The organism is Arthrobacter rhizophilus, from assembly GCF_026241105.1.
Lineage (GTDB): Bacteria > Actinomycetota > Actinomycetes > Actinomycetales > Micrococcaceae > Arthrobacter.
This window is the reverse complement of the sequence record NZ_JAPFFT010000014.1, coordinates 1-57,671: the sequence shown is the minus strand read 5'-3', so window position 1 is coordinate 57,671 and position 57,671 is coordinate 1. Positions and strand designations below refer to the sequence as shown.

Below are 57,671 nucleotides of genomic sequence, written 5' to 3'. Positions count from 1 at the left end.
CGCCAGCCTCGAGCAGGTCAAGAATGTTCTGATGTTCCTCTACCAGGACGTCAATTCGAGGGTAGGAGACTTCCAGGTTGAGAATACACATCCTGGATTCGGCGGCGAGGGTCTGGTAAATCCGGATGAGGCGTGTGTTGCCTGCGCCGGCGACGAATGTCGTATGGAAATCCATGTCCAATCTTGCAATCGCCTGCCAGTCGGATAGAGCAACCTGCTTCGCCATGTCCCGGACGATTTTCTTCAAGACCTGACAGGTATCCTTGACCCGCTTAGACCCGGCATCCAGCAATGCGTCGGCGGCAGTTGATTCCACGGCCTCGCGGACGGCGTAGATCTCCCTAATATCCTGGATCGCAAGTTCGAGGACGAACACTCCCCGGTTGCGATGGCTGACCAGGATCCCTTCCTGGCAGAGTCGCTGAAGGGCTTCGCGGAGCGGGCCCCTTGACGCCGGTCTCGAGGAGTGATCGGGCGATGTAGTTGGCTAGGTTGCGGAAGCCGAGGGCGGAGCCGCGGAGGTGTTCGAGTCTGCCATTGAGTGCTTCCGTGGGCCCATTGCTGGTGCCGGCCGGTCGAAGTACGCGAGATGCGCTTCGCGAAAGGGGCGTCGCCGGCTGTGGCAATATCCTGGGGTGCCCGAGCGAGACGACGCTCTGCTCCACAACCGCCGCAGGCCATCTCGAGCGCGAGCCGTGCGGAGAGAACGGCGTCGCGGTATCGGCCCCCTTCGAAATGCGTCATGGCCGTGCGTGAGTGGACCGCGGACGGAGACTCCTCTTCCAGAACGCGGAACGCATCCCGGTACGCGGTATCCGGTGTCGGCCCGAGCAGGTATGTGAGTTGGGCGCCGTCTTCGAAGAGGAGCACGTCATACGAGTCCACGGCAGTGCCGCCAGAGACAAGTACGTAATCGTGGTAGCCGTTCTTCTCATATAGGTTCGGGGTCCGCGGCCGCCCGCGTCCGCAGCGGTGGTCGAACTCGCAAACCAACGGTTCGAATCAGACCCGAGCCAGTTCCCTTTTGTGCATCCAGATAAGAATGTCGGCGAGCCGGGCTGGCCGACAGAATACTTGTGCGTCCAACCATGGTCAAACAACATAGGTATGACGTATGCTCTAACGGTCATCGCCCTAATGACCCGTCCCTCTTTCAGCCGGGATCAAAGTTACTCACGACGGCACGGACGGCCCAACCACGCAAAGGGACCACCAATGAAGCTGGCAAGACCCCTAGTCGCAATCGCGATGCTCTCCGCTACCGTCGCGGGCTTAACGCTGACGCCCGCCCCCGCAGCAGTAGCGGTACCATCTCTCACTACCATCTACGTGTCGCCAACAGGATCCGGGACGACGTGCTCCAGCGCATCTCCCTGCACCATCCCGCAGGCTCAGACCGTCGTGCGGAATTTTGAGACAGCTCCTACCGGAGACATCACGGTTCTTCTTGCAAGCGGAACCTACCGCTTGACCAGTCCGCTGACGTTCGGAGCCGCCGACGGCGGACAAGCCTCGAGTACGGTCACCTGGGCTGCTGCGCCGGGAGCGCAACCCCTTCTCACCGGATCGACGGCGGTCACCGGATGGTCGGTCTACAACTCCGCGTCCAACATCTATGTCGCCGACACCCTGGTTGGTGTCGACACGCGCCAGCTCTACGTCAACGGCTCGCCCGCGAGCCGAGCATCCATACCCATTGCCTCTACCGATGTCACGATTACGGCCACCGGATTGACGATCAACAACTCGGCGCTCAACTACCTGAGCGGACTGCCTCAGCAGAACCGCATCGAACTACAGGGCCTCGGAACGTGGACCGACCGGTATTCGCCGGTGTCCAGCATCAGCGGCACCACCGTCACGATGACGCAGCCAGCCTGGAACAACAACACCTGGGGGTGGGACACCCTTCAGGACTCCTTCGCGCCGGAGGTTCTGACGCTCGAGAACTCACTGAGCTTCCTGCAGACGGAGGGGCAGTGGTTCATCGACCCGACCGCCGGAAAGCTCTATTACAAGCCCGCCAGCGGTGTGAACCCCAGCTCGCTTAACGTGGAACTGCCGCGTCTCCAGTCGCTGGTCAACATCGGCGGGACGTATGCGGCACCCGTCAATCACCTCGTCTTCCAGGGAATTCGGTTCGAAGGCACCTCATGGCTAGCGCCGTCGTCAGCGAACGGGTACGCAGACCAGCAAAACGGAACATTCAGCACCGGCGAGTTCAGCTACCGTCCGGCCGATGCATTCACCTCCTGCAGCCGCGGTTGCGCGACATTTGAACGGGGGCGCACCACGTGGAGCCAGATACCCGCCGCCATCCAGGTGTCCGCAGCCAACAACGTGACCTTTACGGGAAACACCTTCAATGACCTCGGGCAGACGGCTCTCGGTATCGGTATGGATGCGAACGCACACGCAACGGGTGTCGGCCTGGGGGCAAGTGACATCAATGTCTTGGGCAACACCTATACAAACATCTCGGGCAGCGCTGTCGTCGCCGGTGGTATCGCGGCGGATGCACATCATCCAAGCGACCAAAGGATGCTCGATCAGAACATCCTCATCCAAAACAACTCCATCTCCACTGTCGGCACCGACTACAAAGACGCGTCCGGCATCCTTACTACCTACGTGACCAACGCACGGATCCTCCACAACGAGGTCACCAACGTTCCCTACGACGCAATCGACACCGGCTGGGGCTGGGGAATCAACGACGCTGGCGGATCCCCGGACTATGACGGTCGTGGTTACTACCAGTACAACCCCAAGTATTGGACACAGACCACCCTTGCGAACAACGTGGTCGGCTACAACATGGTCCATCACACCAAGACGAAGCTCCACGACGGCGGGTCCATCTACAACCTGTCAGCCAGCCCGGGAACGGTGTATAGGAACAACTACATCTACGACCTTGGAGGCACGAGAGGACTGTATCTCGACGAAGGCTCACGATTCATGTTCTTGACTAATAACGTGGTTCAGGACGCAGGAGATTGGATATTCGCGAACACGGGGTTCAACAACACCAAGGACAACGTCCTCGATAACACGTACCACAATTCGGGCAACGTCGCCGGCGACTGGAGCGGGAGTGCCACCTTCCATAACACGATCACCAATGACCACACCGTCACCGGAACCGCGTGGCCCGCGGCTGCCCAGACGATCATCTGCGAAGCAGGTGTGGCCCCGGCCTTGCGAACCACGCTCAACGCGAACTACTCCTCGTCCGGAACGTATGCATCGTGCGGCTCGACGAGCGGGAGCGTCTCGGCGCCATTCTCCACGACAGCCACCTCCGCGAACAGTAGCTACTTCAACCAAGTCGACGGCGGCTTCGCCCTCTCGGCCGCGGCAGCGGATGTCTGGAAGGGAGGGTCGCAGAACAACGACGCCTACGGCGCCATTTACCAAGCGGCGGCCGTAAGCTCCGGCACCTCCGTGACGGCGCGGGTGAACTCGCAGAACGATACCAACCCTTGGGCCAAGACCGGCGTGATGATCCGCAACAACATCGCCCAGCCAGGACAGTCGGCCGGATACGCGATCATGGCGGTGACGCCGAAGAACGGCCTTGTCTTCGAGTGGGACTCCAACGGTGACGGCTATGTTGACAGTGAGTCGAAGGTTGTCCTAGATACGTCGCGGCCGGTCTGGCTTCGTCTGACCCGCTCGGGAAGCCAGATCTCGGCGTACTACTCCTTCGACGGAACCACCTATGCCCAGCTCGGGACTGCGGTGACTCTTCCCGGGATCGCAGCGACCCAGGGTGGCGGCATCTTCACCACCTCGCACGACACGACTCAGGCGCAGACGAACTTCGTCGACCACCTCCAGATCACCACCAATGTGGCTGCCGGTCTCTCGACCTTCGCCACACGTTCCGCCAGTGTGTCTCAGAACGGCAGCACGATCTCGATCGGCGGAAACGGCACGGATATCTGGCAGGGAGGGAACCAGCACGACGACGCGTATGCCGCGCTCTACCAGCCGGGCTCCATGTCATCGGGCAAATCAGTCACAGTCAAGGTCTCCGCTCAGACCGATTCGAACGCGTGGGCGAAGGCCGGCGTCATGATCCGGAACAGCATCTCTCAACCCGGCTCTTCCACCGGATACGCCATTCTTGCGGTCACGCCGGGCAACGGCGTCGTCCTGGAGTGGGATTCCGACGGTAACGGTTATGTCGACTCCCAGCAGCAGATCAACGTTGCCACGAACGCTCCGATCTGGGTCCGCCTCACTCGGTCCGGGAGCCAGGTCACCGGCTACTACTCGACGGACGGCATCACTTTCACCGCGGTCGGTGCGGCCCTGACCCTGCCAGGAGGTTCCACCAACCAGGATGCTGGCGCGTTCGCCACGTCGCACGATCCGTCCACATTCGCCGTGAACACCCTCTCGGGCCTCACGATCGGTTAGGGGGCAAAAAGATGCTGCTCCACGTCACCACGATCAGGCGGTGCCGTGGAGCAGCGCCCGCCCGGTCGGGGTCCGGTTCCCAATCGCCGAAATGGCGGCATGCTGCAGCGCCGCGCGTAGCTGTTGTCCGCCTCGAACGTGAAGGTCAACGGCGGCGACGTCGCGGAGACCGAGTTCGTAAAGGAAGTAGTCGTGACGGGGTGGCCAAGCCTCGTCTTCGAGGGAGAGCCGCACGACGGACCCACTGTGGTTGCCGATTGGGTCAGCAAGGTAACATCATGCGACTCAGCGGATCGCTGCCAAGCAACGTCTTCGGCGGAACCGAGGACTCGAACCTCCCGGATTCCTCGGGTTAGGAGCCCGGCGCCGCTTCCAAACGATCGGATTCGGGCAATGCCGTCCTGCGGATGTGCAAGCAATGTCGCGTAAACGTAGTCACTGCTGACGTGGGTCCCGGGTACCCACGGCCTAGTTCCAGTTCCGACGCCGCATCCTCTGCTACTTCCCCGCGCCGCGTGTCCTTGGATCCGTGACTGTTCGGTCGTGGTTAGGGTTCAAGCATGGAAAGGGACGCATCCGGGGAGCTGGAAGGGCAAAGCTCAATCAACGAACTGCTCGACGAGGCTGTCGGCAGCACCCATGCCCAGCTGGTCTTACCCATCCGTCCAAGTGAAGCCCGGTCACTTCCGGCGCGTGTCCTGACCCGCACCTTGCTGCCGGCCTAACCAGATAACGGGACGACAAATACGACGGCGCCGCGACGAGGGTCCCGTGTATGTGGCCCCGGCGCGGCTCATGACGGGCTTTTATTGTTGATCCGTACCGGGCATGGACGCTTAGTCCGCCGGGACCGGGAGGCTTGCGCCCAGGGTTGCTGCTCACGGCTGCCTGGAACGCAGCTCGTGCAGCCGCTCCCCCGTTGCAGTGCACACTGCTCGCCCCGGCCCTGTCCGCGATTGGGGCAATTCGGGTTATCCACGGGCTTGATCTCCGGGAGCCATCGGGAAAACTCCCTTCGGCAGTCGTAGCGGTGGCTAACCCGGACAGAATTGTCCCCGGTTGTGGGCAGCGTCGCCTCTCCCCGGCTCCGCCCGGAATCCTGGGACTCCTACCGGCGCGCATGGGCCCCGGTGGGCCTGTCAAAGGCTGGCACCATTCGCGGAGCCGAAGAGAGCGCATACACCTTTCCCTGACTTTTCCCCCGTGGGGTAACACCGGGATTGCAAGGGGCAGTAGCCCTGGGAAGTGGGCCTGGCAGCCTCCGGGATGGTATGACGAGCTGGGCCTACGTTGTCTGACAGGAGCATTCCACGACTTCCTGAAGATGGCACCACGGTACTGCGTCGCTGACCCACAGAAGAGGCTCCTCGTGGTGTTTACAGTGCATGTAATGCACACCCTCGTCATCGTGAGATTTGAGGTGGTGCGCGGAGGTCCGCCGGTTTGCCTGCTCCACAGATTCGTCGCTTTCGCTTTTTTGAAGTGCACCGGGGCTTGCCCTGCCCGATGCAGGACGTCGATCGCACAACTAGCACTCGCGACTTCACCGGGCGCAACCACCGAGGGCGCCACAAAATAGGCCTTCGACTTCGATTCGACGACGAAGACGTGCCTACTGGTCCTGGAACGACGCGCTCCTGTTCCAGCTTGGTTTTGTCAATCGACGCGCGCAGGGTCGGGAGCGAGTCCGCTCTCGTGAAGTTCCTCCCAGAGCGAGTCGGGGATTTGCGCCCGGTAACGATCCACGGTGCTCCGCACATGCGCCGCCACCCGCATCCCGGTCACCACGGACACGACTGAGGGGTGACGCAGCGGGTATTGGACGGCGGCTTCTGGCAAGCTCACGCCGTGCCGGGTACAGACTTCGCCGATTCTGCGGGCCCGGTCAAGAACGCCGCCGGATGCCTGGCCATAATCGTAGTGTGCAGAGCTGTCGACGGTAGGGCTGCTGAGAAGCCCGGAGTTGTAGATGGCCGCCGCGACCACTCCTACTCCGCGTTCTCGCGCGATCGGTAGCAGATCCGCGAGGGCTGTCTGGTCCAGCAGCGTGAACCGGCCGGCGACCATGACGACGTCGACGTCGGTATTCCTGACAAAGTCAGTGAGCATCGGGGATTGGTTCATGCCGGCTCCGATGGCCCGGACAACGCCCTGCTCCCGAAGTTCGATCAGTGCCGCCATGCCGGTGGATGAGGCAGACTTCCAATGGTCGTCTGGGTCGTGCAGGTAAGCGATGTCCAGGTAATCCGTTCCGAGGCGGCCGAGACTCTCCTCCACGGAGCGGAGAATACCGTCCCGGCTGAAGTCCCAAACCCGTCGGCGCTCTGCAGGGACGATGAAACCCTCATCGTCCAACCGGTCGGCGCTAGCAGGGCTGTCAACAAGGAGCCGGCCGACCTTCGAGGAGAGGACGATGCTGCTGCGGTCAGTCTCTTTGAGCGCCATACCCAGCCGTTGTTCAGACAGGCCCAAGCCGTAGTGGGGGGCAGTGTCAAAGTAGCTGATGCCTTCGTCCACTGCGGCCGCTACCGCGTGCCCCGACTCGTCGTCGGTCGTTTCCTTGAAGAGGTTGCCGAATTGGGCGGCTCCGAGGCCCAGTTCGGTGATCGGCTGGCCGGTCCGAAGGGACCGGGTGGGAATAGCGGGTTGTCGTGCCATTGCTGGGTGATCCTTCGTTAGAGAGTATGCGGCGGAAAGAAGGTCTGCGCATACTCTACTCGCTTTCAGCATACGTATTATGTTTCTCTTGAATTTGGTTTAGGCTGTTCGTGACCGGAGCCGTTTCGCCTCCGGCACCGAGGCGAGGAAGGGCGGGTCCACGATGTTGGCGGCTAATTATTTGGGCGAGCGAATGATGAGTGTGGAGGAGCGCGACCCGGCAGAGCTGCGCTCCGGGGAGGTCCGGGTCGCCGTCGCGTACGTCGGCATCTGCGGTACGGACCTGCATATATTCCACGGAGACATGGATTCCCGTGTCACGAAACCGGCCACCATCGGCCATGAGGTGTCAGGCACGGTCGTAGAACTCGGCGCGGGTGTTGAGGGCTGGTCGGTCGGTGACGCGGTGACCGTGATGCCGCTGGCCTGGGACGGGACCTGTCCTGCGTGCGTGGCCGGGAACGGGCACATTTGTCAGAACCTAGACTTTATCGGCATCGACAGCCCCGGGGCGCTTCAGCAGTTCTGGAACGTTCCGGCCGGGACGCTGGTGCGTCTGCCTTCCGGGATCTCCCTGCGTGATGCCGCCCTGGTGGAGCCGGTCGCGGTCGCGGTTCACGACGTGCGCCGCTCGGGACTCGGTCGAGGCGACAAGGCGGTCGTGATCGGCGCGGGCCCTATCGGGGTCCTGATCGCGACGGTGGCATCGGCATTCGGCGCGGAGGTCGTCCTCGCCGAAATCGACCCGAGCCGACGGGCTGCAGCCGAGGAGATGGGACTGGCGACACTGGATCCCTCCTCCGTCGATCAGCTCGCCTGGGTGGATGATTGGACCGGCGGTGCGGGCGCCGACGTGGTCTTCGAAGTCTCCGGCTCAGCTGCCGCCGTCCTTGGCGCTACCAGCCTGGCAAGGGTGCGTGGAACTCTCGTCGTAGTGGCGATCCATTCACAACCGCGCCCGGTGGACCTGCACCGCGTGTTCTGGCGGGAACTCACGCTCCTTGGCGCGAGGGTGTACGAACGACGCGACTTCGAGCGTGCCATCGAGCTCGTGGCCGACGGGACCATACCCGCGCAGAAGCTGATCACGGGGGTCGTGCCGCTGCAGGAGGTGGCCTCCGCCTTCCACGCCCTTGAGGCAGGGCAGGCGATGAAGCTCCTTGTCCAGGTGGGTGACCGATGAACCCCTTCGATCTGACCGGCCGCCTGGCCGTGGTGACGGGCGCCAAACGCGGCATCGGCTTCGCGATGGCCCAGGCACTGGCTGCGGCGGGCGCTGACATCATCGGGGTGTCCGCCAGTCTCGACCCGGAATCCTCGGCCATCGCAGACCGGGTGCGCGAGTCTGGACGCGACTTCTCCGGGCATCGGGTCGACTTCGCCGACAGGGCACAGGTAACGGCATTCGCCGACCGGCTCGCGGCGAACGACCGGCCCGTGGACATTCTCGTCAACAACGCCGGGACCATCCGGAGGTCTCCGGCCTCCGAGCATCCGCTCGGCTGGTTCGATCAGGTTTTGGAGGTCAACCTGACGAGCGGTTTCCTCCTCAGCCAGATCCTCGGCCGCCGCATGCTCGAGGCCGGGCGCGGCCGGATCCTCTTCACCGCATCGTTGCTCTCGTTTCAAGGCGGGATCAACGTTCCCGGATACGCGGCTGCGAAATCCGGGGTAGCAGGCCTCGTGCGCGCCCTGTCGAATGAGTGGGCCGGCCGGGGGGTGACCGTCAACGGCATCGCCCCGGGATACATCGCCACCGACAACACCCACGCCCTCCAGCATGATCCGGATCGCTCGCGGGCCATTTTGGAGCGGATCCCGGCCGGACGGTGGGGACTCGCGGACGACATCGGCGGCGCTGCTGTGTTCCTCGCCTCGGATGCTGCCTCCTACGTAACAGGGGCGATCCTGCCCGTCGATGGCGGGTGGCTCGGGCGATGACCAACTTCGATCCCATCCTTCCCGTCGTCGTCCTCGATTCGGCCGCAAGCGCCGAGATGCTCGGAGCCGCGCTCGTGGCTGCCGGCATCCGGCAGGCCGAGGTCACACTGCGCACACCGGCCGCTTTGGACGCCCTGAGGATCCTGGCAAGGACACCGGGACTTCGCGTAGGGGCCGGAACCGTGCTCGAGGAGGCCCAGGTCGACGACGCCGTGGACGCCGGCGCCGTATTCGTGGTCAGTCCAGGCCTGGACGGCAGTGTTCTCGCAGCGGCTCGTCGACGAGGGGTTTCCGCCGTGCCTGGAATCGCGACGGCGACAGAACTGATGCGCGCCAGGACTCTCGGGGTGAGAACGGTCAAGTTCTTCCCCGCAGAACCCCTGGGCGGACCCGGTGCGGTCAAGGCCCTTGCCTCGGTGTTCCCGGACGTTTCTTTCATCGCGACAGGTGGCATAGGGCCTCAACGCGCACGGGAGTACCTTGTTCTGCCATCCGTGATAGCCATCGGAGGCAGTTGGATGGTGCCGCAGGAAACCATTGCGGCCGGTGATTTCGCCGCGGTCGAACGCCTCTGCCGCGAGGCGCTGGTACCCGGATGAGCGGTCATGTCCTGACTTTCGGCGAGACGATGGGACTGTTCCGGGCCGTCGACGTCGGGGACCTCGCCGAAGTCGGCGACGCCCGCATCGGAACGGGAGGCGCCGACAGCAATGTCGCGATCGGCCTGACGCGCCTGGGCGTGGGAGCGGTTTGGGTGGGTCGTGTCGGCCCGGACGGGCTCGGCCGGCGCGTGGTGTGCGACATCCGTGGGCAGGGAGTGGACGTGCGGGCCATCATCGACGCCGAGGCGCCTACCGGACTCATGGTCAAGGAGAAGCGCACTCCGCACACGACAAGAGTGTCGTTCTACCGCTCCGGAAGCGCCGGCAGCCGGCTGGCCCCAGGCGACATAGACCCCGAACTGGTTGTGAACGCCGCACTGGTCCACATCACCGGGATCACAGCTTCGATCTCGGGTTCAGCGCGGGAGACTGTTCACGACGTCATCGACCTTGCCCGGGAATCACAGGTTCCCGTGTCGTTCGACGTGAACCATCGTTCCTCGCTGTGGCGAACCGGAGACCCTGCCGCTACCTACCGCGAAATCGCGGCCAAGGCAGACATCATCTTCGCGGGAGAGGACGAAGCCGCGCTCCTCACCGGTCTTCCACAGGACGATCCCGAAGCGCTTGCCATCGCACTCGCCAGCGGCGCCGGCGGTCCGCTCGCGGTGGTCAAGCAAGGAGCTGCCGGCAGTCTCGCCCTGCGTGACGGCATCCTGATCAAACGCAATGCCATCAGGGTTCCCGTTATCGACTCCGTCGGCGCAGGGGACGCGTTCGTCGCGGGATTCCTCGCCCGATACATCCAGGGAAATGACGTGTCATCCTGCCTCGAACTGGCAACAATTGCAGGCGCTTTCGCATGCATGGGCCCCGGTGATTGGGAGAGCATGCCTCGCAATGAAGACCTGGAGCTCCTGAAAAACACAGAACCGGTCACACGGTGAATAGACCCCTTGGCAAACATAATACGTATGCTCTATATTGGAAGTACGCCTCCTCGGAGTCGTCAATGAAGTCGACAAGGCAAGGAAAATCTCATGGTTGGAATTCACACTGTGGCGCGAATGAGGCGTCGATCGACGCTTACTGTCGCCGCGCTTGGCGCCGCGACGGCGCTTCTGGCCCTCACCGCTTGCGGTAGCGCCGGGACGTCAACGAACGGGTCCAACGGCTTCCCGGAAGCCAAACAAGACACGTCCTCGACGATCACCGTTTGGGTGGACGCGGATCGCCAAGCGGCGGTGAAGGCGTTCCAGAAGGCAAACCCGGACATGAAGATCAATGTCGTGACCTACGACGGTTCGGCGAACGGTTCTAACTCGTTCCGGACGAAGATCCAGCTCTTCGACCGTGCCGGAAGCGGCTGGCCGGACGTGGTCTTCTCCACCCAGAACAACGACGCGGCCTGGGCAAGCCAGGAGAGCGGGGGAAAGCAGGCCTTCGCCGCAGTGCTCGATAAGGGCCTCGTTCCTAATGACACCATCAAGAATTTCGCGCCAGGGGCGCTCAATCCCTGCACGGTTGATGGAAAGGTTTACTGTCTGCGAAACGACCTCGCCCAGACCGTGCTCTGGTACAACAAGTCACTCCTGGACCAGTTCGGCTACTCCGTCCCGACCACGTGGGAGGAGTACCAGGCGCTCGGAGAAAAGGTCGCGAAAGAGCATCCGGGCTACGTCATTGGCACCGCCGGAGATGCCTGGACCCCGGAAGTGTTCATGTGGGCGGGCAAGTGCCAGGCCAACAACGTCACCGGCCCGAAGACGGTCACGGTCAAAACTGACTCAACCGAATGCAAGAGGACCGCGTCGATGCTGGACACGCTCCGCGAGAACGGCACAGTCCCGGCCGTCAGTGTCTTCACGCCCGAGTTCGTCAAGAACTACACCGGCAAGGTCCTGATGATGCCCGGCCCCAACTGGTACGCCGGAGCAATCTTCAACAATCCACAATCCCTGAATGTCCCCGCGGGCCAGCTCGGCGTGGCCGCTCCCCTGAAGTGGAAGGGCGACGACAAGGCCGTCACCGGCAACGTCGGCGGAGGGACCTGGTTCATCTCCAGCCACTCCGAGAACCTTAAAGCCGCCGAGAAGTTCGTCGAATTCGCCACCACCTCAGACGACTACCAGGTCGAGGCGGCTCCCGGATACCCCGCCTACGCGCCTGCGGCCGCGAAGTGGATGACGAAGCAGGAATCCAGCAAGTACTTCGCAACCCCGCTGCAGCCAATCGCGGCCGCCGCGACCCAGGTATGGGACGGATGGGGATACGGAATCTTCAGCCAGGAAGCGGTCTGGGCGAAGACGATGACCCCGGCGATCACCGGAGGGAAGTCGATCGAGGACCTGCTGCCGGTCTGGCAGCAAGCCATCGAAAACCAGGCCAAGGTCGACGGATACAAGGTGAACTGACATGACCCTCGCTCCTCTGAGCGACCAGCTGGCCGCCGACGCCCCCGGGCGCCGGCGGCCGGCCCGGGGCAGCGGCCGCGCACCGGGACGGGTGCCTATCGGCTACGTCTTCGTGTCGCTGTACGCCCTGCTCGCTCTCGCATTCGGTATCGTTCCGTCCCTTTATGCCGTACTCCTCGCCTTCACTAACCCAACCGGCGGTTTCGCCGGCGTCGACAACTTCGTCAAGGTCGTCGGGGACTTCCGATTCTGGCCCGCCGTCCTTCATGTGACGATCTACCTCATCATCTGGCTGACCGGTCTCGTCATCTTCGTGGTCGCCCTTGCCCTGATCGTCCACGCCGTGCGTGTGCGGTGGGCGAGCACCACACTGCGCTTCGTCTACTACCTGCCCGGCGCCCTGGCGGGCGCGTCGAGCGTATTGCTGTGGTTGTTCGTCCTCGATCCGACAGCCAGTCCGGTAACCGGCCTGCTCCGGCTGATGGGCTTCAACAGCTTCGTCCAGGTCATCCAGCCAGGCAACCTGCCGACAATCTTCGCCATCATCGCCTTCTGGACCGGGGCCGGCGGTTGGATCGTCATCATGTACGGCGCACTGAACAACATCAGCACGGATGTGATCGAGGCAGCCCGCATCGACGGGGCCAACACCGTCCAGATCGCGTTCAGTATCCAGCTGCCCATGCTTCGCAAATGGATTGCCTATATGGGCGTCATGTCGCTTGCGGCCGGAACACAGCTCTTCGTTGAACCGCAACTCCTCAGCCAGGCAAGCAACGCCGTCGTCCCGAACGACTACTCGCTGAACCAGCTCGCCTACCAATATGCCTTCCAGCAAAACGACTTCAATGGCGCGGCCGCGATCTCGCTCATCCTTCTGGTCGTAGCGCTGCTGCTGTCCTGGGTGTTCGTCACCCGCGGCGGTCTGTTCGAAAGGGAATGACCATGACAGCACTCCTCAGCGAACGACGCCGCAGGCCGGCCCTGCGGGCATGGGGCGGGCGGTCCGTGGCCGGAATAGTCCTTCTGGTCTTCGTACTGTTCTTCCTCATTCCGATGGTTTGGCTTCTGTTCGCCGTCACCAAATCATCCCGCGCCCTGATCGTGACCGACCCGTTCTCGCCCGGTTCGTGGTCGGACTTCGCCGCCAACTGGAATCAGTTGTTCGGCTTTCAGGACGGCGCGGTCACAGCATGGATGGGAAACTCGGCATTGTACGCAGGCGGCGCGCTGCTGATCACTCTGCTCGTGAGCATCCCCGCCGGGTACGCTCTCGCCTTGACCGAGTTCAGGCTCCGAAACCCCTTGCTTGTCATGACCCTGGTAGTGATGCTGATCCCCGGCACGGCCCTCGTACTGCCCGTGTTCCTCGAACTGAACAGTGTCGGTTTGATCGGCACCCCGCTCTCGGTGATCCTCCCGATGTCATTCTTCCCGTTCGGGGTATACCTGACCTACATCTACTTCTCCACGAGCATCCCCCGGGACCTGCTGGCCGCCGCCCGGATCGACGGGTGCACCGAACTCCAGGTCTTCACCCGCATTGCCCTGCCACTGGCTACGCCCGTTGTCGCCCTGGTCGCGTTCTTCAGCTTCGTACAGAACTGGAACAACTTCTTCCTGCCGTTCATCATGCTGCCCTCCAGCGACGGATACCCGATCCAGGTCGGCCTCACATCACTGTTGGCGGCCACGCCCGCATTCAACCCCAGCTCGGCCGGATCCGATTCCATCCAGCTGCCCACCCTGGCCCTGGGAACGATCGTGTCGATCCTCCCGGTGCTCATCGTCTTCCTTTTCTCCCAGCGATTCCTGGTCGCGGGCATGACCGCCGGAGGAACCAAGGAATGACCGCGCCCGCACTCAAGGAGAACAACGAATGAAAATCACCGGATACCGCAGCCTGAGCACCATCCACGACTGGGGTCGAATCACCGGCGACGTCAACGGTGTCCAGGCCGGCAACACGACACCTGTCCCCGTGCTGATCATCGAGACCGACAGCGGCATCGAGGGCGTGGGCCTCGGCGCGCACACCGACATCGCGCGGGTATTCCCCGCCATCGACGGTGAGGACCCCAGATCGGTCGTGGCCCTCTACGACCGGATGCTCGACTGGGTGTTCAAGGCCGGCCACTCCGGCGCCACATTCGGCACCATCGGAGCCGTCGACATGGCCCTCTGGGACATCAAAGCAAAAGCGTCCGACGAACCGCTCTGGCGCCTGCTAGGCGCCCGCGAGAGGTTCGTGCCCGGATACGCCTCCGGCCTTGAATACGGCCTCAACGGCACCGAGCTCGCCGACCTCTACGACCAGTTCGCGGACCGAGGGTTCAAGGCAGCGAAACTCAAAGGAGGCCGCGACCTCGACCGTGATCTGCCGCGATTGGAAATGGCGCGGGACATCTTCAGCCGCAACGCGCGCAGACCCGCAATCATGCTGGACGCGAACGAATCCTGGAATCACGCGCAGGCCGCACGCTACATTGCTGCCATCGAGGAGCGCATGGACCTGACCTGGGTAGAAGAACCCTTGCGCCGCTGGGATGCGGCCGGCATGGCCGCACTGCGCGGCAAGGTACGCACGGCGATCGCCACCGGCGAGAACCTGACCGGGCTGGAACAATACCGGCCGCTCCTGGACGCAAACGCCGTAGACATCGTGCAGGTCGGAAACGTCTGGGGCATCACCCACTTCCTGCGCGTGGCAACACTCGCCCACAGCCGGGACCTGCCGGTGAGTCCCGTCGCGTACAACGCGAATCCGGTCGCCCACGCGGCCGCGGCAGTGCCGAACCTCCTCACCTTCGAAGTGCAGGATCTCCACTTCCCCGTCGGCCTGGACGTCGATCAGTCCTTCGAGGACGGAGGCATCATCCTCGGCGACCGCCCAGGCCTTGGCATCATCGTGGACGAGTCACAAATGTCCCCCGCTGAGTCGACTCCGGTGAGCCCTGCGATCACGGGACCGCACATCCGACCCGAACGCGCTGCCCTCAGGCTCGTCGCCGAGCCCGACGTCATCGACGTCCCGGCCGTTCCTGTAAGGTCCGTCTCGTGACGCAGGTGCCCGAACGTCATGCCTTCGTCGTCGGTGTCCGGCCCCAGAAACGAGACGAGTACCTGGTGCTGCACAGCTCAGTGTGGCCCGGGGTCGAGCAGAAACTGCTCCAATGCAATGTGCGCAACTACAGCATCTTCATCTTCGGCGATGTCCTGTTCGCGTACTACGAATACATCGGCGAGGACCACGAAGCCGACATGCAACGGATCGCGGCAGACCCCGTGTCCCAGGAGTGGTGGACGCACACCGACCCGTGCCAGGTACGAATCGCGGAGGAACGGAACCCCGGGTCACTCTGGCAGCCCATCGACGAAGTATGGCATCTGAAATGAGCGCTCGTATCGACTCGCACGTGCACCTGTGGAACCGGGCCCTTGACCCGCAGGACTGGATCGACCCGGAGACCATGGCGGCGATCGACCAGGATTTCGGCACCGGCGAGCTCGGGACGATGCTCACCGAGACCGGAATGGATCAGGCGATCGTTGTCCAGCCGAGCAACAGTCTCAACGAAAGCATCCGGCTCGCACAGTCGGATCCGAGCGTCGTTGCCGGGCTGGTCGCCTGGGTGGACCTCACCAAGGACGTCGGCCCCCAGCTCGAGAGCATCCTGGCCACAGCATCCGTTCCGCTCGTCGGTGTCCGACACCTCGCCCACATCGACCCCGACCCGGCATGGCTGCTTCGAGATGATGTGGGGCGTGGCCTGGACGCGTTGGAACGGGCGGGCCTGTGCTTCGACCTCGTACTTCGCCACTGGCAGCTTCCCCAGGCGGCCGGTGTCGCTGCCCGTCACGAAAAGCTGACGTTCGTGCTCGACCATCTCGGCGGCCCGCCCGCGCCAGGGGTAGAGGCGGGCGTCTGGGAGTCGGGCTTCCGCGAGCTCGCGCGGCTTCCGAACGTCGTGGCCAAAGTCTCGGGGCTCACGTCAGGCCTCGTTCCCGGGAGTTGGGCGGCAAGGGATCTGCGCTATGCCATCGAGCCTGCTCTGGAGGCATTCGGTCCCCACCGCCTGATGTACGGTACCGACTGGCCCTTGGCCGAACTCGGCGGAGGCGCTGGCCCCTGGAAAAACGCTCTTGAGACCTTGCTCGAAGGAGCACGCCAAGACGACCGCGATCGGTTGTTCGGGACAACCGCCGCCGAGGTCTATTTGAAGCAAATCCCGGTGCGCTGACCGCTGTCGGCTGGATACCCGCTGCCAACACCACCTCTTGCCCGAGAAATTCACCAATATCATCAGGAGACCATCCATGTATCTCATGCGGATCGGGGCGCCCGGCTCTGAAAAGCCGATCGCCCGCGTCGATGACGAAACCTACGTTGACCTCTCGGACGTTGTGTCTGATTTCAACGAACACTTCTTTGCCGGCGGCGGACTAGCTCAAATCAAAGAGATCGTCGCGGCAAGGATTACTGCCGGGGATGTGAAGGAATTCAGGGCAGAGAGGATCGGGGCACCGATAGCACGCCCGCACCAAATTCTGTGCATCGGACTGAACTACAGCGATCACGCGGCCGAGACCGGGCAAACCGTACCTGACGAACCCATCCTGTTCATGAAGTCGCCCAACACCCTGATCGGCCCTTACGACGACGTTCGGATCCCGCGTGGATCGACGAAGACGGATTGGGAGGTCGAGTTGGGTATCGTCATCGGGAAGAGGACTAGCTACCTCGACAGTATCGACGAAGCCCTCGATTCGATCGCCGGATTTGTTGTTGTCAACGATGTCAGCGAACGCGAGTTCCAGATCGAGCGCGGCGGGCAGTGGTCCAAGGGAAAATCTGCGGAGACCTTCAACCCGGCCGGGCCTTGGTTCGTGACTCCGGATGAAATACTCAATGTCCTCAACCTGGACATGTGGCTGGACGTCAATGGCATCCGCCGCCAAAAAGGATCCACGTCCACCATGGTCTTCGACCCCTACTTCATCGTTCACTACCTCAGCCAATTCCTCGTTCTTGAGCCAGGAGACCTGATCAACACCGGGACGCCTCCCGGAGTCGGGCTGGGCTTCACCCCTCCCATCTGGCTCCAAGCCGGTGACGTCATGGAACTGGGCATTGCTGGCCTTGGCAGCCAACGCCAGAACGTAGTCGGGCCAAAGTAGACTCCCCGGGCAGCGACGCCAAAGGGGAAAAATCGGATCGTGGCTGTTGCCGGAGCCGGATCGGAGCCACCTCGTTATTCTGCGATGAGAACCTAAGAAACGCAGATCGCGCCGGGGCCCAGTTACTTCTTAAACACCAAGGAGGCATCATGAACGAGTTCAAGGGTTTTGTCGCCATCGTCACTGGAGGAGCAAGCGGCATCGGGGCCGCGACAGCAGCTCTTCTGGTCGCGCGCGGAGCCAGTGTCGTTATCCTGGACCGCGACGTCGAATCTGTTCCAAACAGTCAGCTCGGCGTTAAGTGCGATGTCACCGATGACGGGCAGGTCAGCGCCGCTGTTGCCGCTGTGGCCCGGCAATTTGGCGGCATCGATATTCTCATCAACAATGCCGGCATTGGTGCCGTTGGTGACGTCAGCGCCAACGGCGACGAAGAATGGCACCGGGTTCTGGACGTCAATGTGGTGGGAATCGCCCGCCTCACCCGGGCGGCCCTTCCCCACCTCCGGGCATCCTCGCACGCGTCAGTCGTCAACACATGCTCGGTCGTTGCGTCAGTCGGTGTCCCTAACCGTGTGTTGTACGCAGCCAGCAAGGGTGCCGTGGCAGCCATGACACTCTCTATGGCTGCAGACCATGCGCCGGAGGCAATTCGAGTCAACGCAGTCACCCCCGGTACGGCAGACACTCCGTGGGTCGGGGGCCTGGTTGAGAACGCCGACAACCCCGACGCTGCTGCCGCGGCATTGCGCGACAGACAACCCATGGGCCGGCTTGTCACCGCAGGAGAAGTCGCGCACGCCATCGTCTACTTGGCATCCCCCCTTTCCGGTTCGACCACGGGAACACTACTTGCCGTCGACGGAGGTATGGCGGGACTTCGCCTGCGATAAGACTTAACGACACGAAGGCTGTATCGAAAGTGACGGGGCCTAAACCGCTACAGGGATCTTGCTCTGAGGGGCAGGCTGAGCGACTACGATCAGTTGTTCGGGACGACCGCGGCCGAGGTCTCTTTGTCCTTTTTAGCCGCAACAACGCCGCCCCGGGCCCGGGGCGCATGATCGGGAAGCCGGCGGCGCTCCCATGCGATGTGTATGTGGTCGTTCATCGCCTTCTCAGCGCCCACGACATCCTTGCGCGCGATGGCTTCGATGATCGCGGCGTGCTCGTCCAATGTCCGCGCGACCGCGTCCGGCGGGTTGATCCCCTGATATCGACTCGATTCGACGGCTCGCTTATATAGGTGCTTCGCGATGTTTTCAGCAAGCCGGTTTCGGGAGATCTCCATGACTGCGAAGTGGAAGATCAGATCCGCCTGCCGGAACGAGTCAGTCTCCGATTCGCTCTCCCGCATCGCCGTTAATGCATTCTCCAATCGCCGTAGCTCTTCGGCTGTGCGACCCTCGGCCACAGCCCCCGCCATCGCCGATTCGAGACTCGCCCGCACCACCGTCAGCTCGTCAAGCACGCCCACGGTCTCATCGTTGTCGATCAACGCCGAGAGTACGACCGGGTCGAGCATGTTCCAATACCCGGGTGCCCGTACTTGTGTGCCACGGCCCTGCGAGACGATGACCAGCCCTTTCTCTTCGAGTCGTTTGACCGACTCGCGCAATACTGTGCGGCTAACGCCGAAGTGTTCGCTGAGAGGCCCCTCAGGCGGGAGCAGGTCATCCTCCTTGAGCTGCCCGGTCACGATCAAATCGACTAATTCGGCCACCACCGCGACTCCTAAACGTCCGGCCGGAAGCCGCTGGGGGATGAGACGAGTCACTGCCAACGGATCATTCATCATAGGTATGACCTTACACTTGCGTCGGGCGATATTTGAATACTAGAACGGATCGACGGTCGATCCAGGATCATCCGCCGACGGTTCCGCATTCTGCTGAAACCCCATCGACACTTGCGGTTGTGTTCCAGCGATCAGCATTTGAAGACACAGCCTCGGGGCCACACGATCGCGAGGCCACCAGGCGGCTCCTGGAAGAGCGACACTATTCGTACGTCTGTTCCCGCTTACTTGATTCGGGTGAACTGCATGCCCGAGCTGGTGGTACTACGCGCCCGTGGCTTAATGGTGAGGGCAGATACGTCCGTGTAGCCGGGGCGAAGAAGGATGGACTCAGTCACAAGGGGTGAGGCGGTTCAGTCCTGACAAGGGCGTGCTGGATGGTGCCGTGTCGGCCATCGAAACAATCACTTGCCGCCGCCTTGTTGAGTTGACCCATGAGTTGGCGGTTCGCCTCCCGGGCGGCACCCAGTTCTTCCTCCTTGTCTCGCAGCTTGGCTTGTTGTTCTTGGACCTCGTTCTGCAGTGTCTGGTTCTGCTCCGCGAGGGCGGGTCGCTGATGATGCGGTCGATGATGCCCGCGCCGGTGAGCGGAAGGTCGCGTTCGGCGACGATCTTCGGGGTGTCGTCTTGCGAGACGTGGTCGGTGACCACGACCACCACGCGCGGAGTGCCGGCGGCCAAGTCCATCGCGCCACCCATGTCTTTCACGAGCTGACCTGGGATGGTCCAGCTGGCGAGATCGCCGTTGCCTGCGACCTGCAACGCCCCGAGGATCGCATTCGCCACATGCCCGCCACGGATCATCCCGAAACTGGTCACCGAGTCGAACTAGCCACCGGAAATCCTCCAAGAATTCTTGGACGCGGTGGAATCCGGTCAAGTTACCGTACCCATCGGCAGGACTTACGTCTTCGATGAGATAGTCCAGGCACGCCAAGACATGGAGGACGGATCCGTCTCCGGAAACTGGTGGTGACAGTGGGAGGAAGTGACAGCCAAGGCACCATCATCGAAACAGGAACCGACCACTACCGCCTCGCGCACCCTCTGGCCCAACAAGCCGCCAGCTAAGGTGGGCCCCACTCAAACTGCGATTAAACAGAAAAGTGGTACCGAAACAGATTGCTATTCTCACCCGGCGAGTATCCGGGTAACGGTGCAGGAGCGGCGCCGGTCTGCCGCGCTAAGAGTCTCCGTTATCGTCCAGACTTTCCGAGGCAGTTCGCCGAGGCGGGCATTACTGGGGGACCGCCATTGCAACCGACTCACCTTTAACTCACCCTAATCAGCGGCAAGCAATGACAATTCATCACCCATCGTTGCCTGCAAAAACCCTTAGAATCCGGGCGAAAATCCACAGATTCCAAGGGCATCGGGGCGCCCATGGCTAAAGCGGGGGTCGTCGGTTCGAATCCGACAGGGGGCTCCGATTGTGGCTTTGACCTGCGGATTTAGCATTGTGGGTGGTCTGGCTCTTAGTTTTTGACCCGGAGGGGTCGTCGGCTCGATTCCAGTAACCTTCACGCCGAGTGATCTCTACTTCAATTCGTGATTTCTTATCGTCCGGGTGTTCGGCATGGATGTCCCATTCGGCAAGGAAATGCAGAAGGACGATCCCTCGACCAAAGTGACCGCTTCCGCCCCAGCAGCGTGCCTGCGGGGTCGAGTTCGGACACGAGTCACGGCCGCAGGATCCAGGCGCAACGGACCGTCATCCTGCTCAAGAACGTTCTCACCCGCCAGGACAGGTCAGGGGGCGGTCAGGCGGCAATCACAGCGTCAGCGGATGACCGGACACCGATGTTGACATCTGACTGCTGGGGATCGATTAGGGCCGGAAGGCGGCGGGATTGCGAGCAACGGCGCAGTGCTTCCATGGCGGCGGCGTCGACGTTGGCCCCGGTAACGTCGATTTCAAGGGCCAGACCATGCATGAGGGCGTTGGCCCGCCTCACGACGACATAAAGGGCGTGGATGCTCCGGGAGGTTAGATGCCCATGGGCTGTGATGCGGACTTGGGCACCGTCGATGTTCATTCTCACGAGAAGCCGGATCTTTTCGGTCATGAGTCCTCTTCCGATCTGGAGCCGCGACGCTGCGGCCCGGAACAAAGACTAAACGCAGGATGTGATGCAGGCAACAGTTTCCTCTGCCGACTGCATAACTGATTGCGAACCCTCTCTTCTGACTCGCCCATGGCCCTTGAGGGAATCCTGACATAAGTTTTGAGCCACTACCCGCTGGCTGCCCCGTTGGGTTCAGACGAACGATGTGGGCGTTCAGGCGTGAACTTGAACGCGGGATCTGGCCGACGCCGATTCCCGACTGATGAAGACGTGAGGGAGAAACATGACGCTTGCTCGTGCTGGACATCGATTGGTCACTCATCGTCCCTGTGTTCCCGTAGCGCTGCCCAGGGTACCGGCTTGTGGGCGGTGCGGCCCAGGGTTTCCTTTGACCTTCCATGAGTATGTTCCAGCGGTCTATGCGGTCGATGGCAGCGGATTGCGGCCGCCGTCGGCAAGCTACAGCTGTGCCAGATGCGGTACCCGGGACAACCATCAGGTTCCGTCGGGCTGGGCGCCCCCTGAGTGGCAGTGGTATTCCTGAGCCGAAAGCCGGCCGGTGCCCGGGCCTGAAGGCCCGGGCACCGCGTCTGGGGTTTGCGACGGACTAGTTGAGTGGCGTGGGAACCGTCGGGGAATAGGCGGACGAATCCCCCTGGATCGACTGGCTCGGCTTGCCTTCCACGCCCACCGGGATGTCGCCGGCAATGGTCACGCGGTTGAGCTTGCGGGGCTGGCCGTCGTAGTTGTCGGGCGCGTAGTGCTGGGTGATGCGGTTGTCGAAGAGCACCAGCTGGTTCGGCTCCCAATTGACGCGCACCACGTTCTCCGGACGGGTGACGTAGGCCTGCAGCAACCGGATGATGTCCTTCGACTCCGTGTTGGAAAGCCCCACGATCCGCAGACGCTGCGCGAAGCCCCCAATGAACAATCCGCGCTCGCCGGTCAGGGGGTGGACACGCACCACGGGGTGGGCGGTTTCGAACTTGATGCGGGTGAATTCCTTGCGGCGTTCATCGGCGTTCTCATGTTCCAGGTTCTTCGGCACGGAGTAGTCGTAGTCGTTGGTGTGGATCGCCCAGAGGGTGTTCGCGAAGTTCCGGAGCTCGTCCGGCAGGTCCGCGTACGCTCCCGCCGATGACGCAATCAGGGTTTCGCCCCCATACGACGGAAGATCGATGCTGCGCAGGGTGGAAGCCTGCGGCGGGTTGACCACGAACGTGACGTCGGTGTGCCAATTGTTGGCTGAACCGTTCTCGCTGTCCACGGGGAGCACGTTCGCTTCGCCCTCCACGGAGGCCACGGTCGGATGCGCAGTGGTGAGCGGGCCGAAATGGCTGGCGAATTTCACCTGGGCCTCATCGCTGAGAATGTTGGCTTCCCGGAAGACGAGGGCCTTGTGTTCGTTGAGCGCGGCCCGGATCTGCCCCACGGTTTCCGGGGAGAGATCGCCGCTGAGGTCGAAGCCGCGGATTTCGGCGCCGATGCGGGAGCCGAGTTTGGCGAATTCCAGCTTGGTTTCGGTAACGACGGACATTTTTTGTTCCTTTTCTGGTTGTTATTGGATGGATTGGTGGTCAGGAACCGGCCCCGACGGCGGTGCGCCAACGGGAGAAGTGCCGTTCCAGGGCTACGAGGAGGAAATTCACGGCCAAACCCAGCAGGGACACCGTGAGGATCCCGGCGTACATGTCCGGGATGAGAAAACTGCTCTGGGCATTCACGATCAAGTAGCCGAGTCCGGCCTTTGCACCCACCATTTCGGCGGCGATCAACACCAAAATGGATGCCGTGCCGGCCATCCGGATACCCGTAAAAATGGTGGGCACCGCAGAGGGCAGGATCACCTTCCGGAACAGCGCGAGGCTCGAGAGGCCGAGCGACTTCGCGGCCCGGATGAGCAGCGGATCCACGGTCTTCACGCCGGCGATCGTGTTCAGCAGGACTGGAAAGAACGCCGCGTACGCCACGATGCTGATCTTGGACTCCTCGCCGATTCCCAGCAGCAGTGTAAAGACGGGCAGCAGGGCAAGCGCGGCAGTGTTGCGGAACAGTTCCAGGAGCGGGTTCAGCACGGAATTGAGCCGTCCGTACCAGGCGATCAGCAGACCGAGGGATACGCCAGCCACGAGGGCCGCGCCGAATCCCGTTACAGAACGGGTGAGGCTCGCGGCCAAATGCCCTTGGATGGTGCCGGATTCGAACAGCTTGCCCCACGCTGCCAGGACCTCGTGCAAGGGCGGCAGGAATACCCGGGTTGAGGGGCTGGCCAGATATGTCGGCCCGAGTTCCCAGAGAGCCAGGAACGCAAGGATTCCTGCGGCCTTCCACAGGCCGGAACCGGCGCGGGCGGCGGCCGCCCGCAAAAAGGCGAGTGTCGCCGTCGTGCTCCGACGCTCCTTCTCCGCGGGGATGGAGTGCCCGACGACGGGAGCTTGATTAGGTGCGGCGCTCGCCGCGGGCTGTTGCGCGAGTGTTGTGGTCATCAGGCTGCGCTCCTTTCGAGTGTTGATTCGTGTGTGCCGGCGGCTGCCGGCGCTTCATCCGGGGCTGTGCCGTCCGGCAGGATCTTGCGGTGGCCGGCGTCCTGGGCCAGACGGACTTCATCGTGCAACAAGGTCCAGACCTTGTGCCGTTGCTCGACGAAGGCGGGATGCGAGCGGATGTCGTCCTCGCCGTCGCGGTCCGGAATGTCCACGTCCACGATTTCCTTGAGCCGTCCGGGACGGGCGCTGAGGACGGCGACGCGCTGCCCCAAATACACGGCCTCGTCGATGCCGTGGGTGATGAAGACGATCGTCTTGCCCGTGGCCCGCCAGATCCGCAGGAGCTCGTCCTGGAGTTGCTCGCGGGTCTGGGCGTCCAATGCGGCGAAGGGTTCGTCCATGAGGAGCACATCGGGCTCGTAGGCGAGGCTCCGGGCAATGGCCACGCGCTGTTTCATGCCGCCAGATAGCTCATGCGGGAAGCGGTCTTCGAAGCCGGCCAGGCCGACCAGTTTGAGGTATTCGCTTGCCTTGGCGGCACGTTCGCGGCGATTGAGCTTGCGTCCGTCCGGGCCTTTGCCTTCGAGCCCGATCGACACGTTGGCCGACGCCGTTCGCCAGGGAAACAATGCGTATTGCTGGAAAACCACGGCACGGTCCTTCCCGGGTCCCGTCACCGGCCGGCCGTCCACCAATACCTCGCCGGAGGTGGGTGTGGACAGGCCAGCCAGGAGGTCCAGCAAGGTGGTCTTGCCGGAACCACTTGGCCCCACCAGGGTGAGGAACTCGCCGTCACGCACGTCCAGGCTCAGGGAATGAAGGGCGGTCAGAGTCGTGGGTTCTTTTGCGCTGGCCTTGGAGCCCCTGGCCGGGCGGACAACGAACTGCCTGGTGACGCTGCGGAGGCTGATCTTGGCGGTCATCACTATCCCTTCTTCGCTGTTGTTGCGAGTTCGTTTAACTTGTTGCTGTAGTACTTCGACGGCGTGAGATCGGTCTTGACAATCCCCGAACCCTTCAGCCACGAAGACCAGCGGGTGAAGTCCTCGTCCTTGATCACGCCGTTGTCGGGTACGCCTGGGCTCTTCCAGTACTGCAGGTTCGCGGTGCTTTCATTGCGTCCGCGGGCGTCGATGATCTTCTTGAAGCGCGCGATCACTTCGTCGCGAGGCGTCTCGGTCTCCCACTTGATGGCCTTGGCCACGCCTGTGGTGAAGGTCCGCGCGGTGTTCGGGTTCTTTTCGATGAAGTCGTTGCGGAGCACGATCTGTCCGCCGGCGAAGGTGCCGAAGAGTTCGTAGTCGTTGAAGAGCGAGCGCAGGCCACCGGCGGCGACGGCATGGTCCTGCAGGACGCCTCCCAAAGTTCCGACATCAACCTGACCCCTGCGGACGGCTTCCTCGGTGTCGTTGGGCGCCAGCGGGACAAGCTGTACTTGCTTTATGTCGTCCTGGCTAAGGCCGTTCTTGCTGAGGTACGTGTTGATGACCGCTTCGTAGTGGGCACCCAGGGTATTGACGGCGATTTTCTTGCCGATCAGGTCCTTGGCGGATTTGATGGGGCTGTCCGTTTTGACGTAGAAGCCGTTGAAGGTCTTCGCGTCTTCGCCGTAATAGTTGACGACGGCGGTCACAGGAGCGCCTGCCTCGATCAGCTTCACCACGGCTCCGGCGAACGCGCCGCCGAAGTCGGTCTGGTTGGTGGCCGCCGACTGGATGTCCTGCGGGCCGCTGGTGGTGTTGCCAACCCAGTTGAGTTTCATGTCACCCAGATAGCCGAGGTCCGCCGCCAGTTCGGGAAGGCCGACGCTGTTGGCAGAACCTTGGTAACGGAGTTCCTTGACCTCCGATTGGCCGGCTGTTTGGCCTCCTGCTTGGGCATTGCCGCCGCAGCCGGTCACCGTCAGCGCAAGTACGACGGCGGCCGCGACGCTTAGCAGGGGCTGGTGCAGTTTCATGGGAGCTACTTTCTGGGGGAGTGGATTCGTTGGTCCGGACTTGGTCTGGGGTAGATCACGGTTATCGGGTAGACCGAACTGCCGGTCGGAACGATGTAAGCGCATCTCTACGGGGCAGGGGAAGCCCGGCAGTAACGCCTGGAAACGCCGGGAAACCGGGGGAAATCCGGCGAAATGCCCCGCAATTCCAGGCAATGCGGAGACACAATCCGCTGGCGTTCCAAGGCGTCATAAGTAGCCCGGTTTCGTCCCGTTTAGCTTCCATTGCGGGTGCTGGCCAACGCGGTGGGGACCGTGCTTAGGTAGGGCCCTCCCCCAAACCCAACTTGACATCCAAGGAGCACCTCCATGAGTTCGCCGAATTTCAGTTCCCCGGTTTCCAGTTCTGCCCAGCGCACTCTCCACCTCAACGCCTTTTTGATGAGCACCGGCCACCACGAGGCCTCGTGGCGGCTGCCGGAAAGCGATCCGCGCTCCAACACCAACGTGGAGCACTACAAGCAGCTGGCCCGCACGGCCGAACGCGGCAAACTGGACTCAATCTTCTTCGCCGATTCGCCGGTCCTGTTCGGCGAGGTGGGCCGCCGTCCGGCCGGGAAGCTTGAGCCCACCGTGCTCCTGACCGCAATCGCCGGCGCAACAGAGCACATCGGGCTGATCGCCACCGCCTCCACCACCTACAACGAGCCGTTCAACTTGGCCCGGCGCTTCGCGTCCGTGGATTGGGTCAGCGGCGGTCGCGCGGGGTGGAACGTGGTCACCACTGCCGGGCCCGACGCCGCCCGCAACTTCGGCGTGGACGACCAGCCCGCCCACGCGGTCCGGTACGAGCGTGCCGCCGAGTTCATCGAGGTAGCACAGAAGCTCTGGGACAGCTGGGAGGACGACGCCGTCCTCGCGGACAAAGCCGACGGCGTCTGGGCCGACTCGGAGCGGATCCGCACCGTCGACCACGAAGGGAAGCACTTCAAGGTCCGCGGCCCGCTCAACGTGCCTCGCCCACCGCAGGGGCACCCGCTCATTGTCCAGGCAGGCTCGTCGGAGAACGGCAAGGACCTCGCCGCCCGGTACGCCGACGCCGTGTTCACCGCCCACCAGACCCTCACGGACGCGCAGGACTTCTATCGGGACCTCAAAGCCCGCACCGCCGCTGCGGGACGTGATCCGGAAACCATCAAGATCCTTCCCGGCATCGTTCCGGTCATCGGGTCAACCGAGGAGGAGGCCCGGGCGCTGGAACGGGAACTGGACCGGCTGATCAAGCCCGAATACGCGCGGATCCAACTGGCCAAGACCCTGCGCGTCGCCCCTGAGGACCTGCCCCTTGACCGCCCGCTGCCGGACAACCTGCCCAGCGAAGACGAGATAGAGGGCGCCAAGAGCCGCTACTCTCTGATCGTCCAGCTCGCCCGCCGCGAGAAGCTCACTGTCCGTGAACTAATCGGGCGCCTGGGCGGTGGCCGCGGTCACCGGACCTTCACCGGCACCCCGGTCCAGGTGGCGGACGCCATCCAGGACTGGTTCGACGGGGGCGCCGCGGACGGCTTCAACATCATGCCGCCCGTATTGCCCTCGGGGCTCGAGACATTCGTGGACCAGGTGGTCCCCATCCTGCAGGACCGCGGCCTGTTCCGCACCGAATACAGCGGCCGGACGCTGAGAGAGCACTACGGCCTGGAGCGCCCCGCGAATACCTACGCGGGCACCGTCGCGCCCGCGCTGACGTCTATCGGGTCGGCGCTGTAGTGGTCCGGTAGCTCAAGCTCAACCTGTTCATCTACTGCGCTCTCCTTGCTTTCATCCGCCCGGAGTCTCGCCCAGGGAGTGGTTGAGCTTTTCAGTCTTTCGGGCTGTGAGGTAAAGGCGGTGGGCAGTGATGACCACCACCAGCCAGGCGGCGCCGAGGGTCCAGGCCGCCAGGACATCGGTGAGCCAGTGGTGGCCCAGGAACACCCGGCTTAGGCCGATGGTCAGGGCGAAGAGGGCCGCTGCGGTCACTGTCCAGGCGCGGGCCCGGGGGGAGTGGAAACGCAGGATGATCACGTAGGCGATGATTCCGGCGATCACGAACGAGTTCAGCGAATGCCCGCTGGGAAACGAGGGGGAATACTCGTAGGGAGGCACGGCGTCGCTGAGCGGGGGCCGGGCGCGGCCGATGAGTTGCTTGCCAGCGATGGTCATGGACAGGGAGCCGGCCGCGGCGGTCACAATAAGGATCGCCGGGGTCCAGGAGCGGCGCCGGAGGACCAGCACGGCGGTGGCGATCACGGCCAGGATCGGCATCCCGATTCCTCCGCCCAGATCGGTGTAGGCAGTGGCTGCGGCGTCCAGTGCGGGGCTGCGCATGGTCATCGCTGCCTCCAGGACCGGGTGGTCCAGGGCGGCCACGCCATCTGCTTCTGTCACTGCCTCGTACACCCAGCCAGTCGTGAAGGCCAGCAGTGATGCGACTATGGCTCCGGCAGCCAGGATCAGGATCAGCACACCGTACGGGCCGAGACGGGTGCTGAGGCGTTGTGCGCGGGCGGCAAGCCACCTGCCGGCGGGGGTCTTCCACCGGGCCAGATCAGTGTTCCCGACGAACCGGTCGTCGGCGAGTTCGGCTTTGCCTCCGGCCGACTCGTGGTCTGACGTGCCTTGCGGGTGAACACCCATCGTCTTCCGCCTTTCCATCGCGCACATGTTTGATCAGTAAGCTTACCTTTCCGCGCTACCGGGGCGTCTCCGCGGCGGATGATCCTGCAGTGCCGCGAGCCTACGACCTGGGCGGTGGCATTAGCCAGAACAGTCGTAGGCTATTTGGAGACCGGACACTAGCGCCCTGGCCTGGGCCCCTGAAAGGAGCACTGAGTGGACAGTGATGCTGGTACGTGGTTCCTGAGTCGCGCTGAGCGCGGGAATCTTGCCACAGACATTCACGCGGGCATTGCCGGATCGCCATCCTGGTCGCACGGCAACCTTGTGCGGCCCCTGATTCATGGCGCGACATACTTCGCCCGCCTGCATGAGGAGCTCAGTTCCCTGCAGGCGGGAGACAGGGTGTGGTTCACAGACTGGCGGGGCGACGCCGACGAGCGGCTGTTGGCGGACGGACCGTCGATAGGGAACTTGCTCGCGGGGTTGGCCCGCGCGGGGGTGGAAGTGCGGGGCCTTGTCTGGAGATCCCACGGAGAGCGCGTATCGGCCCCGATGAGCGGCCGATCCAACGAGCTCATGAGTCGTAAGATCAACGACGCCGGCGGAGAGGTGCTGTTGGATCAGCGTGTACGCCTGTTCGGCTCCCATCACCAGAAAATGTTCGTCATCCGCCGTCGTGACGATCCGTCACGGGACGTCGCGTTCGTTGGCGGGCTCGATCTTTCCCACGGCCGTCGGGACGACGCCGACCACGCGGGAGACCCGCAAGCGGTGACCATGGATTCCCGGTACGGGAAGCGACCCCCGTGGCACGACGCCGCCCTCGAACTGCGTGGCCCCGTGGTCGCAGACGTGCTGGCAGTGTTCGCTGAACGGTGGAACGACCCCCATCCCTTGGACCGACGCACTCCGTACCGGATACTGCTGCAACGTCTGGCCCGAATGCCCCGGCACCCCGAACCGCTACCGGCCACTGCACCGCCACCACCACCGGCGGGCCCTCATGCGGTCCAACTGCTGCGCACCTACGGGGTGAAACGTCCTCCGTTCCCGTTCGCACCCGAGGGGGAACGCAGCGTTGCCCGCGGCTACGCGAAAGCCTTCGCCCGTGCCCGCTCGCTGATCTATATCGAGGACCAGTACCTGTGGTCGACAGAAGTCGCGGCCGGAATCGCAGCGGCCCTCGAACGGAACCCCGACTTGAACCTGATCGCCGTCGTACCCCGCTACCCCGACTCAGACGGTCCTCTAGCGGGACCGCCTAGCCGGATCGGGCAACTCCGCGCCCTCAGAATGCTGCGCCGGGTAGCACCCGGCAGGGTCGGCGTATTCGACCTGGAGAACAGCTCCGGAACTCCGATCTACGTCCACGCCAAGATCTGCATCATCGACGACACCTGGTTCACCTGCGGCTCGGACAACTTCAACCGCCGGTCCTGGACCACCGACAGCGAGCTCACCTGCGCCGTGATCGACACAACTGCCGACAACGGGGAACCGCCCGGCACGGAGACCGGCCACGACGCTTCCCGGCCGTTGGCCCACAGGCTCCGGCTCCAACTCTGGGCCGAACACCTGGGCCTGGACCAGAACGATCCCCAACTCCACGAGCCTGCCCCTGGGCTCAAACTTTGGAACAGCACCGCCGACGCTCTCGACCACTGGCACGAAACCGGGCGCCGCTCGCCTCGCCCCACCGGACACGTGCGACACCACACCCCAGAACCGGTGTCGTCCCTCCAACGTCTCTGGGCGGATCCCATCAGCCGCCTGGTCGTGGACCCCGACGGCCGTCCCCGCCGGCTCCGCGGCACCACCCAGTTCTAGGCAAGCAACTGTGCTGCAGCGGGAAACGGGTCGGGTCTCACGGCCCGTGTGTGTGTCGGTTAGCGTCGGTATTGGCCAGCGAGGGGGCAGGTGAACGGGTCCGCTGCTTTGAGTCCGACCCTGTTGAGGTAACGGATCACTATCGCGTACGAGTGCAGCAGCCCCGTTTCGGTGTAGGCGATCCCCGCCGCATCACAGTGGGCCTTGACCAGTTGGCGGACCTCGCGCAGGTGCGGGCGGGGCATATCCGGGAACAAATGGTGTTCGATCTGGTGGTTGAGGCCGCCCATGAGCAAGGTCACGAATCGTCCGCCGGCGATGTTGCGGGACGTGACAACCTGCCGTGTAAGGAAGTCCACCCGGCTGTTTTCGGGCAGGATCGGCATCCCTTTGTGATTTGGCGCGAAACTTCCTCCCATGTACAGCCCGAACACAGCGAGCTGCACGGCGATGAATGCAACGGCGACGCCGGGGGAGAGGACGAGGAAAATCAGTCCGATATAGGTACCGAAGCGCAGACCTAGGAGGGCCAGCTCAAGCCATCGGTACTTCACCGGCCTGCGCCGGAGCAAGTACTTCAACGAGTCAATGTGCAGCGTCCATCCGAGGAAAAAGAGCAGAGGGAAGAGTAGATATCCTTGGTGTTTGCCAAGGGCCCGGCCGAGTCTTCCACGGCCGCTGGGGATCTCGTTGTGGAAGATGACCGCACCCTGGGCGATGTCCGGGTCCTGATTGACCATGTTCGGGCGGGCGTGGTGCCGTGAGTGCTTGTCGGTCCAGTACGAGTAACTCATGCCCACTACCAGTGTGGCGATGAGGCGTGCAGTCCACTCGTTCGCGGGCCGGGACGCGAACACTTGCTGATGCGCCGCTTCATGGCCGAGGAAGGCGAACTGTGTGAAGACGACACCGTAGGCGCCTGCCACAGCCAGCTGAAGCCAGGTATCGCCCAAGAGGAAGAACACCACCGAGATTCCCGTCCCCACCACGGCCAGGATCGTCAGCAGAAGGAGATAGTAGCGTTGGCACCGCCAGAGCAACCCTGCATCCCGGACGGTCCTCAGGAGGCTCGCGTAGCTGCTTGTGATGCTGTTGATCCGGGTCCCGGGCGGGGCAGGTCGGGACGGGATCGCGAACGCGGGCACCGACGGTGAAGGCTGGTTGGTTAAGGACAAGGCGTTGCCTCCTCGGATGCGCTGATGATGCGCTGCCGGGGTCCGGGGCAACACAACAAGCCTAGGCGCGACTGGCCCCACCCGTCCAGAGGAATGGCGTCCTGGCCGGGAACATCTCATCTGGTCTTGTGGCTGATCCTTTGGGCGCCGGCTGCTGAGGTCAGTTGTGTGCCGGGACTCGATTTCTTGTGAGCAACGCGTCGATGATCGCCAACTCTTCTGCTTGGAAATCAAGGATTGTTACAGAGGCAACGTTGTCTTCGAGCTGCTTCACGCTCGAGGCACCTACAAGGGCAGACGCGACCGTCGCGCCCTTGTCCTGCTCGCGCAATACCCAGGCAATGGCCATCTGTGCCAGAGTCTGCCCGCGCCGGGCGGCGATGGCCGCGAGGTCATGGACGACGGTCATTTTCTGGTCAGTGAATGCGGATTCGGAGAAGAATCCCGTCGCCGCGCGGGAATCCTTGGGGATGCCGTGCGCGTAGCGCTCAGTGAGCAGGCCTCCTGCAAGGGGTGCGAACGCGATCGTCCCCGCGCCTTCGTCTTCTAGAACTTCCAAAAGGCTTGGTTCACCCTTTTCGATCCAACGGTCAACCATGTTGTAGTTCGGCTGATGGATCACCATGGGAGTACCCAGCTCCCGAAGGATTTTCGCGGCTTTGACAGTGTTTTCCGCTGAGTAGCTGGAAATGCCGGCATAGAGGGCGCGTCCCGATCGCACGGCGGTGTCCAGCGCGGCCATCGTTTCCTCAAGGGGGCTATCGGGATCGAAACGGTGGCTGTAGAAGATATCGACGTATTCCAGTCCCATCCGTTTGAGGGACTGATCCAGGCTTGCGAGCAGATACTTGCGGGAACCGCCGTCCCCGTACGGTCCAGGCCACATGCGGTAGCCGGCTTTCGTGGAGATGATCAGTTCATCCCGGAACGGAGAGAAGTCGTCTTTCAGGTGCCGCCCGAAGTTGGTTTCGGCCGAGCCGTCCGGGGTTCCGTAGTTGTTGGCGAGGTCAAAGTGGGTTATTCCGAGATCGAAGGCGCGGCGCAGAATCGCCCGTTGCGTTTCGAAAGGCTTTTCGTCTCCGAAGTTGTGCCACAGACCCAGCGATACTGCTGGCAGACGCAATCCGCTGCGTCCGATTCTGCGATAGGGCATGGCGGTCTGTCCGGCTGATTGGTACCGGCTTTCGGCAGGTTGGTACGACATGAGTCAGTCGTTCCTTTCTTGTTTGCGGGGTTGTGTGTGGAGCAAATTACGGCCGTTGGGGGTCTGCTGGCTGTAGGGATGGCTGAGGGTTATCGTGGCGAAGCGGGTCGGGTCCTCCAACGGTCGCGAACCGGCCGTTCCATCGAGTTCCACGATGGAACGGACGCCATCGTGTTCCAAGCACGCAAGGTTGTCGCCGTCGTGTAGGCGGAAGGTGAGCGCAGTGTCGGAAGTGCCCACCAGCTCGGCGCTGGACCACACGAGCTTGTGGCCGTTGCCGAGGTCCAGATTGCGGCCGAGCAGCATGCCGCTCCGTGCCGGGAGGCTGATCTGCGCGCCCCCAAGCGCTCGCTCCTCGTCTACGGTCAGGGCAGTGGTGACCGGATAGCTCGCCAAGTTGAAAATGCTCAGCAGTTCAGACTGATCGGCGTCCGACACCTGCGTGTAGGCGACCAGGCCCGGGGCGGACTCCGAAAATTGCACCCTTGCTGTGGCATTCAGGCGCCGGAATAGTTCCCTGTGGACCTCAAGATCGCAGGGATAATCCGCTCCCCACACAATTGCCCGGCCTCGTCCGACGGCGACCTCGACGGCGCACGGTTGTCCGGTCTGGACCTCTCGCAGCAAGATTGTCGCCCGTTCGGCATCGTAGAGTTGGGCCGAACCGACCCGGACTTCCGCCCGGGACGGCAATCCTGTACCGCCGACGACCTTGACGGACGGGTAATATTCGGTGGCCATCCCAAAGCTATCGATCTGGTGGCGTCCAACCTCTCCACTGATCCCGATGCCCAAGGCATCGGAGAGGGCCGAGCAGGGCGTGCCGTCCAGGTCATGGGTCGGCAGCACCCCGGCGACAAGCAAGTTCCCCCCATTAAGGGCAAATGCTCCAAGTCTGGACTGGACATCGGCGGCCATATAGTGCCCGCTTGCGACCATCAGGGTGGTTGTGGATTCCGGGATTTCGCCCGCGACATTGGTTGCGCCGAGCTCGGAAAGCGTCGAGAGGTTCACCGCGTTGAAATCCAATGAAGACAACGACATGGCACGGGCAAGGATATCCCGCGGCCCCATGCCCCGGTAATGTTCGTGGTCCTCCCGGACCTTCTTGCCGTAGTTGTCTCCGGGGACAAGGTATTCGGTGAGGTACTGGTCCGGAATGAATCCTAGGCTTAGCCCAGTGCGTCGAGGTCGGCTGGTGCAGATCCATCGCTCGTACGCTCTGAGCGTTCGCGCGGCATCCTGGATGGCGAAATAGTGAGGCGTTGTTTCGCCTTCAGGTGTGAGGGGAGCGGCGAAGCCATGGCGTTCGCCGGTGAAGGCGACCCGGTTGTTGCCGTCACCGACCGGTGTATCCAGGGGCTTGTTACGGCCGCCCGCGAACAGGTAGTAGTTCAGCATCCGGTTGCCTAGGGCTACGGCTAGCCGGGTCTTGAGATCGGTGGCATTCGGGGAGGTCTGATTGGCCAGGTCCTCTCCGTAGTCGCTGCTCCCGGTTTCGAATTCAAGCGCCGCCAAGGGCTGGTTGGCGGGCTGGGTGGCGTGCGCAAAGAGGTTTCCGGTGACGAAGTCCGGAAGGTTTCCCGTGGTCAGCTCACCTATGTACATGTCCGAGCCAGCCAGTATGGATTCCTCGCCGGCCCAGGTCCCCAGCAGCTGGGAAATACCGATGGGGTAGGTGCGACCCCGGTTCGCCGAGGTGCCGTGGATGTTGATCAGGAAGGGGACGCCCGTGCAGCCGTACTTCTCCGCCAGGCCGACGAGAATCCGGGAATAGGCTCGGAAGCGATGCCGTGAAAACCGCGCAAGGTCCAGGGCCAACCGATGCTCCGATGAAGGGTCCAAGGTGACGCCCGCCCCACCCCCGCCGCTTTGCATATACGCTGCGGCCGCAACGGGATCGGCAGGAAGCCGAGGGTACCGTTCGGTCAATTCCCCGGACCCGTATTGCGATGCCAGCCATGCCGAGAACTCACGGGCCACCGCGGGGGAGAGGTCCGGGGAATTGGACACCCAGCTGAGCATGCCGATTTCGTTGTCGAGCTGGACGGCAATGACGTTCCCGCCCCGGTCAATATGCCTGGCGGACAGCACCGGCACGATGGCTGCGAACCAGCCCTCCACTTCGGCCAGGAATTCCGGTGAGGAGTAGTCCAGGGTCCTGGTCGGGTTTTCCGCCCCTCCCCAGCTGGGGGCGCGGGTCCCCTCGATGCCGTAGAGCCTGTAGGGAATGCCTTCGTTTTTCAGTTCTGCCATGATGAACGGACCGGGCCGGGGAATGGCATACAAACCCAGTTCCCGGGCCGTGTCCAGGAATGCCCCGACATCTCGCCAATCCGCCGATGTGCCCGCGACATCGATGGTTCCGTCCGGAAGTTCATGGACAAGCCAGGGAATGTACGTGGCGACCGCGTTGGCGCCGGCTGCCGCCAGCCGTTCCAGACGGCCTCGCCATTCACTTCGCTCCAGCCGGAAGTAATGGACTTCGCCGGCGATGACCAGTGTGGGCCTGCCGTTGATCACCACCTGTTGGCGAACAAATTCAACAGTCATCGATTCACTGGTTCCTTACGTTGCCGGATTGCCTCTTGGCAGGATGCCAAGTTCGCTTTATAGTCATGTAACCGGTTACATACTAGAGATGCAGATCACATTTTGAAAGGGGGTTGTTATGACGCCGTCGATCACGATCCGAGACGTAGCACGTAGGGCCGGGGTGTCAGTGGCCACAGTGTCACGGGTAACTTCCGGAAATGCCAAGGTTTCCGAGGACACACTCAACCGGGTCAACGCCGCCCTGACGAGCTTGGGCTACGAGCCCAGTCGACTGGGTCAGGCCCTGGCGCTGAAGCGTCACAACGCGTTCGCGTTGGTCCTTCCCGGTCTAGGTGGTGCACTGTTCGCCGGTCTGCTCAAGGGCTTCGAAGCCACGCTGGCCGGAACCGGTATCACGTTCCATGTTCTGGTCGCGCAGGATCCTGACCGATTCCAGACGCAGTTGAAGGACCTGTCCACCAGGGTGGACGGCATGTGCGTGTTCGGGTCCTTCGCTGGGGACGAGATCGTGTCAACGACCGCCTACAAGATGCCGATCGTCCGCGTTGCCGGAAACCCCGACGCTGCCACTCACAGTGTGAACGTCACCAACTTTGAGGCCGTCCGGGGGCTGACCAGGCATCTGATCGAGGAGCATGGCCTTCGTGACCTGCTCTTCCTCGGTGAGGCCGCCCAGTCGCCGGATGTCCAACAGCGTCTGCGCGGATTCCAGAGTGCCCTTACCGAGGCTCAAGTGGAGGTTCGGCGGCCCGCTGAACCGTGCAGTCTCACCGAGGCGGGCGGCTTCAAGGCGATGCGGTCAATTCTGGATCGCGGCGGGCGTCCTCAAGGCCTCGTCTGCGCCTCTGATGAAGTTGCCCTCGGAGCACTTCTGGCCTGCTCGGCTGCAGGCATCTCGGTACCCGGGGACCTCAAGATGACCGGGTTCGATGACATCGAACTCGCTTCACTGATCACACCCTCACTCACTACGGCCCGACAGCCGTTCCATGAGATCGGTGCGCGCGCGGCAGAAATCTTGCTTGAGCGCGCCCGGCCGGCCCTACAGGCCACCGGCGTGGAATCCACATGCCTCCCCACGGAACTGATCATTCGCCAGAGCTGTGGATGTTGACGTCCACGGGTTCGGCCAGACTATTCAAGGAAGAATATGAAAAGAACTACCAAGTTTGTCCTGATGTGTACGGGTTTTGCCATGGCCCTGACGGGGTGCAGCCCCACCCAAACCGTGAATAGCGGGACGTCCTCGGGCAACGCGGGAATGATATCCCAATTGAATTTTGGAGACTTCGGGGGAGGCTCGAACCCTCAGGTGAACTTCAATCCATTTTCTCCCAACAAACTCTCCGGCACCAATCTCGTCTATGAATCGCTAATGACCACAAACCACGGGAACTGCGATAGCGTACCGGATCTGGCGACCAAAATGACTTGGTCGCAGGACTCCAAAACCCTCACCTTTGACATCCGCGACAACGTCAAGTGGAGCGACGGCAAAGCTTTCAGCGCAGAAGACGCCGCATTCACTTTCAACCTCATGAAAAAATACCCGGCCATCGACAGCTTCGGCCTGTGGAAAGTCCTCACCGATGTCAAGGCAACCGGCAACACCGTGGTGATGACGTTCAATACCTCCGGCATTCCCTACCAGCAGCAGATAACTGAGCAGCTCATCGTTCCGCAGCATGTTTTCGAATCTGCTGGAGACCCGAAGACGTTCGTCAATGACACCGCCGTCGGCACCGGCCCCTATGCATTAGGCACCTTCAACCCTCGCCAGCTGACCATGAAGCGCAACCCCGGCTACTGGCAGGCAGACAAGATCAAGGTCGAACAGATCCAGTACACCAAGGCCGACGGCGGCGGACAAGTAGACCAGCTCAAACTCGCCAACGGCGGCTATGACACGAACGCCATGTTCATTCCCCAGATCGACCAGGCATACGTACAGAAGGACCCTGCCCACAACAAATACTGGTTCCCTGCCGGATCATCGATCACGCTCGATATGAACCTGACGAAGAAGCCGTTCAACGATGTGAACTTCCGTAAGGCGATCTCGAGCGGCATCGACCGCAAAGCCATGATTGACAAAGCAGAGCTGGGATACGTGACCCAGGCCAGCCAGACGGGGCTGAAGCTTCCGATCCAAGAGCCTTGGCTTGACCCTTCGATCGCAGACAAGGGCATGATCGCTTTCGACGCGTCCAAAGCCGATGCGGCACTCACCGCTGCGGGCTACATCAAGGATTCCTCGGGCGCCAGGCTTGACCCTGAGGGCAAGCCGCTCGCCATGTCCTTCAAAGTCCCCCAGGGGTGGAACGACTGGGTTCAGGCTGCGGGATTGCTTCAGAACGATATGAAAAACCTTGGAATCTCAGTGGACGTTCAGACCCCGGCCCCGTCAGTAGTTGAGGACGCCCGGGCCACCGGCAACTATGACATGGTCTTCGGCGTCCAAGGCGGGGAATGCAACATGTACCGCAACTTCGCTTTCCCGCTGGGGAGCAGCTTCACCGCGCCTGTGGGACAGAAGGCGTCCAGTAACTTTGCCCGCTGGCAGGACCCGCAGACCGACAAGCTCCTCGAAGAGCTCGCCGCGGCCCCCGACACTGATAGCCAGCGCAAGATCGTGGGCCAGATCCAACAAATCATGGTCAACCAGATGCCAATGATTCCGCTCTGGTACGGCGCCGTTTGGTTCGAGTACCGGACGGCCAACGCCGTTGGCTGGCCCAGCAAGGATGACCCATACGCCTACCCTGGGGATCAGCTGCTTTGGCTGACCCGCCTGACCCCGGCCAAATAGCGGGATCCGTTTCAGATGCTCTACTTCCTGCGAAAGACAGGATTGTTTGTGCTGACTCTCTGGGCTGCAGTGACGCTGAATTTTCTGATTCCGCGCCTGCAGCCTGGAGATCCGGCCGAAGCAATCGTGCAGAAACTTGCCGGTCAGGCCCAACAGGTCGATCCGGAACAGATCCGCGCTATCCGGCTCATGCTCGGTGTACCCGACACTTCCCTCTGGAACCAGTACTGGGACTACCTGAACGCTTTGATTCACGGCGATTTCGGACTCAGCTACGGTTACTTTCCATATTCGGTTACCCACATGATTGCCGAGGCGCTTCCCTATACCTTGACCCTCGTGGGAGTCACCCAAATAATCGCCTTCGTCGCAGGCACAAGCCTTGGGGCCTGGGCCGCGTGGCGGCGCAATACCAAGATCGACTCGTTCATTTCCTTGGGATCTACGTTCCTGAGCACCCTGCCGTTCTTCTGGATCGCGCTGATGCTGATTTACGTCTTGGCGAACACGCTTCACTGGTTCCCAGAAGGCGGCGCTTACAGTGGCGAAATCGTCCCCGCGTTCTCCAGCGGCTTCGTCGCTGACCTGGCTTACCACGCGGTCCTGCCGGCGCTTGCGCTGCTGATCACTGGTTCCATCGGATGGATCCTGGGCATGCGCAACAACATGGTGCAGTCCCTCGGAAGCGACTACACCCGCCTCGCAGTCGCGAAAGGGCTCAGGGAACGGCGCGTCGCCTGGACCTACGCGGCCCGGATCGCCTTGCTACCCAACTTCACCGGTTTCGCCATCTCCTTGGGCGGTGTCTTCGGCGGCACCCTGATCGTGGAGCAGATTTTCTCCTACCCCGGGATGGGGAAACTTATGTACGACGCCATTGGCAACCGGGATTTCCCGCTACTTCAGGCGATTTTCCTCATCACGACAGTGGCGGTCCTGCTGGCCAACTTCTTGGCCGACGTGCTCGTCGGTGTTCTTGACCCACGCGTTAGGAGGCAGAGTTCGTAATGACCGACGTAGAAACCCTGGTCCCCAGGGAAACTCCCCCCGACCGGCCTGCGAAAACCGTCAAACGCCGAAACGGCTGGCAGGTCGTCTGGTCAAACGGCAAGGCGCGAACCGGAATCGTCATACTGGCGCTCTTCGTGGCGGTGGCCGTCTGTGCTCCCGTGATAGCCCCTTTCGACCCGAAAAACTCGACTCTGCCCGCTGGCTTGCAGCCAGGTGGTGCCTACCTCCTGGGTACCACCAACCTTGGCCAGGACATCTTTTCCCAACTGGTGTACGGGGCCCAGGTTTCTTTGATCGTCGGACTGTTGGCAGGCGTCGTGGTAACAATGATCGCCCTGGTCATCGGTCTGGTCGCGGGCCTGCTCCAAGGGGTCGTGGATGAGATCCTGAGCTTCTCCATCAACCTGGCACTCGTGGTCCCCGCCCTGCCGCTCATGGTGACCATCGCAGCGTATTCGCCGGTTCACGGACTGTCCCTGATAATCTTCGTGATCGCCCTGACAGGTTGGGCTTGGGGCGCCCGAATGAAGCGTGCCCAGGTCCTGCTGTTGCGCAGCCAGGACTTCGTGACGGCAGCACGGTTTTCCGGCGACGGGCTGTGGCGCATCGTCTTCCGCGAGCTCGTGCCCAACATGGTCTCGCTGGTCGTCGCTGGATTCATGGGCGCCGCCATCGGGGCCATCGGTGCGGAGGCGGGATTGTCCTTCCTTGGCCTGGGTGACCCGACCACGGTGAGTTGGGGGAGCATGTCCTACTGGGCCAATTCGAACGGGGCCATGTTGACCGGACAATGGGCCTGGCTCCTGGCACCCGGGCTTGCCCTGTCCTTGCTCATCACCGCGCTCACGCTGATCAACTTCGGCATTGACGCGCTATCGAACCCGCAATTGCGTGAGGAATAAGATGCCCGCCGCGAACAGCACTGATGAACCGATCCTGACCGTAAAGGATCTGAACATTTCCTTTGTGTCCAAGTACCGCGATGACCGCCAAGTCATCCGGAATGTCGGATTCGACATCCGTCCTGGCGAATTCGTTGGTCTTCTTGGCGAATCCGGATCAGGCAAATCCACCCTTGGCAACGCAATTCTCAATCTCCTCACCCCCACAGCCAGAGTCACCTCCGGAGAGCTGTTGTACAAAGGCAAGGACCTCTTCACCATTCCGGCGGAAGACTTGCGGATCCTGCGGTGGTCTGAAATCTCGACGGTTTTCCAGTCCTCCATGGCGTCCCTGAACCCGGTGATGACTGTGCGTGCCCAGATGGAGGACGTCTTTTCCGCCCACCGTGGAACTTCTGACGCCAAACGGGAGATGACGGTCGAAAAATCCCTCGACTTGGTGAGCATCGACCACAAATACCTCGACTTCTACCCCCATCAGCTCTCCGGCGGTATGAAGCAACGCATCGCTTTGGCAATGTCCCTGCTTTTGTCCCCGGATCTGATCGTCTTCGACGAACCCACTACCGGGCTGGACGTCGTGGTCCAGAAGTCAATCTTGTCCAGGCTGAAGGCCTTGCAGGCGGACATGAAATTCGCTGTGCTCTTCATCAGCCACGACCTGGGCACGGTAATGGAAATGGCCGATCGGGTGATGATCATGTATGCCGGGGAGGTCGTCGAAAATTCCCCGGCCGGCGACGCATTGTCCGGAGTGGCCCATCCCTACACGATCGGACTACTCGGTTCCTACGCTGACCCCCGCGACGCGGAAATCAATATTCGGTACATACCGGGGCGCCCGCCGAGTCTTGACTCCGTTCCGGTCGGTTGTGCCTTTGCAGACCGGTGCGGCTTGGCCACGCCGGAGTGCCGGGAACCAAGAATTCCGACGGCGGAAATCGACTCCTTGGCAGGACACCGCTCCATCAAATGCGTGCTCTTCGGGTCCGAAAACAGTGATCCTTTGCCCGAGCGGACCATCTTTGATGACGTCGGCCAACAGATTGACGTCCATCACGCAGCTCCAGGCGCTGGTGAAGTGGTCTGCAGGGTCGAGGATCTGAACAAGACCTACTCGACGCGCAAAGGGCTGAAGCACACAGAGAACCACGCTGTAGTGGACGTTGGATTCGAGCTGAGGAAAGGCTCCGTGACGGCCCTCGTAGGGCAAAGCGGATCCGGTAAGACGACCATCGGGCGGATACTCACTGGAGTTGAAAAGCCCAGTTCCGGACGTGTCACCGTTGCCGGCGTCGACGTCGGTTCGCTGAAGCGCCGCGCCCTCCGGAACTACCGGAGCAAAGTCCAGTTGATCTTCCAGGACCCCTTTCAGGCGCTCAACCCGGCTTCCTCCGTGGGCTACGCCATCTCCAGGCCCCTCGTGAATCACAGGAAGCTGCGCGGGAGCGAAGTGCAGGAGCAAGTGGACAGGATTCTGGGTCAAGTCGGACTGACTCCGCCCAGCGAATACCGTGACCGGCTGCCCCACGAGCTCTCCGGCGGCCAGAGACAGCGGGTCGTGATCGCACGGGCCCTCGCCGCCCAGCCTGAAATCATCGTCGCCGACGAACCCATTTCGATGCTCGATGTGTCCATTCGTGCCGAAATCCTTCAGGTCCTCAACGAACTCACACGTTCCAACGGCATCGCCATGCTCTACATCACCCATGACCTGCTCAGTGCACGGTTGATCGCGGACGAAATACTCGTCCTCCACGAAGGGAAGATCGTCGAGACGGGTAGCACGAACGAGGTGCTCACCAACACCCGCCACGACTACACCAAACTGCTTCTGTCCTCGATCCCGAATCCTTGGCAGTCCCGTCGAATCGCACCTTCGCTTCCCACAGCCTCAAGCACTTCTGCCCGGGCCTAGGCATCCGAAAATTCAACAGAAAGCCCACACACTTATGAATCCCACCACCGGCCTACAGACCCTCACAAACCCAGACGGAACAGGGTTCCGGGACCTAAACGGAAACGGGGTCATGGACCCCTTTGAAAACCCGCACCTCAGCCCTGAAGAGCGCGTGGCAGACCTGATCCCAAGGCTCAGCCTCGAAGAGAAGGCCGGCCTCATGTTCCATACCGTGATCGAAACCGGGCCCGGGGGCGCCCTCCTTGAGCGGCCAGGCAACATCAGCAAATCAGCAACGAGCGTCGTTGTTCTCGCTAAGAAAATGAACCACTTCAATGTTCATGCCCTCGGAACTCCGAGGGAAGCCGCTCGCTGGAGCAACGCTATCCAAAAGCTTGCGGAAGGAAACCCCCACGGTATTCCGGTCACCATCTCCACCGACCCCCGCCACGCCTTCATCGAAAACTCAGGCGTGTCCTTCAAGGCAAACCATTTCTCGCAATGGCCCGAACCAATCGGACTGGCCGCCACGGGGGACCCGGCGTTGATCCGCCGTTTCGCCGAGATAGCCCGGAAGGAATACACCGCCGTCGGCATTAGGGCCGCGCTGCACCCGACCGTCGACCTCTCCACGGAACCACGATGGGCGCGGCAGGCCGGAACCTTTGGACAGGACTGGCAGCGGACTTCCGAGTTCGCGACGGCCTACCTCGACGGTCTCCAGGGCGGAAAACTCTCCGCAGACTCCGTGGCGTGTACCACCAAACACTTCCCTGGCGGAGGACCGCAGAAAGACGGCGAGGACGCGCACTTCCCCTACGGCCGCGAACAGACATACACCGGCGGCCGTTTCGAGGAACACCTGGAGCCGTTCAAAACCGCGATCGCCCACAACACCAGCGCGATCATGCCCTACTACGGCATGCCTGTAGGCCTCGAAATCGACGGCGAACCCGTCGAAGAAGTGGGCTTCGGATACAACAAGCAAATCATCACCGGACTCCTCCGGGAAAAGCTCGGATACGACGGCGTTGTCCTCAGCGACTGGGAGCTCGTCAATGACAACATCGTCGGGGATCAGGTACTGCCCGCGCGCGCCTGGGGCGTTGAGGACCTCACTGCCCCGGAACGAATGCTCAAAATCCTCAACGCCGGCGTCGACCAGTTCGGCGGCGAGGAATGTACCGACCTCCTCGTTGACCTTGTCCGGGAAGGGCTCGTCAGCGAAAAACGGGTTGACGAGTCGGTCCGAAGGCTGTTGCTGGTGAAGTTCCAACTCGGACTCTTCGACAACCCGTACGTGGACGAAGAAGCCGCCGCCGAAATAGTCGGCAACCCGCGGTTCCAGCAGGAAGGACACGACGCCCAGGCAAGGTCGGTGACAATCCTGACCAACCAGTCCAACGGGAACGGCCAGTCTCTCCCGATGCCCCCGGGACTGAACATTTACCTGGAAGGAATGAACCCTGCCAGCCTGGATGGATTTGCCATCCCCGTCACTGATCCCGAATCAGCCGATGTGGCCATTATCCGTCTCCACGCTCCATGGGATCATCGCGATGATCTTTTCCTCGAAGCCTGGTTCCACGCCGGGTCCCTTGAATTCCCTCCGGGACTCATCCACCGCCTTCGCACCCTGGCTCAGAAGGTGCCCCTGATCATCGATGTCGCCTTGGACCGTCCCGCCATCCTGACCCCCCTCGTCGATATCGCAGACGCGCTGACCGGCACCTTCGGGGTCTCCGACAAGGCATTCCTTGACGCCATCAGTGGCATCATCCCGGCCCGGGGGCGGCTCCCCTTCGAAATCCCTGCGTCCATGGAGGCCGTTAGGACTTCGCGACCGGACGTTCCCGGAGACACTGGCGTTCCGCTTTTTGCCTATGACCATGGCCTGGTCCTACCGGTACGCGTGTCCCCGTAACCCTCCGCACCGGCCGCCTTCCAAATCTCGCTCAGGAGACCCATGTCATACTCCATCCAGCTCTACACTGTGCGCAGGGAAATGCAAAAGGACCTGCGAGGAACACTCCAACGCCTCGCCGATCTAGGCTTCAGCCAAGTGGAGCCGTACGACTTTGTCGCAACCGCGGACGCCCTCGGAGCCTCGATGGCCACCAACGGGCTCAGCGCGCCCTCCGGCCACGCGCCGGTCCTCTCCGCTGATCAGGACACGATCTTCCACGCCGCCCAAAGACTCGGCATCGGAACCGTCATCGAACCTTTTGTCCCCGCCGAGCGGTGGCAGAGTGAACGCGACATTCTGGACACGGCCAATGCTCTTAACGGCGCTGCCCTCAGGGCTTCCGCCTATGGCATCAGGATCGGCTACCACAACCACGCCTGGGAACTTCAGTCCGAGGTCAAGGGCCGCACGGCGTTAGAGTACTTCGCTGAACAGCTGGCGCCCGGCGTCGTCCTGGAGGTCGACGCGTACTGGGCAGCCGTCGGCGGCCAGAACCCCGCCGAACTGATTAAGCGGCTGGGTGACCGGGTGAAATTCATCCATATCAAGGACGGACCGATCAGTACGGACACATCCGGCCAACAGCCGGCAGGCCAGGGCAGCATTCCGGTCTGGGATGTTATCAACGCTGCGCAATCCCTGGAACTGGGCGTGATCGAATTTGACGAATACGAAGGAGACATCTTCGAGGGTGTCGGCAGGAGTCTGTCGTTTCTGCAAAACGGCCCGGTGAAGGCATGACGGCTTGGCCAGTGGGCGTCGCCGTCATCGGCGCCGGAAGCATCAGTAAGCAATACCTGAAAAACTTGGCGGCCTTCCCTGACCTGAAGGTCCACGTCGTGGCGGACCTCTTCGAAGAGGTCGCGGAAGCGCGGGCCAAGGAATACGGCATCCCCGGGTGTGGCGGTGTTGATGCGGCACTGAACCACCCCGACGTCGAAATCGTCGTCAACCTCACCATCCCGGCGGCCCACGTGGAGGTCGCCGCGGCCGCCGTCCGGGCCGGAAAGCATGTCTGGACCGAGAAGCCGTTCTCGCTCGACCGCGAATCCGGTCTTGGCCTGCTGAAGGCGGCGAGCGCCGCTGGCGTGCGGCTGGGGTGCGCCCCGGACACATTTCTCGGCGCCGGACTTCAGACCGCAAGAAGGATCATTGAACGCGGCGACATCGGAGTCCCGCTGACCGCCCTGGCCCTGTTCCAGACCTCCGGACCGGAGTCCTGGCACCCCAGTCCGGCATTTCTATTCCAGACAGGGGCCGGCCCGTTGTTTGATATGGGACCGTACTACCTGACCGCGCTGGTCCAGACTTTCGGTGCAGTCAAGCGGGTAGCCGCAACCGGCTCGACGGCCAAGCCCATCCGTGTCATCGGTTCCGGGCCCCTGACCGGTCAAGAATTCCCAGTGGAAGTTCCCACCCACGTCGGTGCCATCGTCGAGTTCGAAAAGGGAGGCTCCGCACAGAGCATCTTCAGTTTTGAATCCCCTCGCTCACGTGGCGGTTTCCTGGAAATTACAGGAACAGAGGCAACGCTCGCCCTTCCGGACCCGAACAATTTTGACGGTGACATCCGCATTAGCCGCGCCGGCGACGACGGCTGGACCGCTATTCCGGCCAAGGGCGCCACCCACGGGCGCGGCACGGGCGTGCTTGAAATGGCCCGATCCATTCGGGCCGGCGTCGCCCACCGCGCTACCGGCGAGCTGGGATTCCATGTGTTGGACACGTTGGTCTCGATCAGCGAATCCACGGAAACGGGCACGTTCATCGACGTTCGCAGTTCCGTCACGCCGTCACCACCTCTTCCCGAAGAATGGGATCCGACAGCCGCGACTCTCTGACGAACGTCCGGCAACGCCAACGGGCGGCTAACTGCCGCGCACACATTCTTTCTAGCACTGACTCAGAGGAGGGAAGATGCACACGACCGTAAGCGGGCTGTCCGCGCTCCCGGTCCTCAACGTTGCTCAGCCAAGCCCCGCGCCAACAGACGTCGGCATCTTTGTGCCTCCGGCTCGCGGCCGAATTTACGACATGGAGTTGGGCGGACATCACGAAGCAACGGTTCGACACGACGTCGAAAACTGCCTCGCGTCATTCTGCGCCGCACTCGATGGAGGAGACGAGGACGCATTTTTGGAGCTCTTCAGGAGGACCCCAATCTCGCTCAACGGTGCCCTTCCGGCTCATGCACAGGCAGACCTCGCGAGCCTCTACCGGATTCTGGCGCCGCCTGTCCACACTCGAAGTGTCCATGTTTTTCACAACCTTCAAATCCGCATGGAAGGAAACGAGGCCCGCTACACGGCAATCTTCCAACGGTGGGCCGCAGGAGGCAGTCCGAGCTGCATCAGCATCGGATACTTCTCCGGGTGCATGACTGCTGGACCGCAGGTCTGGTACTGGACACGGCACAGCATTACATCGGCAGCCACCGGCCGTCGAGATGGCATTTGACGGCAGTCCGCAGTCCAGACACTGCCGTGATCTGCCATCTCGGCCGACCAAGAGGTACTAGTCGGCGAGGATGTGGTACAGCGCTCGCCGTGCTTCGTCGATCTTCTCCATTGCGGCGGTGCGCTGTTCGTCAGTTGCGGCAAAGCGGAACTGGTGGATGACCCCCATGAGCTTCGCCACGCTCTGGTGAAACGCGGGTCCTGATCCTTCCGAATCGATATTCCACGCATTTTCCAGTTCCTCGGCATGCTCGGCTACGTATGCCTTCCCTGCATCAGTGAGTGTGAACTCGGTGCGACGGCCTTCGCCGACGGGTGCGATGAGCTCTTCGTCAACGAGTTGCTGCAGCGTGGGATAGACGGAGCCCGGGCTGGGGCGCCATGATCCGGAGGTCTTCTCGGCAATCGTCTTGATGAGTCCGTATCCGTTGGATGGTGATTCGGCCAGCAAGGAGAGGATCGCGAAGCGAACATCGCCCCTGTTGGCCCGGCGGGGGCCGCCGGGGCCAAAGCCCGGTCCGAAGCCCGGCCCGAAACCGCGGCCTGGTCCAAACCCGCGGCCTGGTCCGAATCCGCCGTGTCCGTGGGGTCCGCGACGGCTCCGGCCGCGTCCAAAGCGTTCCATATCCGGACCGCAATCTGTGTGCTTGTCGTCATGAATGCCTTTCATAGCGGCATCGTCCTTTCAGTGTCTGTGAGAGTTGCCCTGAGGGCTGCAGTTTGTTCTGCGATAGTTAACGATATATCGGCGAGTGTCGTTAAACAAGGGTGGATCGAGGGATTCATGTCCAGGTGGTAAGAAGAAGAACGTGTGTTCTGATGGCGGTAACCGTGTGCCTTCCCTCTTGCGTCCACTTCCGTCCTGTTTAGGGGACTTGGGCGTGAAGGCCATCGTTGTGCCCGGTGCCGTTGTGGTGGCGGAAATTGATGCCATGTTCCGGAGCGACCGCACCCTCAGGGCCGTCGTGATCGAGCAGGACAGCTCGTTCGCGCTGCTGACCCGGGACCAGCTGGAGTTCATGCTGACTGGCAGGCTCGGCTACGGACGGGCATTGAACACGAGAAGGACGGCTTCGGAGCTACTGCCGGCCACGGACTCGGCCATGGCTGCCGATCTGGACCTCCAGTCTGCGGCACAAGCCGTTCTTGAAAGGCCTGAGTACCAGCGTTATCAGGACCTGTTGGTCTTGGGCGCCGGGGGCCCGCGGCTCGTTACTGTATCGGATATCTTTGCCGCGGTTTCCGCGCAATTCCGCCACGCTTCACTGCACGACCCGTTGACCGGGCTGCCCAACCGGCGGATGCTCGAAGAGCATTGCCCCGACATAAGCGCCGGGCTGCCCGGCGTCGGAATCCTGTTCATCGACCTTGACGATTTCAAAACGGTCAACGACACCTATGGCCATCGTGCCGGGGACGCCGTCCTCACGGAGTTCGCCCGGCGCTTGGCACGCAGTGTTGGACCCCTCGGCTCCTTGGCCCGCTTGGGTGGTGACGAGTTCGCTGTCCTTCTCACCGACGTCGATGAAGACACCGCTTGCGGGATTGCTGCCGGAATCCTGGACAACCTGGAGGAGCCGTTCGAACATGACGGCTGCGAGCTGCGCGTCGGTGCGACCATCGGCTTGGCAATGGGGGTCGACATCCTCGAAGAAGACACCCTCGTTAGTACCGAAGTTTTGCTCCGGCATGCGGACGGGGCGATGCTGCTGGCAAAGCAGGAAGGCAAGGGCCGCATCGGACGCATCGGCCCTCGCCAGGAACCGGCACCGTTCGCGCGGCAGGCGCACATCCGGCGTCGGCTGTCTTCGGCCGTTGACGACTCGGCACTGGATCTCCGGTATCAACCTGTCCTGGACCTTGCGACGGGAGAGGGTGCCGGCGTCGAAGCGCTCCTGCGCTGGGACGATCGGGAAATCGGTCCGGTGGGCCCGGACGAATTCATCCCCGTGGCCGAACACACGGGCGAGATCCATAGGATCGGGGCATGGGTCCTGGACCGAGCTTGCGCCCAGTCCCGATCCTGGATCGACGCCGGGACGCCCCGGAAGATCGCAGTGAACGTCTCCCCGGTCCAGTTCGCCGCCGGAACCCTTCCATCCGACATACGAGCCGCCCTGAGCCGCCACGGCGTTCCTGCCCGGATGCTGGAAATTGAGATCACCGAAGGAAAAGCGATAGTGGACGTCCCGTCCGCGGCATCGCAGTTGCAGGAACTGATCGACATGGGCGTTGGCGTTGCCCTGGACGACTATGGAAGCGCCTATTCGTCCCTGGCGATGCTCCGGGTCCTGCCGCTGACCACGCTAAAAATCGACAAGGCGTTCATCAGAAACATCGATATTGAGCCGCACACTGCGACTATTGTCCAAGGGCTGATCCAAACCCTCAACGCCATGGGGGTCAGGGTCACGGCCGAAGGAGTGGAACGCCAGGAGCAACTGGATATCTTGCAGGATCTCGGCTGCGACACAGCCCAGGGCTATTTGATCTCGCCGCCGATGGCTCCCTCGGAATTTGGGACGACACTGAACGATATGGAGGACCGCTAGTGAACGAACGACCTACAACCATCGAGGTCCAAGAGTTCCTGCCACATCCGCCGGCCAGGGTTTGGCAGGCACTGACAAAACCGGAGCTCATAGCCCGCTGGTTGATGGAAAACGACTTCCAAGCAGTGGTCGGGCATCAATATCAGATGCGCGGAATTCCCGTTCCGGCGGTCGGATTCAGCGGCCTGGTGGCCAGCGAAGTCCTTGACCTCGACGCCGGAAGGCGCCTGCGCATTTCGTGGAGGGACGCGAACTCCGGCAATACCCTCAACAGCACCGTGACGTGGTCAATCTCCCCGGAAGGCACGGGCACCCGGCTATCGCTTGTCCACGACGGGTTCGATCCCAATGAACCAACCCACGTCGCATCGCACCGCATCATGAGCGCGGGATGGCAAAACCACGTGCTCCCGCGGCTAGTCCAGACCCTGTCCGAACTCGACGGCGCCGCCCCCGACCGCACCGAACCCGACAATTAAGGCAAACAATGCAATTCGTGGTCTTCTACAGCTCGGACCCTTCGGCTCTCCCCGGTCTTCAAGCCGTCTATCCCCGGCACGTTGAATATTTGCAGGGCTTCGCCGCTGAGGGTGGCCTGATCGGCATCGGGACGTTCAACAACCCGGCCGTGAACGGTTCGATGGGAATCTTCACGAGCAGGGAAAGGGCGGAGCAGTTCATCGCGGGGGATCCCTTCGTCCTGGAAGGGCTGGCCGTACCCGGCGAGATCCGCGAGTGGAACGCCGTGATGTTCAGTCCGCAGGACGGCGCATGACCTAGCTGGGCGCAGGTTGCTGCATAGCACCGATCGCTGCGCCACGGGCCCAGTGAGTGTCGTCAACGTCGATGACAGCAATGGGTACCTCGCGAGCGTGGACTTCGCGATCGTGCCTCCGTCCGGCGTCAATGGCTTCCTTGGCTGCCGCTGCGAGGCCGACGCCTTCCCCGCTGAGGATGATCAATTCAGGCATGACCAGGGCTGAAGCGATGGTGAGCAGGCGGCCCAAAGCGAATCCAGCTTCGTCGACGAGTGTTTTGGCAACCCCTCCTTGGGCCGAGAGTTCGAGCAGTTCCGCGTATGGCACAGGCCTACCCATGGAGGCCAAAGCCCTTGACTCGAGGCTGGGCTGGCTCAACATGACATTGGCGCAACCTCGGTGGCCCAGATCGCAAGGCGGCCCAAACGGATCCAGGGGAATATGGCCGGCGGTGCCCAAACCGGAGTTGGCATCGGTGATCATCTGGTGGTTAATGACCAGACCGTAGCCGACGCCTGCGCCTATTGTGAGAACCACAAGGTTCGCAATGCCACGGCCGGAGCCCAGCCAATGTTCCATCAAGGTCAGGGCGTTGAGGTCGTTGATGATGCTGACGGGCAAACCCAGCCGCTGTTTCAGGAGGCCACCGAAGGGAACGTTTTCCCACTTAAGGAATGGTGCCCAGCTGATGTTCCCGCCGTCCGTGACCTGGCCGCCGAGGCACACTCCAACTGCGGCAATTGGTTGGGGAGCTGATTGCTCAACTTTACGGACCAGGTCCGCCACGAGATCGGCTACGGCTTCGGGCTGCAGCGAGCCGATCGGGGCTTCCGCGGTGGCGATCACCTCGGTGCGCAGGTTGACCAGCGCAGCGGACGCGCGCGTTCCCGTGAGCTTCACACCGACGAAGTAGTGACGGCCCGCAACGATTTCCAGCGGTTGAGTGGGGCGTCCGGTGGGGCCGACATGCCGTGATTCCGTCTCAATGATTTCGCCCGCGGTCAGCAAGGGTTTGGTAACTCGCGTGAGGCTTCCGGCAGACAGCCCCAGCTTTTCGGCCAGCGCACTTCTGGAGAGCGGCCCGTCTACGAGCAGTTGGTACAAGACGTCCCGGGCGGAGCTTGGCGCACCCAGCCACGTGGGGTGGGCGGGGGTTGGCTGCGAGTCCATATCGCCTCCTCATCGATGGGCTTGTGCAAGACTATCGCAGGATTTCTGATTTTTGTATCAAAAGTTTGCTCGGGAGAATCGCGAGCAGATTGATGGCTTGCATCACATTTACATGAGCTATTGACAGTTGAGACTTCTACCGCAAAACTTTCAGTACTTCACATACGGCATAGTCGCCCAGCAAGGGAACTCATCAATGACGATTCAAGAAACCCACGCCGGCCCTCCCATGAGCACGGACCAAGACTGGTTCAGGAGCGCAGTGGTGTACCAGATATATCCTCGCAGCTTCGCCGACTCCAACGGCGACGGCGTAGGAGACCTTCGCGGCATTATCGGCCGGCTCGATTACCTTAAAAAGCTGGGCGTGGACGTTCTGTGGTTGTCGCCGGTGTACCGCTCGCCACAGGACGACAATGGATACGACATCAGTGACTACCAGGACATCGACCCGATCTTTGGAGACCTGGAAACTCTCGACGAACTGATCGCAGGCCTGCACGCCCGCGACATGAAGCTCGTTATGGATTTGGTCGTCAACCACACCTCCGATGAACACCCATGGTTTGTGGAATCCCGCTCCAGCTTGGAGAACCCGAAGCGGGATTGGTACTGGTGGCGTTCTCCGAGGGACGGCGCGGAGCCGGGTTCCGCGGGGGCCGAACCGAACAATTGGGGTTCCGCTTTCTCCGGGCCGGCATGGGAATACGACCAGACAACGGGCCAGTATTACCTTCACCTGTTCTCGAGGAAGCAACCTGACCTCAACTGGGAAAACCCGGAAGTACGCGGGGCCATCTTCAGCATGATGAATTGGTGGCTGGACCGGGGCGTGGACGGTTTCCGGATGGATGTCATCAACTTCATTTCGAAGGATCAGCAGCTACCTGACGGGCCCAAGTCCGACGACAAGCTCTACGGCGACGGCGGTGCCCACTTCATCTGCGGTCCCAGGATTCACGAATTCCTGCAGGAAATGCACCAAAAGGTGTTCGCTGGGCGGGACCGGCAGTTGCTGACCGTCGGTGAGATGCCTGGAGTCACGGTAGAGGACGCCGCTATTTTCACTGATCCCGCAAGGCAAGAAGTGGACATGGTGTTCCAATTCGAGCACGTCGCCCTCGATCAGGAAGACGGAAACAAATGGCGGCCAAAGAAGTTGCTGCTCACCGAACTGAAGAAGTCCCTGGCCCGCTGGCAGGAAGGGCTGGCGGCCCGCGGATGGAACAGCCTGTACTGGGGAAACCACGATCAGGCCCGGGCCGTGTCCCGCTTCGGGAACGACGGCGAGTACCGGGAGGTGTCGGCCAAGATGCTGGCGGGCATCCTGCACCTGCACCGGGGCACTCCCTACGTGTATCAGGGGGAGGAGCTGGGCATGACGAATATGTCCTTCGGCGCGATCAGCGACTACCGGGACATCGAAGTCCTCAACCACCATCGCGAGGCCACCACGCATCTGGGCCATACCGATGCCGAAGTACTTGCGGCCCTGGCGCCCCTGAACCGGGACAACGCACGGACTCCCGTTCAGTGGGACGGGAGCCGGAACGCAGGTTTCACCACCGGAGCCCCCTGGATCGCAGTCAACCCGAACGCTCGTTCCATCAACGCTGCCGCCCAGGTGGAGGATCCTGACTCTGTTTTCAACTTCTACCGCGAAGTCATCGCCTTGCGCCATCGCGATCCCGTGGTTTCCCACGGAGATTTCGCCATGCTCTTGCCCGAGGACGAACACGTATACGCTTTTGCCCGCTCGCTGCCCGGCGCCGAGATGCTGATTATCGGCAATTTCTCATCCACCGGGCGCATGGCCGACATCGGCGATGATTCCTGGGCTACCGCAGAACAGGTACTGGCCAACTATCCCGTGGAGAAGTCGCTGCGCCTTCGCCCTTGGGAACTCAAAGTCTTCCGCCGCAGCGCGTGATCCGCTGTCCCAACCTACCCCCAACCTCTCCCCAAACCGTCATCACAAACCCTGCGGGTACTCGCTGCCCGAAATGCGAAAGGTCCAGCCATGATGAAAAAACTCTTCACGCTCTCCTCCATAGCCCTTTTGGCGGCCGCCGGCCTCACGGCTTGTGACACCGGCGGCGGTGGCGCCCAGCCCGCGGCGGTGGCAACCCTGTCTTCGGGGGTCGCGGTGTCCGGGGAAATCACCTTCTGGCACGCTTACAGCGCTGGCGGCGGTGAAATTAAGGCCTTGGAGAAGACCATCATCCCGAACTTCGAGAAGCTCCACCCCGGAGTCAAAGTAAAGTCCGTGCAGATCTCCGACAAGGACATGCACCAGAAACTCGTCACGGCAGCTGCTGGCCAGAGCCTGCCGGATGTCATCCGCGCGGATATTGTCACTGTCCCTGAACTGGCCAAGATTGGCGTGCTGGCTCCATTAAGCGATGCCATGCCGGACTTCCAATCATGGGCCAACAAAATGTTCCCTGGTCCGCTGGCCACGAACAAGTACAACGGCAAATCTTGGGGTCTTCCGCTCGACACCAACACCAAGGTGGTCATATACAACGACCAGGCGCTCAAGGCCAACGGCGTCGCTTCCGTTCCGAAAACGCTGGACGAACTCAAAGCTGCCGCGGACAAAGTGGGAGGCAAGTACATCCTCGCCGAAGGCGGCTCCGGAGGATGGCAGATGCTGCCCTATATCTGGTCCAACGGCGGCGACATGACTGACCCCGACGTGAAGAAGTCCGCGGGCTACCTCAACGGGCCCAAAGCCGTCGCTGCCCTGCAGATGATCGTGGACCTCTACAACAAGAAGGCCATTCCCGGAGTAATTCTCGGTGGCAGTGGTGGAACGCCAACAGGCGACGGCTTGCCGAAGGGCATGTACCCGGCGATCGTCGACGGTCCGTGGACCTTCCCTGGCATGGCTACGTCCTACCCGAATTTCCAGCCCAAGACGTCGCCGATGTTCAGCGGCGACGGCGGCAGTGTAAGCGTGGTGGGTGGCGAAGACATCGTTATGACACAGCAATCCAAGAACAAGGAGCTCGCCGCAGAGTTCATCCGCTACATGCTTTCTCCGGATGCCCAGAACGCGATGGGGCAGGTGGGTCAACTCTCTGCTGAGAAGGACATGGCCGAAGCGATGGCCGCCATCCAGCCCTACTATGCCGCCTTCCTTGAGCAGCTCAAGACCGCCAAGCCCCGGCCCGCCACGCCGCAATGGGCAAAGGTGGATGACATCTTCACCAAGCAGGCACAGCTTGCACTTCAGGGCAAGCTGTCCGTCCAGGAGGCAATGGACGCCGCCGTGGCGCAGATCGATCCGCTCTTGGCACAGGGCTGACACATGACGGCACAACGTCTTTCGGGACAAGAAGTTTCGACCGCCTCCGCTGCCCGGCCTCGCAAGCCGGGCCGCGGAGGGGCGAGCCGCAGGCCCTCGCACTGGTGGGTGCCGTGGGCGTTCGCGGCTCCTGGGCTGATTCTGTTCTTCCTCACTACTGGTTATCCGTTAGTGCGTTCCCTGCAGATCTCGTTCTATAACTGGTCAGTGCTGCCTACCCAGGCCAGTACCTTCATTGGACTGGACAACTACACTCGTGCCCTGGCCGATCCCCAGTTTTGGACCAGCGTGACCAACGCCGGCGTGTACTTGTTGATGTCTGTCCCAGCCACCGTTGCACTGGGCCTGCTATTCGCAGTTTTGCTTCAGAAGAAGATGCCGGGCCGCACACTCTTCCGAATCCTGTTCTACATCCCGGTGGTTACCAGCTGGGTGGTGGTCTCCCTATTGTTCAAATTCCTTTTCACGACCGACGACGGTGCGGTCAACTGGTTCATCACGGACTTCCTGTCCCTTTCCGATCATGCAGTGCCGTGGCTCGAACAGCGCTGGACGGGACTGATCGCTATTTCCCTCCTGGGGATCTGGAAGAACCTCGGATGGTGCTTGGTAGTGCTCCTTGCGTCGTTGGGCGGCGTGGGGGAGGAGTTGTATGAGGCGGCTGCACTGGACGGTGCGAATGCCTGGCATAAGTTCGTCCACGTTACCCTGCCCGGAATTCGAGGAACATTGCTGTTTGTGCTCGTCTTGCAAGTGATCGGGGCATTCAATGTCTTCCCCTCGGTCCTTCTCATGACCAACGGCGGACCGGCAGGAAGCACGGAGGTTCCGCTGACTTACATGTACAAGCAGGCATTTTCTTTCTTGGACTTCGGCTACGGCTCGGCCATGGCCTTTATCCTCGCCATTTTCATCTTCATAGTGTCGTTCGCCCAGTTCAAATTCCTTGGTGAGAAGAAGGAGGCTCTGCGATGACAGCTACATCCTTCAAGCCCAAGAGCTTGCCCGAGGCGGACAAAGCCACCCGGAACGAACGCTCCAAGCGGCCGTTCAACGTCTGGCTGCTGGTCCGCGTCGCGATCGTCGTGTGCGGGGCCGTGTTGATGGTGGCGCCGTTCATGATCATGGTGTCCGCTTCGCTGGAGCCAAACACCGCCATACTTCCGAATCCTCCACATTTCCTGCCGCAGACCCTCACCTCGGCAAATTACGAGGAAGCCTGGACGGAGAACAATTTCGCTGGATTCTTTGGAAACTCAGCCTACGTTTCAGTGCTTACCACCGTTGCGTCAGTGGTCATTTCGTCAATGACGGCCTTCGCCTTCGCTCGTTTCGACTTCCCACTCAAGAACTTCATGTTCTCCCTGCTGCTCGCGGGATTGATGATCCCGGGCATTGTGGTGATCGTCCCGCAGTTCGTCCTCGCGAAAAGCCTGAATATGCTCGACTCCTTGGAAGGCCTGGTGTTTTTCTACACGGCCGGGCAGATTGCCTTCACCACCTTTCTTTTGCGGGCCTTTTTCGAAAGAGTCCCCCGGGAATTGGACGAAGCCATGACGGTTGATGGTGCGGGGATCCTCCGCAAATTCCTGGTCCTGTACATTCCCCTTGCCCGTCCGGCACTGGCCACCGCCGCTGTCTTTTCCTTCCTCGGAGCGTGGGATGAATATGTATGGGCCCTGACTGTCATCAGCGACGCCACAAAGCGCACGCTTCCCCTCGGCATCGCGGCTTTCCAGGGCGAGCACTCGACCGCGTGGGGCCTCGTGTTCGCGGCTTCCACCCTCGCTGTCATCCCGGTGATCGCCGTCTACGTCGCGGGACAAAAGCACCTCATCGCCGGAATCACCACCGGCGCCGTCAAATAGGCGCCAAGCGTCACAACACCCAAGGACACCCACATTGCTCAACCCCTCGACATTCTCCCCACTAAGGCGAGCTACTCGCCCACGGAACCGGCCGCCGTCGAACTCTGGATTCCCGACGGCGTCACTGCCGCCCTGACGGTTTGGCACCTCGGCGAGCGGATCCAGACGCACGAAGGATGCGGTTCCGGAATTCTTAGCCTGGGCCCTCTCGTCCCGGGTGGCTATAGCGTGGAACTTGAGGCCGACGGCGCGACGGCCCGGACCGCCGTCGAGGTCGCCGCGGACCCGAGGGCACGCTTGAGATACGGGTTTGTGGCCAGCTACGGGCCGGACAAGGACGTGCAGCCCGTTGCCGAACTCGTCCGCAGGCTGCACCTGAACGGCGTCCAGTTCTACGATTGGGCCTACCGGCACGCGGACCTGATGGGCGGCGGCTCGGAGTATGTAGATGCCCTTGGCCAGACCATTTCCCTGGCCAAGGTCAAGGAACTTGTGAGGACCATCCAGGCGGCGGGATCCCGGGCACTCGGCTATGCCGCCGTGTATGCGGCCGGTCCCGGCGAATGGCACAACTGGCAGCAACACGCCATGCTCACGCCAAGCGGCGAACCCTACGCACTGGGAGACTTCCTCTTCCTTCTGGACCCGGCGGCCCAGCCATGGCTCGCCCATTTCACCAAGGAGCTGGCCGACGCCACATCATCCCTCGGATTCGATGGCTTCCACCTGGACCAATACGGATATCCGAAACGCGCAGCCACTCCGGATGGTGCCCTGGTGGACGTCGCAGATTCATTCGTCCAGCTGATCGAGGGCGTCCGGAACGCGCTACCCACCAGCCACTTGGTCTTCAACAATGTCAATGACTTTCCCACATGGCGCACGGCTCCGACTCCCCAGGACGCCGTCTACATAGAAGTCTGGCCGCCGCACACCACTTTGGGTTCCCTGGCCGACGTCGTCAGCCGGGCAAAGGCGGCGCGCCGAGACCAGCCGGTGGTGATCGCTGCATACCAGCACGTGTACGACACTGCCGACCAGCAGGCAGCCGACAGGGCAACTGCGCTGACCATGGCCACGCTGTTTTCCCACGGGGCAACGCAGCTCCTGGCCGGTGAAGGGGACCGGGTGTTGGTTGACCCCTACTATGTCCGCAACCACCCCATCAACCAGGAAACAGCGGCGTTCCTGGCCCGTTGGTACGACTTCCTCGTGGAACACGACGAACTGACCATGGATCCCGCGATCTGCGATGTCACGGGATCCTACGCGGGGACGTACAACGACGATCTGGACATTTCCTACCAAGCCGCGGCGGTAACAGACCGTCCTGAGCCAGGGGCCGTCTGGCGTCGCGTCACCAGCGTGCCCGGTGGATTCGCCATCCACATGATCAACCTGCTGGGCCAAACAGACACGGAATGGGATGAGCCGCGCGCAGTGCCGCAATCACCGGGCGGGGGGCGCCTGCGCATCCGGAGGACCCGGGGTACGGTGCCGCGCATTCGGTACGCAGATCCGGATGGGCAGGCGAGACTCGTCGATGTTCCTGTGGAACTCGACGGGGACTACGCGACGGCGATTCTTCCTCCGCCACACCTCTGGCAGCTCGTTTATGTGACGGAGGAACCCGTTACGGCAAGCCGTGGGCGGATACAGCTTGTTGCTGTGTCCGCCCACGTGGGTAGTTGGGTTGGGAGTTAGTGACCGGCCTGACCGCCTCCGGGGCCGCCGGTTTCGGTTGCGGTGACCTTGAAGTTGGCATCGAGTTTGACGGTGGCGTGGGTGCCGTCCGTCTTGGTGATGTGGGCTTCGTAGGCGGCGCTGCCGTCGTCTTCGGTGGTCATGTTCTCTACCGTGGCGCCGGAGTTGGCGGCGAGGACGGCGTCCTTGACCTTGGTGGCGGTGTCGCCGGTGAGGTCGGTCTCGTTTCCGTGGTTCCCGTGGCCGCCCTTGCCGCCGCCCGGGCCGCCGGTTTCGGTTGCGGTGACCTTGAAGTTGGCATCGAGTTTGACGGTGGCGTGGGTGCCGTCCGTCTTGGT

Annotated in this window: 50 protein-coding genes and 2 pseudogenes (1 of these 52 running past the window's edge); 34 read left to right on the top strand and 18 right to left on the bottom strand. The window is 62.2% G+C overall.

Annotated features, from left to right (window positions below):
• Positions 1 to 376: the 5' portion of a GntR family transcriptional regulator gene (locus OOZ51_RS13110; RefSeq protein WP_265980090.1), read on the bottom strand. The gene continues 95 nt to the left of window position 1, outside the view; 376 of the gene's 471 nt are visible here — the first part of the coding sequence; it begins with the start codon at positions 374 to 376; the stop codon falls past the left edge of the window.
• 76 nt (positions 377 to 452) lie between these two features.
• A pseudogene (locus tag OOZ51_RS13105) lies at positions 453 to 589 on the bottom strand (transposase); the annotation flags it as partial.
• An 812-nt stretch (positions 590 to 1,401) separates the two neighbouring features.
• On the opposite strand from OOZ51_RS13105, the gene OOZ51_RS13100 reads away from it, so the two are divergent.
• Complete coding sequence (locus OOZ51_RS13100) at positions 1,402 to 4,428, top strand: DUF1349 domain-containing protein (protein WP_265980089.1); 3,027 nt, start codon at positions 1,402 to 1,404, stop codon at positions 4,426 to 4,428.
• Between the two features lie 33 nt (positions 4,429 to 4,461).
• On the opposite strand, the gene OOZ51_RS13095 is transcribed toward OOZ51_RS13100, so the two are convergent.
• Positions 4,462 to 4,662, bottom strand: a complete 201-nt coding sequence (locus OOZ51_RS13095) for a hypothetical protein (RefSeq protein WP_265980088.1) — start codon at positions 4,660 to 4,662, stop codon at positions 4,462 to 4,464.
• A gap of 326 nt (positions 4,663 to 4,988) precedes the next feature.
• On the opposite strand from OOZ51_RS13095, the gene OOZ51_RS13090 reads away from it, so the two are divergent.
• Entirely contained in the window at positions 4,989 to 5,153 is a 165-nt protein-coding gene (locus tag OOZ51_RS13090) for a hypothetical protein (RefSeq protein WP_265980087.1), read from the top strand.
• Between the two features lie 931 nt (positions 5,154 to 6,084).
• On the opposite strand, the gene OOZ51_RS13085 is transcribed toward OOZ51_RS13090, so the two are convergent.
• Positions 6,085 to 7,086, bottom strand: coding sequence for an aldo/keto reductase (locus tag OOZ51_RS13085; protein ID WP_265980085.1), 1,002 nt, complete (start codon positions 7,084 to 7,086; stop codon positions 6,085 to 6,087).
• 193 nt (positions 7,087 to 7,279) lie between these two features.
• On the opposite strand from OOZ51_RS13085, the gene OOZ51_RS13080 reads away from it, so the two are divergent.
• The 12 genes from OOZ51_RS13080 (at position 7,280) to OOZ51_RS13025 (ending at position 18,114) form a co-directional block, all read left to right on the top strand.
• Positions 7,280 to 8,269, top strand: a complete 990-nt coding sequence (locus tag OOZ51_RS13080; protein WP_265980083.1) for a zinc-dependent alcohol dehydrogenase — start codon at positions 7,280 to 7,282, stop codon at positions 8,267 to 8,269.
• Positions 8,266 to 9,027, top strand: a complete 762-nt coding sequence (locus OOZ51_RS13075) for an SDR family oxidoreductase (protein WP_265980082.1) — start codon at positions 8,266 to 8,268, stop codon at positions 9,025 to 9,027. The genes OOZ51_RS13080 and OOZ51_RS13075 overlap by 4 nt, the downstream gene beginning before the upstream one ends.
• On the top strand, positions 9,024 to 9,626 hold the full coding sequence (gene eda / locus OOZ51_RS13070; RefSeq protein WP_265980081.1) for a bifunctional 4-hydroxy-2-oxoglutarate aldolase/2-dehydro-3-deoxy-phosphogluconate aldolase: 603 nt from the start codon (positions 9,024 to 9,026) through the stop codon (positions 9,624 to 9,626). Before OOZ51_RS13075 ends, eda begins: the two co-directional genes overlap by 4 nt.
• Complete coding sequence (locus OOZ51_RS13065; RefSeq protein ID WP_265980080.1) at positions 9,623 to 10,576, top strand: sugar kinase; 954 nt, start codon at positions 9,623 to 9,625, stop codon at positions 10,574 to 10,576. The genes eda and OOZ51_RS13065 overlap by 4 nt, the downstream gene beginning before the upstream one ends.
• Positions 10,577 to 10,669: 93 nt before the next feature.
• On the top strand, positions 10,670 to 12,043 hold the full coding sequence (locus OOZ51_RS13060; protein ID WP_265980079.1) for an ABC transporter substrate-binding protein: 1,374 nt from the start codon (positions 10,670 to 10,672) through the stop codon (positions 12,041 to 12,043).
• A 1-nt stretch (position 12,044) separates the two neighbouring features.
• A complete protein-coding gene (locus tag OOZ51_RS13055) occupies positions 12,045 to 12,986 on the top strand; it encodes a carbohydrate ABC transporter permease (RefSeq protein ID WP_265980078.1) in 942 nt (313 codons plus the stop codon).
• 2 nt (positions 12,987 to 12,988) lie between these two features.
• Complete coding sequence (locus tag OOZ51_RS13050; protein ID WP_265980077.1) at positions 12,989 to 13,894, top strand: carbohydrate ABC transporter permease; 906 nt, start codon at positions 12,989 to 12,991, stop codon at positions 13,892 to 13,894.
• A 28-nt stretch (positions 13,895 to 13,922) separates the two neighbouring features.
• The gene (locus OOZ51_RS13045; RefSeq protein ID WP_265980075.1) at positions 13,923 to 15,104 is read left to right on the top strand and encodes a mandelate racemase/muconate lactonizing enzyme family protein; all 1,182 of its coding nucleotides are present in this window, start codon (positions 13,923 to 13,925) and stop codon (positions 15,102 to 15,104) included.
• Positions 15,101 to 15,439: an L-rhamnose mutarotase gene (locus OOZ51_RS13040; RefSeq protein ID WP_265980074.1), complete on the top strand. Its 339-nt coding sequence runs from the start codon at positions 15,101 to 15,103 to the stop codon at positions 15,437 to 15,439. The genes OOZ51_RS13045 and OOZ51_RS13040 overlap by 4 nt, the downstream gene beginning before the upstream one ends.
• A complete protein-coding gene (locus OOZ51_RS13035) occupies positions 15,436 to 16,284 on the top strand; it encodes an amidohydrolase family protein (RefSeq protein WP_265980073.1) in 849 nt (282 codons plus the stop codon). The genes OOZ51_RS13040 and OOZ51_RS13035 overlap by 4 nt, the downstream gene beginning before the upstream one ends.
• A gap of 76 nt (positions 16,285 to 16,360) precedes the next feature.
• Positions 16,361 to 17,221: a fumarylacetoacetate hydrolase family protein gene (locus tag OOZ51_RS13030; protein WP_265980072.1), complete on the top strand. Its 861-nt coding sequence runs from the start codon at positions 16,361 to 16,363 to the stop codon at positions 17,219 to 17,221.
• A 149-nt stretch (positions 17,222 to 17,370) separates the two neighbouring features.
• Positions 17,371 to 18,114, top strand: a complete 744-nt coding sequence (locus OOZ51_RS13025; protein WP_265980071.1) for an SDR family NAD(P)-dependent oxidoreductase — start codon at positions 17,371 to 17,373, stop codon at positions 18,112 to 18,114.
• 89 nt (positions 18,115 to 18,203) lie between these two features.
• Here OOZ51_RS13025 and OOZ51_RS13020 read toward each other — a convergent pair whose 3' ends face one another.
• Both OOZ51_RS13020 and OOZ51_RS13015 read right to left on the bottom strand, forming a co-directional pair.
• The gene (locus OOZ51_RS13020) at positions 18,204 to 19,019 is read right to left on the bottom strand and encodes a FadR/GntR family transcriptional regulator (RefSeq protein WP_265980070.1); all 816 of its coding nucleotides are present in this window, start codon (positions 19,017 to 19,019) and stop codon (positions 18,204 to 18,206) included.
• Between the two features lie 549 nt (positions 19,020 to 19,568).
• Positions 19,569 to 19,847: pseudogene (locus OOZ51_RS13015) on the bottom strand (CoA-transferase); the annotation flags it as partial.
• A gap of 13 nt (positions 19,848 to 19,860) precedes the next feature.
• Here OOZ51_RS13015 and OOZ51_RS13010 point away from each other — a divergent pair.
• Positions 19,861 to 19,995 carry a zinc-binding dehydrogenase gene (locus OOZ51_RS13010; RefSeq protein ID WP_265980154.1) on the top strand — a complete coding sequence of 45 codons (135 nt, stop codon included), beginning with the start codon at positions 19,861 to 19,863 and terminating at the stop codon, positions 19,993 to 19,995.
• A gap of 784 nt (positions 19,996 to 20,779) precedes the next feature.
• Here OOZ51_RS13010 and OOZ51_RS13005 read toward each other — a convergent pair.
• The 5 genes from OOZ51_RS13005 to OOZ51_RS12985 all read right to left on the bottom strand — a co-directional run bounded on the left by OOZ51_RS13005 (position 20,780) and on the right by OOZ51_RS12985 (position 25,528).
• Positions 20,780 to 21,085, bottom strand: coding sequence for a hypothetical protein (locus OOZ51_RS13005; protein ID WP_265980068.1), 306 nt, complete (start codon positions 21,083 to 21,085; stop codon positions 20,780 to 20,782).
• Positions 21,086 to 21,692: 607 nt separating this feature from the next.
• A complete protein-coding gene (locus OOZ51_RS13000; RefSeq protein WP_265980066.1) occupies positions 21,693 to 22,622 on the bottom strand; it encodes a TauD/TfdA dioxygenase family protein in 930 nt (309 codons plus the stop codon).
• 40 nt (positions 22,623 to 22,662) lie between these two features.
• Positions 22,663 to 23,571 carry an ABC transporter permease gene (locus OOZ51_RS12995; RefSeq protein WP_265980065.1) on the bottom strand — a complete coding sequence of 303 codons (909 nt, stop codon included), beginning with the start codon at positions 23,569 to 23,571 and terminating at the stop codon, positions 22,663 to 22,665.
• Positions 23,571 to 24,494: an ABC transporter ATP-binding protein gene (locus OOZ51_RS12990; RefSeq protein WP_265980064.1), complete on the bottom strand. Its 924-nt coding sequence runs from the start codon at positions 24,492 to 24,494 to the stop codon at positions 23,571 to 23,573. The genes OOZ51_RS12995 and OOZ51_RS12990 overlap by 1 nt, the downstream gene beginning before the upstream one ends.
• Positions 24,495 to 24,496: 2 nt before the next feature.
• Positions 24,497 to 25,528: an ABC transporter substrate-binding protein gene (locus OOZ51_RS12985; RefSeq protein WP_265980063.1), complete on the bottom strand. Its 1,032-nt coding sequence runs from the start codon at positions 25,526 to 25,528 to the stop codon at positions 24,497 to 24,499.
• 348 nt (positions 25,529 to 25,876) lie between these two features.
• Between OOZ51_RS12985 and OOZ51_RS12980 the strand changes: the two genes are divergently transcribed.
• Complete coding sequence (locus OOZ51_RS12980) at positions 25,877 to 27,274, top strand: LLM class flavin-dependent oxidoreductase (protein WP_265980062.1); 1,398 nt, start codon at positions 25,877 to 25,879, stop codon at positions 27,272 to 27,274.
• A 51-nt stretch (positions 27,275 to 27,325) separates the two neighbouring features.
• Here OOZ51_RS12980 and OOZ51_RS12975 read toward each other — a convergent pair whose 3' ends face one another.
• Positions 27,326 to 28,183, bottom strand: coding sequence for a phosphatase PAP2 family protein (locus OOZ51_RS12975; protein ID WP_265980060.1), 858 nt, complete (start codon positions 28,181 to 28,183; stop codon positions 27,326 to 27,328).
• Positions 28,184 to 28,378: 195 nt separating this feature from the next.
• Here OOZ51_RS12975 and OOZ51_RS12970 point away from each other — a divergent pair, with 195 nt between their 5' ends.
• A complete protein-coding gene (locus OOZ51_RS12970; RefSeq protein ID WP_265980058.1) occupies positions 28,379 to 29,992 on the top strand; it encodes a phospholipase D family protein in 1,614 nt (537 codons plus the stop codon).
• Between the two features lie 59 nt (positions 29,993 to 30,051).
• Here the strand turns inward: OOZ51_RS12970 and OOZ51_RS12965 are convergent, their stop codons facing one another.
• Genes OOZ51_RS12965 through OOZ51_RS12955 form a run of 3 tightly spaced genes read right to left on the bottom strand, consistent with a single transcriptional unit; the run spans position 30,052 to position 34,924 of the window.
• Positions 30,052 to 31,287, bottom strand: a complete 1,236-nt coding sequence (locus tag OOZ51_RS12965; protein ID WP_416346381.1) for a fatty acid desaturase family protein — start codon at positions 31,285 to 31,287, stop codon at positions 30,052 to 30,054.
• A gap of 40 nt (positions 31,288 to 31,327) precedes the next feature.
• Positions 31,328 to 32,371, bottom strand: a complete 1,044-nt coding sequence (locus OOZ51_RS12960; RefSeq protein ID WP_265980056.1) for an aldo/keto reductase — start codon at positions 32,369 to 32,371, stop codon at positions 31,328 to 31,330.
• Between the two features lie 3 nt (positions 32,372 to 32,374).
• Positions 32,375 to 34,924 carry a beta-galactosidase gene (locus OOZ51_RS12955; protein ID WP_265980055.1) on the bottom strand — a complete coding sequence of 850 codons (2,550 nt, stop codon included), beginning with the start codon at positions 34,922 to 34,924 and terminating at the stop codon, positions 32,375 to 32,377.
• Between the two features lie 118 nt (positions 34,925 to 35,042).
• Between OOZ51_RS12955 and OOZ51_RS12950 the strand changes: the two genes are divergently transcribed.
• The 9 genes from OOZ51_RS12950 to OOZ51_RS12910 all read left to right on the top strand — a co-directional run bounded on the left by OOZ51_RS12950 (position 35,043) and on the right by OOZ51_RS12910 (position 45,972).
• Entirely contained in the window at positions 35,043 to 36,041 is a 999-nt protein-coding gene (locus tag OOZ51_RS12950; protein ID WP_265980054.1) for a LacI family DNA-binding transcriptional regulator, read from the top strand.
• A gap of 36 nt (positions 36,042 to 36,077) precedes the next feature.
• Entirely contained in the window at positions 36,078 to 37,736 is a 1,659-nt protein-coding gene (locus tag OOZ51_RS12945; RefSeq protein WP_323054750.1) for an ABC transporter substrate-binding protein, read from the top strand.
• Positions 37,737 to 37,751: 15 nt separating this feature from the next.
• A complete protein-coding gene (locus tag OOZ51_RS12940; protein WP_265980051.1) occupies positions 37,752 to 38,744 on the top strand; it encodes an ABC transporter permease in 993 nt (330 codons plus the stop codon).
• Positions 38,744 to 39,649, top strand: a complete 906-nt coding sequence (locus OOZ51_RS12935; RefSeq protein ID WP_265980050.1) for an ABC transporter permease — start codon at positions 38,744 to 38,746, stop codon at positions 39,647 to 39,649. The genes OOZ51_RS12940 and OOZ51_RS12935 overlap by 1 nt, the downstream gene beginning before the upstream one ends.
• Before the next feature lies 1 nt (position 39,650).
• A complete protein-coding gene (locus tag OOZ51_RS12930) occupies positions 39,651 to 41,567 on the top strand; it encodes an ABC transporter ATP-binding protein (protein WP_265980049.1) in 1,917 nt (638 codons plus the stop codon).
• A gap of 34 nt (positions 41,568 to 41,601) precedes the next feature.
• Positions 41,602 to 43,473: a glycoside hydrolase family 3 protein gene (locus tag OOZ51_RS12925; protein ID WP_265980048.1), complete on the top strand. Its 1,872-nt coding sequence runs from the start codon at positions 41,602 to 41,604 to the stop codon at positions 43,471 to 43,473.
• A gap of 42 nt (positions 43,474 to 43,515) precedes the next feature.
• Positions 43,516 to 44,256, top strand: coding sequence for a sugar phosphate isomerase/epimerase family protein (locus OOZ51_RS12920; RefSeq protein ID WP_265980047.1), 741 nt, complete (start codon positions 43,516 to 43,518; stop codon positions 44,254 to 44,256).
• Positions 44,253 to 45,356: a Gfo/Idh/MocA family protein gene (locus OOZ51_RS12915; RefSeq protein ID WP_265980045.1), complete on the top strand. Its 1,104-nt coding sequence runs from the start codon at positions 44,253 to 44,255 to the stop codon at positions 45,354 to 45,356. The genes OOZ51_RS12920 and OOZ51_RS12915 overlap by 4 nt, the downstream gene beginning before the upstream one ends.
• A 76-nt stretch (positions 45,357 to 45,432) precedes the next feature.
• A complete protein-coding gene (locus OOZ51_RS12910) occupies positions 45,433 to 45,972 on the top strand; it encodes a nuclear transport factor 2 family protein (protein WP_265980044.1) in 540 nt (179 codons plus the stop codon).
• A gap of 57 nt (positions 45,973 to 46,029) precedes the next feature.
• On the opposite strand, the gene OOZ51_RS12905 is transcribed toward OOZ51_RS12910, so the two are convergent.
• Positions 46,030 to 46,641 carry a PadR family transcriptional regulator gene (locus tag OOZ51_RS12905; protein WP_265980042.1) on the bottom strand — a complete coding sequence of 204 codons (612 nt, stop codon included), beginning with the start codon at positions 46,639 to 46,641 and terminating at the stop codon, positions 46,030 to 46,032.
• Between the two features lie 211 nt (positions 46,642 to 46,852).
• Between OOZ51_RS12905 and OOZ51_RS12900 the strand changes: the two genes are divergently transcribed.
• The 3 genes from OOZ51_RS12900 to OOZ51_RS12890 are packed head-to-tail and all read left to right on the top strand — an operon-like array spanning position 46,853 to position 49,298.
• On the top strand, positions 46,853 to 48,523 hold the full coding sequence (locus OOZ51_RS12900; RefSeq protein ID WP_265980041.1) for a putative bifunctional diguanylate cyclase/phosphodiesterase: 1,671 nt from the start codon (positions 46,853 to 46,855) through the stop codon (positions 48,521 to 48,523).
• Positions 48,523 to 49,002: an SRPBCC family protein gene (locus OOZ51_RS12895; RefSeq protein ID WP_265980040.1), complete on the top strand. Its 480-nt coding sequence runs from the start codon at positions 48,523 to 48,525 to the stop codon at positions 49,000 to 49,002. The genes OOZ51_RS12900 and OOZ51_RS12895 overlap by 1 nt, the downstream gene beginning before the upstream one ends.
• Positions 49,003 to 49,010: 8 nt before the next feature.
• Positions 49,011 to 49,298 (top strand): YciI family protein, encoded by a 288-nt coding sequence (locus OOZ51_RS12890; protein ID WP_265980039.1) that lies wholly within the window; start codon positions 49,011 to 49,013, stop codon positions 49,296 to 49,298.
• A gap of 1 nt (position 49,299) precedes the next feature.
• Here OOZ51_RS12890 and OOZ51_RS12885 read toward each other — a convergent pair whose 3' ends face one another.
• Positions 49,300 to 50,451, bottom strand: coding sequence for an ROK family transcriptional regulator (locus tag OOZ51_RS12885; RefSeq protein ID WP_265980038.1), 1,152 nt, complete (start codon positions 50,449 to 50,451; stop codon positions 49,300 to 49,302).
• Positions 50,452 to 50,647: 196 nt separating this feature from the next.
• Here OOZ51_RS12885 and OOZ51_RS12880 point away from each other — a divergent pair, with 196 nt between their 5' ends.
• From OOZ51_RS12880 to OOZ51_RS12860, 5 genes are all read left to right on the top strand, one after another.
• The gene (locus OOZ51_RS12880; protein ID WP_265980036.1) at positions 50,648 to 52,381 is read left to right on the top strand and encodes a glycoside hydrolase family 13 protein; all 1,734 of its coding nucleotides are present in this window, start codon (positions 50,648 to 50,650) and stop codon (positions 52,379 to 52,381) included.
• Between the two features lie 90 nt (positions 52,382 to 52,471).
• The gene (locus OOZ51_RS12875; protein WP_265980034.1) at positions 52,472 to 53,761 is read left to right on the top strand and encodes an extracellular solute-binding protein; all 1,290 of its coding nucleotides are present in this window, start codon (positions 52,472 to 52,474) and stop codon (positions 53,759 to 53,761) included.
• A gap of 3 nt (positions 53,762 to 53,764) precedes the next feature.
• The gene (locus OOZ51_RS12870; RefSeq protein WP_265980032.1) at positions 53,765 to 54,736 is read left to right on the top strand and encodes a carbohydrate ABC transporter permease; all 972 of its coding nucleotides are present in this window, start codon (positions 53,765 to 53,767) and stop codon (positions 54,734 to 54,736) included.
• Positions 54,733 to 55,629 carry a carbohydrate ABC transporter permease gene (locus OOZ51_RS12865; protein WP_265980030.1) on the top strand — a complete coding sequence of 299 codons (897 nt, stop codon included), beginning with the start codon at positions 54,733 to 54,735 and terminating at the stop codon, positions 55,627 to 55,629. Before OOZ51_RS12870 ends, OOZ51_RS12865 begins: the two co-directional genes overlap by 4 nt.
• A 228-nt stretch (positions 55,630 to 55,857) precedes the next feature.
• Positions 55,858 to 57,333, top strand: coding sequence for a glycoside hydrolase family 66 protein (locus tag OOZ51_RS12860; RefSeq protein WP_265980028.1), 1,476 nt, complete (start codon positions 55,858 to 55,860; stop codon positions 57,331 to 57,333).
• On the opposite strand, the gene OOZ51_RS12855 is transcribed toward OOZ51_RS12860, so the two are convergent.
• The coding region (locus OOZ51_RS12855) for a hypothetical protein (RefSeq protein WP_265980025.1) at positions 57,330 to 57,671 on the bottom strand (342 nt) is incomplete at its 5' end. The genes OOZ51_RS12860 and OOZ51_RS12855 overlap by 4 nt on opposite strands.

Coding starts and splice junctions, on each gene's coding strand:
- OOZ51_RS13090 (WP_265980087.1), top strand. CDS start 4,989: ATGGAAAGGGACGCATCCGGGGAGCTGGAAGGGCAAAGCTCAATCAAC.
- OOZ51_RS13085 (WP_265980085.1), bottom strand. CDS start 7,086: ATGGCACGACAACCCGCTATTCCCACCCGGTCCCTTCGGACCGGCCAG.
- OOZ51_RS13080 (WP_265980083.1), top strand. CDS start 7,280: ATGATGAGTGTGGAGGAGCGCGACCCGGCAGAGCTGCGCTCCGGGGAG.
- OOZ51_RS13075 (WP_265980082.1), top strand. CDS start 8,266: ATGAACCCCTTCGATCTGACCGGCCGCCTGGCCGTGGTGACGGGCGCC.
- eda (WP_265980081.1), top strand. CDS start 9,024: ATGACCAACTTCGATCCCATCCTTCCCGTCGTCGTCCTCGATTCGGCC.
- OOZ51_RS13065 (WP_265980080.1), top strand. CDS start 9,623: ATGAGCGGTCATGTCCTGACTTTCGGCGAGACGATGGGACTGTTCCGG.
- OOZ51_RS13060 (WP_265980079.1), top strand. CDS start 10,670: ATGGTTGGAATTCACACTGTGGCGCGAATGAGGCGTCGATCGACGCTT.
- OOZ51_RS13055 (WP_265980078.1), top strand. CDS start 12,045: ATGACCCTCGCTCCTCTGAGCGACCAGCTGGCCGCCGACGCCCCCGGG.
- OOZ51_RS13050 (WP_265980077.1), top strand. CDS start 12,989: ATGACAGCACTCCTCAGCGAACGACGCCGCAGGCCGGCCCTGCGGGCA.
- OOZ51_RS13045 (WP_265980075.1), top strand. CDS start 13,923: ATGAAAATCACCGGATACCGCAGCCTGAGCACCATCCACGACTGGGGT.
- OOZ51_RS13035 (WP_265980073.1), top strand. CDS start 15,436: ATGAGCGCTCGTATCGACTCGCACGTGCACCTGTGGAACCGGGCCCTT.
- OOZ51_RS13030 (WP_265980072.1), top strand. CDS start 16,361: ATGTATCTCATGCGGATCGGGGCGCCCGGCTCTGAAAAGCCGATCGCC.
- OOZ51_RS13025 (WP_265980071.1), top strand. CDS start 17,371: ATGAACGAGTTCAAGGGTTTTGTCGCCATCGTCACTGGAGGAGCAAGC.
- OOZ51_RS13020 (WP_265980070.1), bottom strand. CDS start 19,019: ATGATGAATGATCCGTTGGCAGTGACTCGTCTCATCCCCCAGCGGCTT.
- OOZ51_RS13005 (WP_265980068.1), bottom strand. CDS start 21,085: ATGACCGAAAAGATCCGGCTTCTCGTGAGAATGAACATCGACGGTGCC.
- OOZ51_RS13000 (WP_265980066.1), bottom strand. CDS start 22,622: ATGTCCGTCGTTACCGAAACCAAGCTGGAATTCGCCAAACTCGGCTCC.
- OOZ51_RS12995 (WP_265980065.1), bottom strand. CDS start 23,571: ATGACCACAACACTCGCGCAACAGCCCGCGGCGAGCGCCGCACCTAAT.
- OOZ51_RS12990 (WP_265980064.1), bottom strand. CDS start 24,494: ATGACCGCCAAGATCAGCCTCCGCAGCGTCACCAGGCAGTTCGTTGTC.
- OOZ51_RS12985 (WP_265980063.1), bottom strand. CDS start 25,528: ATGAAACTGCACCAGCCCCTGCTAAGCGTCGCGGCCGCCGTCGTACTT.
- OOZ51_RS12980 (WP_265980062.1), top strand. CDS start 25,877: ATGAGTTCGCCGAATTTCAGTTCCCCGGTTTCCAGTTCTGCCCAGCGC.
- OOZ51_RS12975 (WP_265980060.1), bottom strand. CDS start 28,183: ATGGGTGTTCACCCGCAAGGCACGTCAGACCACGAGTCGGCCGGAGGC.
- OOZ51_RS12965 (WP_416346381.1), bottom strand. CDS start 31,287: ATGAGATGTTCCCGGCCAGGACGCCATTCCTCTGGACGGGTGGGGCCA.
- OOZ51_RS12960 (WP_265980056.1), bottom strand. CDS start 32,371: ATGTCGTACCAACCTGCCGAAAGCCGGTACCAATCAGCCGGACAGACC.
- OOZ51_RS12955 (WP_265980055.1), bottom strand. CDS start 34,924: ATGACTGTTGAATTTGTTCGCCAACAGGTGGTGATCAACGGCAGGCCC.
- OOZ51_RS12950 (WP_265980054.1), top strand. CDS start 35,043: ATGACGCCGTCGATCACGATCCGAGACGTAGCACGTAGGGCCGGGGTG.
- OOZ51_RS12945 (WP_323054750.1), top strand. CDS start 36,078: ATGAAAAGAACTACCAAGTTTGTCCTGATGTGTACGGGTTTTGCCATG.
- OOZ51_RS12940 (WP_265980051.1), top strand. CDS start 37,752: ATGCTCTACTTCCTGCGAAAGACAGGATTGTTTGTGCTGACTCTCTGG.
- OOZ51_RS12935 (WP_265980050.1), top strand. CDS start 38,744: ATGACCGACGTAGAAACCCTGGTCCCCAGGGAAACTCCCCCCGACCGG.
- OOZ51_RS12930 (WP_265980049.1), top strand. CDS start 39,651: ATGCCCGCCGCGAACAGCACTGATGAACCGATCCTGACCGTAAAGGAT.
- OOZ51_RS12925 (WP_265980048.1), top strand. CDS start 41,602: ATGAATCCCACCACCGGCCTACAGACCCTCACAAACCCAGACGGAACA.
- OOZ51_RS12920 (WP_265980047.1), top strand. CDS start 43,516: ATGTCATACTCCATCCAGCTCTACACTGTGCGCAGGGAAATGCAAAAG.
- OOZ51_RS12915 (WP_265980045.1), top strand. CDS start 44,253: ATGACGGCTTGGCCAGTGGGCGTCGCCGTCATCGGCGCCGGAAGCATC.
- OOZ51_RS12910 (WP_265980044.1), top strand. CDS start 45,433: ATGCACACGACCGTAAGCGGGCTGTCCGCGCTCCCGGTCCTCAACGTT.
- OOZ51_RS12905 (WP_265980042.1), bottom strand. CDS start 46,641: ATGAAAGGCATTCATGACGACAAGCACACAGATTGCGGTCCGGATATG.
- OOZ51_RS12890 (WP_265980039.1), top strand. CDS start 49,011: ATGCAATTCGTGGTCTTCTACAGCTCGGACCCTTCGGCTCTCCCCGGT.
- OOZ51_RS12885 (WP_265980038.1), bottom strand. CDS start 50,451: ATGGACTCGCAGCCAACCCCCGCCCACCCCACGTGGCTGGGTGCGCCA.
- OOZ51_RS12880 (WP_265980036.1), top strand. CDS start 50,648: ATGACGATTCAAGAAACCCACGCCGGCCCTCCCATGAGCACGGACCAA.
- OOZ51_RS12875 (WP_265980034.1), top strand. CDS start 52,472: ATGATGAAAAAACTCTTCACGCTCTCCTCCATAGCCCTTTTGGCGGCC.
- OOZ51_RS12870 (WP_265980032.1), top strand. CDS start 53,765: ATGACGGCACAACGTCTTTCGGGACAAGAAGTTTCGACCGCCTCCGCT.
- OOZ51_RS12865 (WP_265980030.1), top strand. CDS start 54,733: ATGACAGCTACATCCTTCAAGCCCAAGAGCTTGCCCGAGGCGGACAAA.